Annotated in this window: 59 protein-coding genes and 1 riboswitch (1 of these 60 running past the window's edge); of the genes, 37 read left to right on the top strand and 22 right to left on the bottom strand. The window is 67.0% G+C overall.

Going from position 1 to position 55,400, the window contains the following annotated elements:
- Nucleotides 1-602, top strand: a 602-nt coding sequence (locus ACFWVD_RS18670; RefSeq protein WP_379244349.1) for an SRPBCC domain-containing protein, incomplete at its 5' end; no start/stop codon positions are given.
- A gap of 10 nt (nt 603-612) precedes the next feature.
- Here the strand turns inward: ACFWVD_RS18670 and ACFWVD_RS18675 are convergent.
- From ACFWVD_RS18675 to ACFWVD_RS18685, 3 genes are read right to left on the bottom strand one after another with little or no spacing between them, the layout of a single operon-like run.
- Nucleotides 613-1,644, bottom strand: coding sequence for an ABC transporter substrate-binding protein (locus tag ACFWVD_RS18675; RefSeq protein WP_379244752.1), 1,032 nt, complete (start codon nt 1,642-1,644; stop codon nt 613-615).
- Complete coding sequence (locus ACFWVD_RS18680; protein WP_379244351.1) at nt 1,644-2,609, bottom strand: ABC transporter ATP-binding protein; 966 nt, start codon at nt 2,607-2,609, stop codon at nt 1,644-1,646. The genes ACFWVD_RS18675 and ACFWVD_RS18680 overlap by 1 nt, the downstream gene beginning before the upstream one ends.
- Nucleotides 2,606-3,637 carry a FecCD family ABC transporter permease gene (locus ACFWVD_RS18685; RefSeq protein WP_379244353.1) on the bottom strand — a complete coding sequence of 344 codons (1,032 nt, stop codon included), beginning with the start codon at nt 3,635-3,637 and terminating at the stop codon, nt 2,606-2,608. Before ACFWVD_RS18685 ends, ACFWVD_RS18680 begins: the two co-directional genes overlap by 4 nt.
- A gap of 55 nt (nt 3,638-3,692) precedes the next feature.
- Nucleotides 3,693-3,756: riboswitch (cobalamin riboswitch) on the bottom strand.
- A gap of 160 nt (nt 3,757-3,916) precedes the next feature.
- Here ACFWVD_RS18685 and ACFWVD_RS18690 point away from each other — a divergent pair.
- The 6 genes from ACFWVD_RS18690 to ACFWVD_RS18715 all read left to right on the top strand — a co-directional run bounded on the left by ACFWVD_RS18690 (nt 3,917) and on the right by ACFWVD_RS18715 (nt 9,690).
- Nucleotides 3,917-4,048, top strand: coding sequence for a hypothetical protein (locus ACFWVD_RS18690; protein ID WP_379244355.1), 132 nt, complete (start codon nt 3,917-3,919; stop codon nt 4,046-4,048).
- A 124-nt stretch (nt 4,049-4,172) separates the two neighbouring features.
- Nucleotides 4,173-5,264, top strand: coding sequence for an ABC transporter substrate-binding protein (locus ACFWVD_RS18695; protein ID WP_379244357.1), 1,092 nt, complete (start codon nt 4,173-4,175; stop codon nt 5,262-5,264).
- Entirely contained in the window at nt 5,264-6,124 is an 861-nt protein-coding gene (locus tag ACFWVD_RS18700) for an ABC transporter permease (protein ID WP_379244359.1), read from the top strand. The genes ACFWVD_RS18695 and ACFWVD_RS18700 overlap by 1 nt, the downstream gene beginning before the upstream one ends.
- Nucleotides 6,100-6,864 (top strand): ABC transporter ATP-binding protein, encoded by a 765-nt coding sequence (locus ACFWVD_RS18705; RefSeq protein ID WP_379244361.1) that lies wholly within the window; start codon nt 6,100-6,102, stop codon nt 6,862-6,864. Before ACFWVD_RS18700 ends, ACFWVD_RS18705 begins: the two co-directional genes overlap by 25 nt.
- Entirely contained in the window at nt 6,861-8,210 is a 1,350-nt protein-coding gene (locus ACFWVD_RS18710) for an LLM class flavin-dependent oxidoreductase (protein WP_379244363.1), read from the top strand. Before ACFWVD_RS18705 ends, ACFWVD_RS18710 begins: the two co-directional genes overlap by 4 nt.
- A gap of 253 nt (nt 8,211-8,463) precedes the next feature.
- On the top strand, nt 8,464-9,690 hold the full coding sequence (locus tag ACFWVD_RS18715; protein WP_379244365.1) for an MFS transporter: 1,227 nt from the start codon (nt 8,464-8,466) through the stop codon (nt 9,688-9,690).
- A gap of 30 nt (nt 9,691-9,720) precedes the next feature.
- Here the strand turns inward: ACFWVD_RS18715 and ACFWVD_RS18720 are convergent, their stop codons facing one another.
- Nucleotides 9,721-10,293: a TIGR03086 family metal-binding protein gene (locus ACFWVD_RS18720; protein WP_379244367.1), complete on the bottom strand. Its 573-nt coding sequence runs from the start codon at nt 10,291-10,293 to the stop codon at nt 9,721-9,723.
- Nucleotides 10,294-10,354: 61 nt separating this feature from the next.
- Between ACFWVD_RS18720 and ACFWVD_RS18725 the strand changes: the two genes are divergently transcribed.
- Both ACFWVD_RS18725 and ACFWVD_RS18730 read left to right on the top strand, forming a co-directional pair.
- Nucleotides 10,355-11,104 (top strand): DUF6597 domain-containing transcriptional factor, encoded by a 750-nt coding sequence (locus tag ACFWVD_RS18725; protein ID WP_379244369.1) that lies wholly within the window; start codon nt 10,355-10,357, stop codon nt 11,102-11,104.
- Nucleotides 11,105-11,149: 45 nt separating this feature from the next.
- A complete protein-coding gene (locus ACFWVD_RS18730; RefSeq protein ID WP_379244754.1) occupies nt 11,150-12,286 on the top strand; it encodes an alpha/beta fold hydrolase in 1,137 nt (378 codons plus the stop codon).
- Here ACFWVD_RS18730 and ACFWVD_RS18735 read toward each other — a convergent pair whose 3' ends face one another.
- On the bottom strand, nt 12,287-12,871 hold the full coding sequence (locus ACFWVD_RS18735) for a TetR/AcrR family transcriptional regulator C-terminal domain-containing protein (protein ID WP_379244371.1): 585 nt from the start codon (nt 12,869-12,871) through the stop codon (nt 12,287-12,289). It lies immediately after the preceding gene.
- 151 nt (nt 12,872-13,022) lie between these two features.
- Between ACFWVD_RS18735 and bioB the strand changes: the two genes are divergently transcribed.
- The 6 genes from bioB to ACFWVD_RS18765 all read left to right on the top strand — a co-directional run bounded on the left by bioB (nt 13,023) and on the right by ACFWVD_RS18765 (nt 17,037).
- Nucleotides 13,023-14,036, top strand: coding sequence for a biotin synthase BioB (bioB, locus tag ACFWVD_RS18740; RefSeq protein WP_379244373.1), 1,014 nt, complete (start codon nt 13,023-13,025; stop codon nt 14,034-14,036).
- Nucleotides 14,037-14,117: 81 nt separating this feature from the next.
- On the top strand, nt 14,118-14,348 hold the full coding sequence (locus tag ACFWVD_RS18745) for a hypothetical protein (RefSeq protein WP_379244756.1): 231 nt from the start codon (nt 14,118-14,120) through the stop codon (nt 14,346-14,348).
- Nucleotides 14,348-14,998, top strand: coding sequence for a DUF2567 domain-containing protein (locus ACFWVD_RS18750; protein ID WP_379244375.1), 651 nt, complete (start codon nt 14,348-14,350; stop codon nt 14,996-14,998). The genes ACFWVD_RS18745 and ACFWVD_RS18750 overlap by 1 nt, the downstream gene beginning before the upstream one ends.
- 70 nt (nt 14,999-15,068) lie before the next feature.
- Complete coding sequence (locus ACFWVD_RS18755) at nt 15,069-15,602, top strand: DUF1353 domain-containing protein (protein WP_379244377.1); 534 nt, start codon at nt 15,069-15,071, stop codon at nt 15,600-15,602.
- A gap of 84 nt (nt 15,603-15,686) precedes the next feature.
- Nucleotides 15,687-16,784 (top strand): AI-2E family transporter, encoded by a 1,098-nt coding sequence (locus ACFWVD_RS18760; RefSeq protein ID WP_379244379.1) that lies wholly within the window; start codon nt 15,687-15,689, stop codon nt 16,782-16,784.
- A gap of 97 nt (nt 16,785-16,881) precedes the next feature.
- Nucleotides 16,882-17,037, top strand: a complete 156-nt coding sequence (locus ACFWVD_RS18765; protein ID WP_379244381.1) for a hypothetical protein — start codon at nt 16,882-16,884, stop codon at nt 17,035-17,037.
- Between the two features lie 6 nt (nt 17,038-17,043).
- Here ACFWVD_RS18765 and ACFWVD_RS18770 read toward each other — a convergent pair whose 3' ends face one another.
- On the bottom strand, nt 17,044-17,532 hold the full coding sequence (locus tag ACFWVD_RS18770; protein WP_379244383.1) for a nitroreductase/quinone reductase family protein: 489 nt from the start codon (nt 17,530-17,532) through the stop codon (nt 17,044-17,046).
- Between the two features lie 47 nt (nt 17,533-17,579).
- A complete protein-coding gene (locus ACFWVD_RS18775; RefSeq protein WP_379244385.1) occupies nt 17,580-17,975 on the bottom strand; it encodes a hypothetical protein in 396 nt (131 codons plus the stop codon).
- A gap of 214 nt (nt 17,976-18,189) precedes the next feature.
- Between ACFWVD_RS18775 and ACFWVD_RS18780 the strand changes: the two genes are divergently transcribed.
- Together ACFWVD_RS18780 and ACFWVD_RS18785 are read left to right on the top strand one after the other, a co-directional pair.
- Nucleotides 18,190-18,642 (top strand): helix-turn-helix domain-containing protein, encoded by a 453-nt coding sequence (locus tag ACFWVD_RS18780; protein WP_379244387.1) that lies wholly within the window; start codon nt 18,190-18,192, stop codon nt 18,640-18,642.
- A gap of 48 nt (nt 18,643-18,690) precedes the next feature.
- A complete protein-coding gene (locus ACFWVD_RS18785; RefSeq protein ID WP_379244389.1) occupies nt 18,691-19,302 on the top strand; it encodes a PIN domain-containing protein in 612 nt (203 codons plus the stop codon).
- Between the two features lie 38 nt (nt 19,303-19,340).
- Here ACFWVD_RS18785 and ACFWVD_RS18790 read toward each other — a convergent pair whose 3' ends face one another.
- The gene (locus ACFWVD_RS18790) at nt 19,341-20,057 is read right to left on the bottom strand and encodes an NUDIX domain-containing protein (protein WP_379244391.1); all 717 of its coding nucleotides are present in this window, start codon (nt 20,055-20,057) and stop codon (nt 19,341-19,343) included.
- A 77-nt stretch (nt 20,058-20,134) separates the two neighbouring features.
- Here ACFWVD_RS18790 and nadA point away from each other — a divergent pair, with 77 nt between their 5' ends.
- The 4 genes from nadA to ACFWVD_RS18810 are packed head-to-tail and all read left to right on the top strand — an operon-like array spanning nt 20,135 to nt 24,878.
- Entirely contained in the window at nt 20,135-21,172 is a 1,038-nt protein-coding gene (gene nadA / locus ACFWVD_RS18795) for a quinolinate synthase NadA (protein WP_379244393.1), read from the top strand.
- Nucleotides 21,173-21,203: 31 nt separating this feature from the next.
- Nucleotides 21,204-22,826, top strand: coding sequence for an L-aspartate oxidase (locus ACFWVD_RS18800; protein WP_379244395.1), 1,623 nt, complete (start codon nt 21,204-21,206; stop codon nt 22,824-22,826).
- Nucleotides 22,826-23,686 (top strand): carboxylating nicotinate-nucleotide diphosphorylase, encoded by an 861-nt coding sequence (gene nadC / locus ACFWVD_RS18805; RefSeq protein WP_379244397.1) that lies wholly within the window; start codon nt 22,826-22,828, stop codon nt 23,684-23,686. The genes ACFWVD_RS18800 and nadC overlap by 1 nt, the downstream gene beginning before the upstream one ends.
- 58 nt (nt 23,687-23,744) lie before the next feature.
- Nucleotides 23,745-24,878, top strand: a complete 1,134-nt coding sequence (locus tag ACFWVD_RS18810) for a hypothetical protein (RefSeq protein ID WP_379244399.1) — start codon at nt 23,745-23,747, stop codon at nt 24,876-24,878.
- A gap of 47 nt (nt 24,879-24,925) precedes the next feature.
- Here ACFWVD_RS18810 and ACFWVD_RS18815 read toward each other — a convergent pair whose 3' ends face one another.
- From ACFWVD_RS18815 to ACFWVD_RS18825, 3 genes are all read right to left on the bottom strand, one after another.
- A complete protein-coding gene (locus ACFWVD_RS18815) occupies nt 24,926-26,119 on the bottom strand; it encodes a type II toxin-antitoxin system HipA family toxin (RefSeq protein ID WP_379244401.1) in 1,194 nt (397 codons plus the stop codon).
- Nucleotides 26,116-26,316 (bottom strand): helix-turn-helix domain-containing protein, encoded by a 201-nt coding sequence (locus ACFWVD_RS18820; protein WP_379244403.1) that lies wholly within the window; start codon nt 26,314-26,316, stop codon nt 26,116-26,118. Before ACFWVD_RS18820 ends, ACFWVD_RS18815 begins: the two co-directional genes overlap by 4 nt.
- Nucleotides 26,317-26,481: 165 nt before the next feature.
- Entirely contained in the window at nt 26,482-27,660 is a 1,179-nt protein-coding gene (locus tag ACFWVD_RS18825; protein WP_379244405.1) for a winged helix DNA-binding domain-containing protein, read from the bottom strand.
- 119 nt (nt 27,661-27,779) lie between these two features.
- Here ACFWVD_RS18825 and ACFWVD_RS18830 point away from each other — a divergent pair, with 119 nt between their 5' ends.
- The 12 genes from ACFWVD_RS18830 (at nt 27,780) to ACFWVD_RS18885 (ending at nt 42,364) form a co-directional block, all read left to right on the top strand.
- A complete protein-coding gene (locus tag ACFWVD_RS18830; protein WP_379244407.1) occupies nt 27,780-29,855 on the top strand; it encodes a TRAP transporter permease in 2,076 nt (691 codons plus the stop codon).
- A 47-nt stretch (nt 29,856-29,902) separates the two neighbouring features.
- The gene (locus tag ACFWVD_RS18835) at nt 29,903-30,886 is read left to right on the top strand and encodes a TAXI family TRAP transporter solute-binding subunit (RefSeq protein WP_379244409.1); all 984 of its coding nucleotides are present in this window, start codon (nt 29,903-29,905) and stop codon (nt 30,884-30,886) included.
- Nucleotides 30,887-31,061: 175 nt separating this feature from the next.
- Nucleotides 31,062-31,910 (top strand): arylamine N-acetyltransferase, encoded by an 849-nt coding sequence (locus ACFWVD_RS18840; protein ID WP_379244411.1) that lies wholly within the window; start codon nt 31,062-31,064, stop codon nt 31,908-31,910.
- A 100-nt stretch (nt 31,911-32,010) separates the two neighbouring features.
- Nucleotides 32,011-34,077 (top strand): acyltransferase family protein, encoded by a 2,067-nt coding sequence (locus ACFWVD_RS18845; protein WP_379244413.1) that lies wholly within the window; start codon nt 32,011-32,013, stop codon nt 34,075-34,077.
- A 67-nt stretch (nt 34,078-34,144) separates the two neighbouring features.
- Nucleotides 34,145-35,887 carry a penicillin-binding transpeptidase domain-containing protein gene (locus ACFWVD_RS18850; RefSeq protein WP_379244415.1) on the top strand — a complete coding sequence of 581 codons (1,743 nt, stop codon included), beginning with the start codon at nt 34,145-34,147 and terminating at the stop codon, nt 35,885-35,887.
- 88 nt (nt 35,888-35,975) lie between these two features.
- Nucleotides 35,976-37,574: a serine/threonine-protein kinase gene (locus ACFWVD_RS18855; protein ID WP_379244417.1), complete on the top strand. Its 1,599-nt coding sequence runs from the start codon at nt 35,976-35,978 to the stop codon at nt 37,572-37,574.
- A 143-nt stretch (nt 37,575-37,717) separates the two neighbouring features.
- Nucleotides 37,718-39,055 carry a histidinol dehydrogenase gene (hisD, locus tag ACFWVD_RS18860; RefSeq protein WP_379244419.1) on the top strand — a complete coding sequence of 446 codons (1,338 nt, stop codon included), beginning with the start codon at nt 37,718-37,720 and terminating at the stop codon, nt 39,053-39,055.
- 73 nt (nt 39,056-39,128) lie between these two features.
- Nucleotides 39,129-40,256: a histidinol-phosphate transaminase gene (locus ACFWVD_RS18865; protein WP_379244421.1), complete on the top strand. Its 1,128-nt coding sequence runs from the start codon at nt 39,129-39,131 to the stop codon at nt 40,254-40,256.
- 23 nt (nt 40,257-40,279) lie between these two features.
- Nucleotides 40,280-40,894, top strand: a complete 615-nt coding sequence (gene hisB / locus ACFWVD_RS18870; RefSeq protein ID WP_056824871.1) for an imidazoleglycerol-phosphate dehydratase HisB — start codon at nt 40,280-40,282, stop codon at nt 40,892-40,894.
- Nucleotides 40,891-41,520 (top strand): imidazole glycerol phosphate synthase subunit HisH, encoded by a 630-nt coding sequence (gene hisH / locus ACFWVD_RS18875; protein WP_379244423.1) that lies wholly within the window; start codon nt 40,891-40,893, stop codon nt 41,518-41,520. The genes hisB and hisH overlap by 4 nt, the downstream gene beginning before the upstream one ends.
- Before the next feature lie 58 nt (nt 41,521-41,578).
- On the top strand, nt 41,579-41,848 hold the full coding sequence (locus ACFWVD_RS18880) for a DUF1778 domain-containing protein (protein WP_379244425.1): 270 nt from the start codon (nt 41,579-41,581) through the stop codon (nt 41,846-41,848).
- A gap of 3 nt (nt 41,849-41,851) precedes the next feature.
- Nucleotides 41,852-42,364 (top strand): GNAT family N-acetyltransferase, encoded by a 513-nt coding sequence (locus ACFWVD_RS18885; protein ID WP_379244427.1) that lies wholly within the window; start codon nt 41,852-41,854, stop codon nt 42,362-42,364.
- Nucleotides 42,365-42,427: 63 nt separating this feature from the next.
- Here ACFWVD_RS18885 and ACFWVD_RS18890 read toward each other — a convergent pair whose 3' ends face one another.
- The 5 genes from ACFWVD_RS18890 to ACFWVD_RS18910 form a co-directional block, all read right to left on the bottom strand.
- Nucleotides 42,428-42,790: a VOC family protein gene (locus tag ACFWVD_RS18890; protein ID WP_379244429.1), complete on the bottom strand. Its 363-nt coding sequence runs from the start codon at nt 42,788-42,790 to the stop codon at nt 42,428-42,430.
- 196 nt (nt 42,791-42,986) lie between these two features.
- Complete coding sequence (locus tag ACFWVD_RS18895; protein ID WP_379244431.1) at nt 42,987-43,919, bottom strand: alpha/beta fold hydrolase; 933 nt, start codon at nt 43,917-43,919, stop codon at nt 42,987-42,989.
- A 52-nt stretch (nt 43,920-43,971) separates the two neighbouring features.
- Nucleotides 43,972-44,742, bottom strand: a complete 771-nt coding sequence (locus tag ACFWVD_RS18900) for a helix-turn-helix domain-containing protein (RefSeq protein ID WP_379244433.1) — start codon at nt 44,740-44,742, stop codon at nt 43,972-43,974.
- 84 nt (nt 44,743-44,826) lie between these two features.
- Nucleotides 44,827-45,408, bottom strand: coding sequence for a Uma2 family endonuclease (locus ACFWVD_RS18905; RefSeq protein WP_379244435.1), 582 nt, complete (start codon nt 45,406-45,408; stop codon nt 44,827-44,829).
- Between the two features lie 109 nt (nt 45,409-45,517).
- Nucleotides 45,518-46,750 (bottom strand): DUF2786 domain-containing protein, encoded by a 1,233-nt coding sequence (locus ACFWVD_RS18910; RefSeq protein ID WP_379244437.1) that lies wholly within the window; start codon nt 46,748-46,750, stop codon nt 45,518-45,520.
- A gap of 183 nt (nt 46,751-46,933) precedes the next feature.
- On the opposite strand from ACFWVD_RS18910, the gene ACFWVD_RS18915 reads away from it, so the two are divergent.
- Nucleotides 46,934-47,536: a maleylpyruvate isomerase family mycothiol-dependent enzyme gene (locus ACFWVD_RS18915; RefSeq protein ID WP_379244439.1), complete on the top strand. Its 603-nt coding sequence runs from the start codon at nt 46,934-46,936 to the stop codon at nt 47,534-47,536.
- Between the two features lie 944 nt (nt 47,537-48,480).
- On the opposite strand, the gene ACFWVD_RS18920 is transcribed toward ACFWVD_RS18915, so the two are convergent.
- Complete coding sequence (locus ACFWVD_RS18920) at nt 48,481-48,879, bottom strand: DNA-binding protein (protein WP_379244441.1); 399 nt, start codon at nt 48,877-48,879, stop codon at nt 48,481-48,483.
- Nucleotides 48,879-49,127, bottom strand: a complete 249-nt coding sequence (locus ACFWVD_RS18925) for a hypothetical protein (RefSeq protein WP_379244443.1) — start codon at nt 49,125-49,127, stop codon at nt 48,879-48,881. Before ACFWVD_RS18925 ends, ACFWVD_RS18920 begins: the two co-directional genes overlap by 1 nt.
- Before the next feature lie 150 nt (nt 49,128-49,277).
- On the opposite strand from ACFWVD_RS18925, the gene priA reads away from it, so the two are divergent.
- The 3 genes from priA to hisF are packed head-to-tail and all read left to right on the top strand — an operon-like array spanning nt 49,278 to nt 51,636.
- Nucleotides 49,278-50,009, top strand: coding sequence for a bifunctional 1-(5-phosphoribosyl)-5-((5-phosphoribosylamino)methylideneamino)imidazole-4-carboxamide isomerase/phosphoribosylanthranilate isomerase PriA (priA, locus tag ACFWVD_RS18930; RefSeq protein ID WP_379244445.1), 732 nt, complete (start codon nt 49,278-49,280; stop codon nt 50,007-50,009).
- Between the two features lie 8 nt (nt 50,010-50,017).
- Nucleotides 50,018-50,848, top strand: coding sequence for an inositol monophosphatase family protein (locus ACFWVD_RS18935; RefSeq protein WP_379244447.1), 831 nt, complete (start codon nt 50,018-50,020; stop codon nt 50,846-50,848).
- Nucleotides 50,845-51,636, top strand: a complete 792-nt coding sequence (hisF, locus tag ACFWVD_RS18940) for an imidazole glycerol phosphate synthase subunit HisF (RefSeq protein WP_379244449.1) — start codon at nt 50,845-50,847, stop codon at nt 51,634-51,636. Before ACFWVD_RS18935 ends, hisF begins: the two co-directional genes overlap by 4 nt.
- A 1-nt stretch (nt 51,637) precedes the next feature.
- Here the strand turns inward: hisF and ACFWVD_RS18945 are convergent, their stop codons facing one another.
- The 4 genes from ACFWVD_RS18945 to ACFWVD_RS18960 all read right to left on the bottom strand — a co-directional run.
- Entirely contained in the window at nt 51,638-52,783 is a 1,146-nt protein-coding gene (locus ACFWVD_RS18945; protein WP_379244451.1) for an acyl-CoA dehydrogenase family protein, read from the bottom strand.
- 138 nt (nt 52,784-52,921) lie between these two features.
- A complete protein-coding gene (locus tag ACFWVD_RS18950; RefSeq protein ID WP_379244453.1) occupies nt 52,922-54,178 on the bottom strand; it encodes an ABC transporter substrate-binding protein in 1,257 nt (418 codons plus the stop codon).
- A complete protein-coding gene (locus ACFWVD_RS18955; RefSeq protein WP_379244455.1) occupies nt 54,168-55,214 on the bottom strand; it encodes a branched-chain amino acid ABC transporter permease in 1,047 nt (348 codons plus the stop codon). The genes ACFWVD_RS18950 and ACFWVD_RS18955 overlap by 11 nt, the downstream gene beginning before the upstream one ends.
- Nucleotides 55,211-55,400, bottom strand: the final stretch of a protein-coding gene (locus ACFWVD_RS18960) for a branched-chain amino acid ABC transporter permease (RefSeq protein ID WP_379244457.1). 689 nt of this gene lie beyond the right edge of the window; only the last 190 of its 879 coding nucleotides appear in the window; its start codon lies beyond the right edge, outside the window; the stop codon is at nt 55,211-55,213. Before ACFWVD_RS18960 ends, ACFWVD_RS18955 begins: the two co-directional genes overlap by 4 nt.

The following is a 55,400-nucleotide window of genomic DNA, read 5'->3' on the forward strand; positions in this document are numbered from 1 at the left end:
ACCCGGAAGCTAAGGCCACCTGCGCCGATGGTACTGCACTCGACAGGGTGTGGGAGAGTAGGACACTGCCGGAACATCATTGCGAAAGGCCCCCAGCATTGCTGGGGGCCTTTTTGCGTTCCCTGTACTGTGAATCCATGGCGACGACCAGGATCGGCACGCACATCAACGCGCCTCGTTCGACCGTCTATCGACTGCTGATGGACGGCGATTCGGTGGCTGCCTGGATGATGCCCGACGGAATGTCCATCGAGGTGCATCGGTTCGAGCCGGTGGAGGGCGGATCGTTCTCCCTGACGCTCACCTATGACCAGCCCACCGAGGCGGGAATCACGCAGCAGCACGACGCGTACTTCGGGAAGTTCCGCTCGTTGGTCCCGGACGAGCAGGTGGTCGAGGTGCTGGAATTCGTGACCGAGAAGCCGGATATGACCGGGGCGCAGACCATTACCTTCACCCTGGCCGACGCCGACGGCGGAACCGCGCTCGATATCGTGCACGAAGACGTTCCGGCGGGTCTCAGCGCCGCCGACAACGAAGCGAGCTGGCAGATGGCGTTGACGAAGCTGGGGGCTATGGCCGAGCGGGGCGCGCTCGACTGAGCGCGCTCGATCAGCGCACCGCGTCGTCCGCGCGGGGTGTGATGCCCGAGGCGGGGACGAGTTGCCAGGCTTCGAGCTGCCGGCGAATCTGTTCCGCGGCATCGATATTGAGCGGTCCGCTGGTCCACAGTGCGTACGGCAGGGTGAAGAATCGGCTGTCGCGGACCGCGCGCAGCGTGTTGATGCCCGGCTTCGAACGCAGTAGTTCGACCTTCTGGGCGTAGGTCTGGCCGGGGTACTCCACGAACATGATCGCGTCCGGGTCGGCGGCCGCGAGGCGCTCCCAGGAGACCTTGGTCCAGGTGTCGTCGACGTCGTCGAGGACGTTGCGCGCGCCCGCTGCTTCCAGGATTGCCTGCGGCGCACCGTATTTGCCGCTGGAGAAGATCGTGTCGGTGCCGCTGTCGAACAGGAACACCGTCGGCGGCGTGGCGGGTTTCGGGGCCGTGGTCAGGGCGGCGAGTCTGCGGTCGAGGTCGGCGGTGACCTCGGTGGCGCGGTTCTGGCGGCCGGTGATCGTGCCGAGGTCGGTGAGGTCGGTGCGCAGGGCGGTCCACGGTTCGACAGTGCCGCGGGCGGGCGCGCCGTCTTGCCGGCGGCAGCTTTCGGTGAGGACGTAGGCGGCGATGCCGTCCTTGCGCAGGGTCGCGGGGGTGAGGTTGCTCGCCTCGTCGTAGCCGTAGCTCCAGCCGGCGACCATGACGTCGGGGCGTTGGGCCAGCACGGTTTCGCGTGAAGGGTATTCGGGGGCAACAGAGTTCAGGCTGTCGACGATCTCGGCTCCGTAGTGGGCGCGCAGGGTGTCCGCGTCGCGCTGGATGCTCGAGACCGCGGCGACCTGGTCCTGTGCGCCCAGTGCCAGCACCATCGAGATGAGGTTGCCGTCGTTGACGAACAGGCGCTGGGCAGGGGAGGGGAACGGGGATTGCTTGCCGCAGTTGGTGATCGGGATCGTGGATGCGGTGTGCGTGGTGGTGCCGGTGCAAGCCGTCAGCGCGACCGCGAGTGCGGTGCTGGCCAGGATCGGGCCGGTCGTTTTCATCATCGAGCCTCTCGGGCAGTGATCAACAGGTGGTGGTCGCCGGTCACGGGATGCCGCACGCGAGTCGCGTCGACACCGAATACTTCGGCGACGATCTCGGGTGTCAGGGCCTGCGACGGCGGTGCGGGTGGTCGCGCGGAACCGTTGTGCAGCACGATGATTCGGTCGCAGTAGCGGTCGGCCAGTGCGAGATCGTGCAGGGCGGCGACGACGGTTCGGTTCAGGGTTCGCATCAGCGTGAGGAGTTCGAGTTGATGGGTGACGTCGAGATGGTTCGTCGGCTCGTCGAGCAGCAGGACCGGAGTGTCCTGAAGCAGTGCCCTGGCCAGCAGAACCCGCCGCCGTTCGCCACCGGACAACTGATGCACCTGCCTGCCCGCGAAACCGGCGAGATCGACCGCCGCCAACGCCTGTGCCACCCGGTGTTGTTCACGCGGGCCGCCCAGACCCCACGGCGGCAGATAGGGCGTCAGGCCGAGCGCGACCACTTCGCCGACCAGCATGTCGGCGGGCGGAGTCTCGTCCTGCGCCACCAGTGCCACGGCCGAAGCCCGTCGCCGCGGCCGCAGCGCGTGCAGCACCTGCCCGTCGACGAGGACCTGGCCGTGTTTCGGCTTGTCGACCCCGGCGAGCACCCGCAGCAACGTCGACTTGCCGCTGCCATTGGGCCCGACGATGCCGACGACCTCGCCGGGCCTGATCGAGAATTCGGCATCGACAACGATATCTCGATGCCCGATCGCGCAGGTGAGTGCGACGGCTCGCAGTTCGCCAGGTCGCCCCGCCGTGCCTGTGTGCGCCGGTGCCTCCCTTGTTCGGGAATCGGCGTTGCCTGCGGTGCAGTCCGGCGCCGTCTTGTCGACATCGCAGTCGGGCGCGTTCGGTGCGAGGAGAGGTCGTGGTGTGGTGTCACCTGCCGCGCGGTTCGCAGCTGGTCGATCGAACACGCGCAGCCAGCCGCTCATGAGGTCCCGAACTGGTAGCGGCGCCTGCCCATCAGCAGCAGGAAGATCGGGGCGCCGATAAGGCCGGTCAAAACGCCTACGGGTATTTCGGTGGGACGCACCAGGATTCGAGTGGCCGCATCGGCGATCACCAGGAACAGCGCACCGCCGAGTGCGCAGGCAGGCAGCAGATTGCGGTGGCGGGGGCCCACGATCATGCGCGCGGCGTGCGGGACGACCAGGCCGACGAAGCCGATGCCACCCGACACCGCGACCAGAACCCCGACGAGCACTGCCAGCAGCACGAAGAGGCCGATCCGAAGGTGCTGTACCGGTACTCCGACCGAGGACGCGGTATCGGCGCCGAGAGTGAGCGCGTCGAGCCAGCCCGCCACTGCCATCAGGATCGCACCGCACGTCACGACGACGGTAAAAGGCAGGGCCAAGGTCGTCCAATCGGCACCGGCGAGACTGCCCAGCAACCAGAACAGCACCGACTCCGCCGCGGCGGGATCGGTGCTGCGAAACACCAGGAAACTGCTGAACCCGGCGAAGGCGGATCCGAGCACGGTGCCGGTGAGAACCAGTCGCAGCGGAGTGAGTCCGCCCTGCGCGAGCGCGATCAGGAAGACCAGGGTCGCCGCACCGAGCGCGCCCAGCAGCGCACCGCCCGACAACGCCCAAATGCCCGCGCCCGCGAACAACCCGGAGGTGATCACCGCGGCCGCGCCGACCCCGGCACCCGAGGAGACGCCGAGCAGGAACGGGTCGGCCAGTGGATTGCGCACCAGCGTCTGCATCGCCGCGCCCGCCAGTGCCAATCCGGCGCCGACGATCGCGGCCAGCAGGGTGCGTGGCACGCGGAGCTGCCAGACGATGGTGTCGATGCCGAGGTCGGTCGGTGTCGCGCCGGTGAGCCGGGCGGTGAGGGCGTCCAGCACCGCGGACACAGGAACGATCTCCGCACCGAAGCCGGTGGCGGCGATCATCGCTGCCGACAGCAACGCCCCGAGCAGGGGTAAGGCGAGCGAGACCCGCGCACGGGTCATCGCGAAATCTCCACAGGCAAGGCGCGGCCCTTTCAGAGGGTGTCCCGGCGAGGGAGGTCTGACTTTCGCCGTGAGGCGATCACAGTGGCGCGACCGTTCCGGAGTTACACCGGATTCCCGCACCCGCCGGGGATGACACCGTGACTGTACAAGGCACGCGGTGCCACCTGGAAGCGGGACGGGACCAGTCGTTCCGAGGAATTTCGTGAGCGAGGTTAACGTTGCTGGGGGCGAACACGATTCACGCTTGTCCGACAATTCGTACGAAGGAGAACGCTCATGGGTTCCACTGACCTGATGGCTTGGATCAGCGAGGGAATGCTCGCCGGGGACCCGGTGCGATCGGCGCTGTTCAGGGTGCTCTACCTGCCGATCATGATGTTGGGTCTGCTCAGCGGGCAGCCCTTCTGAGTTCGGGGTCTCGGCCTTCTCGCGAGCGGGCGCCACGCGCGTCCGCCGCGGGAAGCCGCCCGTGGTTCGAATCACGGGAAAGCTAAAGGTATTCGGCGCGGGGCGTGGTTGATTCAATCCCTGTATGTACCGACCGAACACCTTCCTGCCCGGCCTGCGAGGCCGCACCACCGCCGCACTGCTCGCGGTGGCAACCGTTGCGACGTTGGGCCTGAGCGGCTGTGCCAGTGGCAAGGACGCACCGGTCGGCACGCCTGATGTCGCCCTGCCGACCGAGGTTCCGCCGGGGACCACGCTGATCGTGGCCGATCAGCAGGAGCGGCTGCAATCGGCGCTGCGACTGTCCGGTGAGCTGGACAAGTTGCCGTTCAAGATCGAGTTCGCGAACTTCGTCGGTGGCCCGGCCATTCTCGAGGCGTTCCGGGCCGGCGCGGCCGATGTCGGGCAGGTCGGCGATGTGCCGCCGATTCACGCGTTGGCGGCGGGGCAGGACGTGCCGATCATCGGCTCTTATCAGGTCAACCCTCAGGCGATGAAACTCGCTGTCGCACCGGGCCGTTCGATCACCAAGCTCGCAGACCTGAAGGGCAAGAAGATCGCCTACGCCGAGGGGACGGCCCAGCAGGCCTCGGTGTTGAAGGCGCTCACGAAGGCCGGTTTGAAACCCGCTGACGTGCAACTGATTCGGTTGCAGCTGGGCGAGTTCCCCGATGCGGTGCGCACCGGTCAGGTCGATGTCGCGCCGCTGATCGAACCGAACGTGACCCGGTTCCTGCGAACCCAGGGCGCCTCACTGATCCCCGATTCGGAAACCACGGGCATCTACAGCGGCCTCGCCTACCTGTACGCGCGCCGCGCGGTGGTCCAGGATCCGGCGAAGGCCGCGGCGACTCGCGCTCTGGTTGGCGCGTTCGTGCGGGCCTGGCAGTGGACCAACACCCACCGCGACGAATGGGCGACCCGCTATTACGTCGAGAACCAGAAGGTCAGCGCCGACGACGCTAGGCGGATCATCGAATCGGGTGGCAACTACACGTTCCCGCACCTGGACCAGCAGCTGATCGCCCGTCAACAGTCCACTATCGACGCGATCGACGCCGTGGGCGAACTGCCGAAGAAGATCAAGGCCGTCGACGGGTTCGACCTGCGGTTCGACGCGGCGGTCACCGAGGCCGTCACCGCCAGCGGGGCGGCGTTCGCGCCGGCGGCGAGCTGATGGCCACCCTCGACGCCGGGGTCCTGCGGCGTATCCGATCCAGCACCGCACCCGTGGAGGTGCTCGCACCGCGCGGGCGCGGCAAGCGCCGACTCGGACCGGGCAAGCCGATCCCGTTCGGCTTCGCGATCGGTCCGGCCCTGCTCATCGGCAGCTGGGTTCTCGGATCACTTTCTGGTGCAATAGATCCCGAGACACTGCCCGCGCCGTGGACAGTCGCGGCGACCGCGGGGGAGCTGATCGCCGACGGCCGGTTGCAGTCCAATCTGCTCACCTCCCTGCAGCGTGCGGTGGTCGGACTCGTGCTCGGTGTGGTGATCGGCGTGGTGTTGGCGCTGGTGTCCGGGTTGAGTCGGCTCGGTGAGGCGGTGGTCGATGGTCCCGTGCAGATCAAACGGGCCATTCCGACGCTGGCGCTGATCCCGCTGTTCATCGTGTGGTTCGGCATCGGCGAGGAAATGAAGCTGATCGTCATCACCACCAGCGTGCTCATTCCGATCTACCTCAATACCCACGCTTACCTGCGCAGTGTCGACGCGCGCTACGTGGAACTGGCCGAGACCGTCGGACTGTCGCGGTGGGGTTTTCTGCGGCGGATCGCGTTGCCGGGTGCACTGCCGGGCTTCTTCTTGGGATTGCGGCTGGCGGTGACCATTTCGTGGTTGGCGCTGGTGGTGGTCGAACAGGTCAACGCGACCAGCGGCATCGGCTACCTGATGACGCAGGCGCGCACCTACGGCCAGATCGACGTGATCGTGGTCGGACTGGTGATCTACGGACTGCTCGGACTGTTCGGCGACCTCGCCGTGCGGGCAACGGAACGAAAGGTGCTGGCATGGCGACAGACACTGGGCGACTGAGCCCCGACGAGCGGGTCGTCGTGCGCACCCGCGCGCTGACTCGCGGCTTCGGCAAGCGAATCGTGTTGAACGGCATCGACATCGAGATCCGGCGCGGTGAGTTCGTCGCGCTGCTCGGTCGCAGTGGTTCGGGCAAGAGCACGCTGCTGCGGGCGTTGGCCGAATTGGATTCGGAGGTACCGGGTTCGGGCGAACTGACGGTGCCCGAGCAGCGTGCGGTGGTGTTCCAGGATTCGCGGCTGCTGCCGTGGGCGCGGGTGCTGGACAATGTGGTGCTCGGGTTGACCGGGCGGGACGCGGCACAGCGTGGCCGTTCGGCGTTGGCTGAGGTAGGACTCGCCGGGCGGGAGAAAGCCTGGCCGCGTGAGCTTTCCGGCGGTGAACAGCAGCGGGTGGCGTTGGCCAGGTCGCTGGTGCGTGAGCCGGAACTGCTGCTGGCCGACGAACCGTTCGGTGCGCTGGACGCGCTGACCCGGATCCGGATGCACGCGCTGCTGCAGGCGCTGTGCCGGCGACACCGGCCCGCCGTGCTGCTGGTGACCCACGATGTGGACGAGGCGGTGCTGCTCGCCGACCGGGTACTGGTGCTCGACGAAGGCGTGATCACGATCGACCAGCGGATCGACACGCCCCGTCCGCGCAGGCACGCGCAACCCGAGTTCGTCCGGTTGCGTGACGTGCTGTTGGCCGGACTCGGCGTGGACACAACGGAATTCGAGAAAGTGAAGCAGGCGTCATGAGTGCACCGCGTCAACTGAGTCTGAACGCGTTCATCTATCCCTCCGGGCATCACGAGGCGGCGTGGCGGCATCCCGACAGCAGCCCCGACCGCATCTACGACGTGTCCTACTACCAGGAGATCGGGCGCACGGCGGAGGCGGCGAAACTGGACGCGGTGTTCTTCGCCGACGGTCCCGCCCTGCGCACCGACGTGCGACACAATGCGGCGCCAGGCCTCGAGCCGATCACCCTGCTCACCGCGATCGCCTCGGCGACAACACATCTGGGTCTGATCGCGACCGCGTCGACCACCTATTACGAGCCCTACAACCTGGCGCGACTGTTCTCCTCGCTCGACCACATCTCCGGCGGTCGGGCGGGGTGGAACATCGTTACCACCGGAACCGACTTGGCCGCAGCCAATTTCGGGCGCGCAGCGCATCCCGATCATGCCGAGCGTTATGCCCGTGCACGGGAATTCGTGGATGCGGTGGTGGGGCTGTGGGACAGCTGGGAGGACGACGCGATCGTGCTCGACCGCGCCGCCGGTGTCTACGCCGACCCCGACAAGATCCATCCGATCGACTTCGTCGGCGAACATCTCAGCGTGCGTGGGCCTTTCAACGCGGCTCGAACACCGCAGGGTCGTCCAGTGCTGGTGCAGGCGGGTGCCTCGAACGAGGGTCGCGCGTTCGCGGGTAAGTACGCGGAGGCGATCTTCACAGCGCACCAACGGCTTTCGGACGCGCAAGCCTTCTACGCCGATATCAAATCCAAGGCAGCAGAGTTCGGGCGCACCGCCGACGAGGTGAAGATCCTGCCGGGGATCAGCCCCTTCATCGCCGACACCGAGGCTGCCGCACAGCGTTTGGAGCGCGAGTTCAATGAACTGACCGTGCCCGAATACGGGATCAAGCAGCTGGAATCGATCACCGGGACCTCGCTGCGCACGCTCGCGCTGGACGAGCTGGTGCCCGTGGAGGTGTTCGCGGGGGCGGGTGATGTCACCGATAACGCGCGCAGCAGGTTGCAGGTGGTGGCGGGGATCGTCGAACGGGAACGGCCGACCCTGCGCGGGCTGCTGCACCGGTTGGCGGGGGCGCGGGGGCACCGGGTGTTCGCGGGGACACCCGAGCAGGTGGCTGACACGATCGAGCAGTGGTTCACCCAGGGCGCGGCCGACGGATTCAATGTGATGCCGCCGTATTACCCCGGCGGGCTGGAAGTTTTCACCGAGACGGTGGTGCCGATCCTGCAGGAACGTGGGCTGTTCCGCACCGAATACACCGGCACCACCCTGCGCGATCACTTCGGACTCGCGCGGCCGCAGAGTCAGTTCGCGCAGACACCCGCTGCTGTCGGATGAGTGCTGGATCCGGCGAATGTTGTTGTCGCGGCGGCGAGAATTGCGGCCGACCGCGTCACGTTGACGCTCCGCTGACCGATCGATCGGGGTGCAGTAGGCCACGGCGGCAGAGTGGGTTGGCGCGACCCGTTGTCAGCGGGGCGTCAGAGGCGCAGGAAGGTAGCGAAAAGGACGCAGGCGCCGAGGGTTTCGGTACACGCGCGACACCTGAGACTTCACGGCGTCTGGTTTTCTGCCGCGCGGGTGGCCGACGATGAGCGCAGGCACCCTCGACACCGAACCCCTGCAGTTACGTGCGCTGATCTGGCCGGTGTTCGCACCAATGGCCTTGTACGGCACCGGAGCTGGTGCGGCCGCGCCGATGTATGCCTGGCGCGCACTGGATCTCGGTGCATCCGCGGGCATGGCAGGGCTGATCGTGGCGCTGGGCGGGCTCGGGATGGTGCTCGCCGACCTGCCCGCGGGACGGATCGTCGCCCGGATCGGAGAGCGGGCGGCGATCGGGGTCGGCAGTGTGCTGGGCACCGTCGGGGTGCTCGCGGCGATCTTCGCACCGAATCTTGTTGTGCTGGCAGTGGGTTTGCTGCTCAACGGGGCGGCGGGTGCGGTGTGGGGGTTGGCGCGGCAGACCTATCTGGTGTCGGTGGTCGCGCCCGATCAACGCGGGCGCGCCATGTCGACGCTGGCTGGGTCGCACCGGCTCGGGTTCTTCTGCGGGCCTTTTCTCGGCGCGGCACTGGTGCACGGGATGGGGCCGGTCGGCGCGCTGTGGCTGCAGTTGGTCACCACGCTGGCGGCCGCGGCGGCGATGGTGGCGATCCGTTCCAGCGAGATCGGTGACCCTGCGGCGCTGCGACCAGTGCACACAGTGTTATCCGAAAATCGCAGAGTCCTAAGAACTCTCGGACTCGCCTCGGTCGCAGTCGGTGCCGCACGAGCATCCCGCACAGTCCTGCTGCCGCTGTGGGCCGCGCACCTCGGAATCGACGCCGCGACAACGAGTTTGCTGTTCGGCCTGGCCGGCGCGGTCGACGTACTCATGTCCTATCCGGCCGGCGTATGGCTGGACCGCGCGGGCAGCCGCGTCACCGGCACCGCCTGCGGAATCTGCTTCGCCCTTGGCTACGCGGTCCTGCCGTTCACCGGTTCGGTGCTCACCATGGGTGCCGCGACCATGCTGCTGGGCCTGGCCAACGGCCTGAGCAACGGCCTGATCATGACTGTCGGCGTGTACGCCGCACCACCGGACCGCCGCGCGGAATTCCTCGGCGCCTGGCGCCTGACCCACGACGTCGGTGCCTTCGCGGGCCCGGTCGCGGTCGGTCTGGTCGGTGCGCTGGCCGGTCTTGCCGCCGCGGGCGCACTGATGGCATTCGGGATCGGACTCGGCGCGCTGGCGATGTACCGCTGGTTCCCCGCACGCCCGGTTGTGGTGCCACCGGGTCTGATCAAACCCCGAGATCCGGTGGACAGCAACTGAATCGGCGCCCACGCGTGCACCTGCGAGAGCTCAGACCGGGTCGCGTCCGGTGAGTCCGAGGATGCGATCCAGCAGGGGCGCGGTGGTGGGGACCGGGACCTCCGGGCCGTAGATGCCCATCGCCCGTCCCTGCTCGGCGGTGGCGGCGGTGTCGTCATAGGTCTGGCGCAGCAGGTCGTCATCCCAGTGCACGGTGGTGCCGAGGGCGTGAGCCAGGTCCCAGCCGTGGACGATCAGCTCACCCACGACCATGCCGCCGACCAGCGACGCGGGCAGTTCCATGGGGCCGCCCATGTGGGTGGTGCCCTGCCACGCGGCGGGGTCACGCCAGGCGGTGGAGAGGGCGTCCAGGTGCGCATCCAGGGCGGCGGCCCAGTCGCCCGCGGTGAGATCGACCTCGGATTCGGTGGCTGCCGGGGGCGCGACGGCTTCCTTGCGCGCCGCGCCGACCAGCGACGGACCCCAGAACAGCAGGTGCTCGAGCAGGGCCGCGACGTCGAACTCCGCGCAGGGCGTCGGGGCGGACAGCTGCTCCGGATCGATGGTGCGGATGAGCTGGGCCAGCGGCGCCGCGGCGCGCGCCACACGTTCGGTTTCGGACATACACCGAGGTAACCACCGCGACGCGGCGTTGTCTTGAACAAACGCGACATAGACTCACCGGGTGCAACGCGATCCGCGCGAACTGGGCGGTGCCTGGCAGTCGTCGCAGCGTCACGCGTTCAACGCGCCGTCAGGTGATCTGGCGCGGTATGTCGACCGGTACTGGGCCGTGACCTGGGACTATGAGCGGCCGTATCGGCAGTTGGTCGTGCCGCTGCCGAACGTGCACCTGACCTTTCGCGACGGTAGCGCCGAACTGCACGGCCCCTCGTCCTCACACGTCTACCGGGAGCTCACGGGCTCGGGTTCGGTGTTCGGTGTCGCCTTCCGGCCTGGTGTCTTTCGTCCGTTTCTCGACGGTCCGGTCGCGCGCCTGCGGGACCGAAAGGTCGACGCGACAACAGTTTTCGGACCGGACATTCCTGATCGAGCCGACGTCGCCTCGGTCGAAGGATTGCTGCGTGCGCACCTGCCCGAAGCCGACCCGGAATCCGAGAGCACGGCGCGGATCGTGGCCATGATCGCCCAGGACAACAGCATCCTCACCGTCGACGCGCTCGCGCGGCGATGCGACAGCAGTGTCCGGCGCGTGCAGCGGTTGTTCGCCGAGCACGTCGGCATCGGGCCGAAATGGGTGATCCGCCGCTACCGCCTGCGCGAGGTCACCGAGCGGCTCGCCGCGGGCCACGACCTCGACTGGGCAGCACTGGCCGCCGACCTCGGTTACGCCGACCAACCGCATCTCAGTCGCGACTTCCGCAAGATCTTCGGCGAACCGCCCACCAGCTACGCCCAGCGCTACGCACGGTAGCCGAGGGCACTCGGCCCGCGCCCCTACAGTGGGGGAATGTCGTCAATGGATCGGCATCCGTCTACCGTCGCGGACTTCGACGATGTTCGTCGGCGGGAACGGTTGCGGGAAACGCGGGTCGGGCACGGGTGGCGTCGGTGGCGCCGGACCAGGCTGGCGGTGTTGCGGGTTGTCGGGGTGCTGGCGGTGGCGCTGATGGTGTTCGGGCAGTACTGGGTGCACGATGTCGCGCCGGAGCGTGAGCGGTTGGCCCGCACCGCACCGGAGTTGCTGCCCGCGCACCTGCCCGCCGACTCGCGGGATTGGGATACCGCGGTGGTCGACATGGTGGGTCTGGGAGGCGTCAACGCGGTGCCCACCGCCTCTGCGTTGCCGGTGTTGAGCCGGATCGGGGTGGTGTGGGCGGTGCGGTACGACAACGCGGGTATCGACACCAAGGTCATCGCCGACATGATCGTGCGGGCCGCCACCTACGGCGGGGTGCGCAATATCGTGTTGGTCGGGCACAGCATGGGTGGGGTGATCGCTCTCGAAGTGGCCCAGCACATCCACCTGCACAGCGATCGGCGGTTGGTGGCGGTGGTGTTGGACTGCACGCCGTTGGATCTGGATGCGGTGCGGCCCGAAAGTCGCAGCCGGGGAACCGATCTGGTGCGGTGGTTGCGCTGGCTGCCCGGTGCCAGGGAGAGTCGGCTGCTGCGCTTCACCGTCGAGATGTCCGCTCGGCGTGAACGTTTCCAGCTGTGGCACGGACTGTTGCCCGACATCGACCTGGACGCTTTTCGTGAGGTGGCCTCAGAAGTATTGCGGGACAAGATCTTCTCCCGCGACGCCGCCAGCAACGGGTTGATCGAAGCGCAGTTCATGGCAATCGTCGCCAGCGGCGGCACCGGCGATCTGGACGCGCTCGGCGAACCCCATCCGAAGAAGCGAAACCCGGCGATCGTGTTCATCCGGCCGCGCGACGCCAGCCGCGATTCCGTTGTCGACGTGGAGTATTCGCACCGGGTCCTGATCGAACACTCCGGCGGTGTCGACGGATCACTGCTGGTGGTGCGGCCCAGTCGGATCGAACACGCCAACCCGATTCAGCGCCCGCACGAATACAACACGGTCATCGAATCGCAAGTGCTGCCGTTCATCGCGCGCTACCAGGACGCCAACCGCGACGACCCGCCCTGATCAGCGCACCCGTGCACCGAGAATGGTGCGCACGCCCGCGATGAACAACTGCAGACCGAAGTCGAAACGTGCTGTGGGGTCGGGGGTTTCGAGCAGGGGAGTGTCGTCCTGCGGCAGCGCGCCGACCGAATCCATCTGCATCCGCGACTGCTCGTCGACGGTCTGGCCCAGCACGTAGTAGAGCAGGGTGTAGGCCGTGAGATCGGCTTCCTCCCTGGTCATACCGGCGCGAATGACAATGCCGGCCAGACGTTCCCGCGCCTTGCTCGTAGTCAGTCGGGAGGCGTAGGTGGCCGAAACCAGTTCTGCGCCATCGCGATAGGCCAGCAGGCAGTCGCGCAGGCGATGCGCCAACTCGGTGAGCTGGGAAGGCCACTCGGTGGCGGTGATCGGCTGGTCCATCGGGGCGAGAATCCGGTCGGCCACCGCGCCCAGCAGCGACTGCTTGTCTTTCACGTGCCAGTACAGCGCGCCCGGCTGCACCTGCAGCGAACCCGCCAGGCGGCGCATCGTCAGATCGGCGAGCCCGTACTGATCCAGGATCGCGATGGCGGCATCGATCACATCCGTCTTCCGCAGTTGCACGCGCGTCCTTCCGAACAGATTTTCCGACCCGAGTGTCGTGACTCACTTATAGCCGCTACCCTATCCTGAACACCGTTCAAGTTGCACGGCCACGCCGGGTGGATCACACCCACGGCTCGTGCGCACACCCCCGTCGAAGGGACATCACGACGTGACGCAGGCACCCGTCCAGACCGATATTCTGGCCATCGCCCGTGAGCAGGTACTCGAGCGCGGCGAAGGCCTCACCGAGCAGCAGGCCGTGGAGGTCCTTCGGCTGGGCGACGACCGTCTGGAAGCGTTGCTCGAGCTCGCCCACGACGTGCGGATGAAGTGGTGTGGCCCGGAGGTCGAGGTCGAGGGCATCATCAGCCTCAAGACCGGCGGCTGCCCCGAGGACTGCCACTTCTGCTCGCAGTCGGGACTGTTCCAGTCGCCCGTGCGCGCGGCCTGGCTCGACATCCCCAGCCTGGTCGAGGCGGCCAAGCAGACCGCCAAGACCGGCGCCACCGAGTTCTGCATCGTGGCCGCCGTGCGCGGGCCCGACGAGCGGCTGATGGCGCAGGTCGCCGCGGGCGTGGAGGCCATTCGCAACGAGGTCGACATCCAGGTCGCCTGCTCGCTGGGCATGCTCAACCAGGAACAGGTCGACCAGCTCGCCGCGATGGGCGTGCACCGCTACAACCACAACCTCGAAACCGCCAAGTCGCACTTCCCCAAGGTCGTGACCACCCACTCCTACGAGGAGCGGTTCGAGACCCTGCGGATGGTGCGCGAAGCAGGCATGGAGGTGTGCTGCGGCGGCATCCTGGGCATGGGCGAGACCATCGAGCAGCGCGCCGAGTTCGCCACGCAGCTGGCCGCGCTGAACCCCGACGAGGTTCCGCTGAACTTCCTCAACCCGCGCCCCGGAACCCCGTTCGGTGACCTCGAGGTGCTGCCCGCCGCCGACGCGCTGCGTGCGATCGCCACCTTCCGGCTCGCGATGCCGCGCACCATCCTGCGTTTCGCCGGCGGTCGCGAGATCACCCTCGGTGATCTGGGCGCCAAGCAGGGCATGCTCGGCGGCATCAACGCCGTCATCGTCGGCAACTACCTGACCACGCTGGGCCGTCCCGCGGAGTCCGATCTGGATCTGCTCGGCGAGCTGAGCATGCCGATCAAAGCGTTCAACGACACGCTGTAAAGCGCTGTGTACGATCGAGAATCGACCCAGGTCGAAGCACCCGCGACGGTTCGGTCGCACTTCACGGAGGCGGTAACTGCGTTGGACGAGCACGACGCCCGGTTCGCCGAGCGCTACAACCCGTTCACCGGCAAACGGATCGTGCCGGGAATCGACGACCCAACACCCGCCTCGGCCACGCTGGGGCTGGAACCGCCGCGATTCTGCGAACAGTGCGGTCGCCGGATGGTCGTGCAGATCAGCCCCGACGGGTGGTGGGCCAAGTGCTCGCGGCACGGTGTCATCGAATCGGCACAGTTGGAACGCCGGTAGTGCTGGGCAGCGTGCAGCGCCCAGAAGTGTTGCGGCGCGAGGTGATCGGTGTCGGCGTCGTCATGGCGGTGGTGCTGGTGGCCAGCGCCGTGGCCGGGGTGGTGTGGGGCGTGCTCGCGCCCACCGAGCGGTTGCGGGTGACCCAGCCCGGTCGCGCCGCGGTGCTCACCGGCGAGAGCCTGCACCTGTTCGACGCGGTCGGGATGTTTCTGTGCATCGGCGCGGTGGTGGCGGTGTTGAGCGCGGTCGGGGCGTGGCGGGTGCGTGTCGCGCGCGGGCCCGCTCTCGTGCTCGGCGTGCTGTTCGCCTCCGGCTTGGGTGCCGCGGTGATGATGTGGATCGGGGAATGGGTTGCCGGCGTTGCCCATCCGCGACCCGACGATCCGGTTGTCGGCCAGATCGTCGCGCTGCCCGCCGAAGTCGGCACCTCGCTCGCGCTGGTGGTTCAGCCGTTCCTGGCCGCGCTGGTGCTGCTGTTCCTCGCCGCGCTGCACCCACGGATCGATTTGGGATCCGGTGCGATGGGGTTGCTGGGCGACCTTCGGCCCGCGGAGTACGCCGACGATCTCGAGGTCTATCGCGTGCCCTACGGTGCCGAACAGTCTCGGCCCAGCGGCGATGTCGACCAGAGTTCGCAACCGCATGGTTGAATCGTCCACTCGCGCTATCCTGTGTCATAGCAGCAGGTAGGGGGCTTCTTGCGGCGCGAGAGGAACGGTCGTGGCATTCATCGGTGGTGGTCCGGTCGTCGAGGAACTCGACGCGAAATTCTGGCGCCTGGTGCAACCGCTGACCTATCAGGGCGCGGTCGAAATATTCACCGTCCCTGAGGGATTCCGCACCGACTTCGCCTCGGTTCCCCGCGCGCTGGTGTGGTTGATTCCGCGCTACGGCGACTACACGCGCGCCGCGATCCTGCACGACTACCTGTGTCGCACAGGCGAAGTCGGGCCCGCCGACGCGGACGGGTTGTTCCGGCGCAGTCTGCACGAGGCCGGGGTGTCGGTGCCGCGGCGCTGGATGATGTGGGCGGCGGTGCGGTTGGGCAGTCGGTTGCGTGGGGCGCGGGCGGTCGACGTGCTCGGCTGGTTGTTGATCGCGGTGCCGTCGCTGATCTTTCTCGCCGTGCCGGTGATCGTGGTGACGGTGGCGCTGGTGGTGTTCTGGGTGGTCGAGTTGATGTTCTGGGCGGTGCGACGGCTGACTCGGCGCACCGCGGCACCGCCGCCGAAGCCGCAGATGAAGACCGCCTGATCCGGTGCCGAACTCGCCCGGTCGAAGGCGCGGCAGACGGCATATCGGCAGGTAGCGTCGAAATCCTCGAGCTGAGGAGCGCCGATGGACACATCACGTCACGACACCGAGGGTCGCGCCACCGAGGACTGGTCGATTCCGCGCGGACTGATCGTGCTGCTGGCGGTGGCCGCCGCGGTGGTCGCCATCGCCGGAATGAAAGCGTTCGCCGGGGTGATCGGGCCGGTCTTCCTCGCGCTCATGCTCACCGTCGCGGTGCAGCCGATTCAAGGATGGGCCCAACGGCGCGGATGGCCTGCCTGGGTCGGGATGTTCGGCGCGCTGATCTCGGTGGTGGCGATCCTGGTCGGGATCGGCGGTGCGTTGGTGCTGTCGGCGGCGCAATTGGTGACCCTGCTGCCCGAATACGACGACAAGCTCAACGACCTGCTCGACAGCGGCCGCGGGTGGCTGTCGGACCAGGGCGTGGGCGACGAACAGATCCAGAAGGCGCTCGACGGAATCGACGTCGGCCAGGCGGCAGGCGTCGTCGAGCAGGTGCTGGGTGGGGTGCTCGGTCTGTTCTCCAATCTGTTCTTCGTGCTGGCGCTGCTGCTGTTCATGGCGTTCGACGGGATGAGCATGGGGCAGCGGATGCAGGTGGTCAGCCGGGATCGGCCCGCCATCGCGCAGGCACTGCGGTCCTTCGCGGCGGGCACGCGGCAGTATCTGGTGGTGTCGACGGTGTTCGGTGCGATCGTGGCGGTGCTCGACGGTGGGGCACTGTGGGCGATGGGGGTGCCGTTGCCGGTGCTGTGGGCGGTGCTGTCGTTCATCACCAACTACATCCCCAATGTCGGGTTCATCATCGGGGTGATCCCACCCGCGTTACTGGCCCTGCTCGACAGCGGGCCGGTGCTGATGATCTGGGTGATCGTGGTCTATTCGGTGATCAACTTCGTGATCCAGTCGATCATTCAACCCAAGTTCGTCGGTGACGCTGTGGGGCTGGGGATCACGGTCACGTTCTTGTCGCTGGTGTTCTGGGGGTGGGTGATCGGGGCGCTGGGCGCGTTGCTGGCGATTCCGTTGACGTTGCTGGTGAAGGCGTTGCTGTTGGATATGGATCCGTCGACGCGGTGGGCGGATGTGTTGATCGGGGCGCCGTTGAAGAAGTCCGATCCGCAGCCGGCCGCGGAATAGTGGCTCGCGCGCAACGGTTCACACTCGAAAACCAGTGGAACGTGGGTGTGCCCGTTTCTTATCATGGGAGCATCGCATCTCGGGGGAGGACCTGATCATGAAAACCGAGAACAAGCAGGCAGTGGAGCGGCCCGACCTGGTCGCCTGGCGCCGCCGCCACGCCCTGCGCAGCTCGTCCGCGGCCACCGCGGTACCCAGCGGACGTACCTACCGGCGCGCACCCAAGCACCGCGATCGCCGCCACGAATCCTGAGTCAGTTCACGGGGTTCGAGTCAGCACCACCAACGGCAACGGCTTGTCGACCTTGGCCTGATACTCGGCCAGCAACGAGTTCTCCGCGAGCGCCCACGTCGCGAACTCGTCATACCGCTCGCCGGTCAGCACCTCGGCATTCGCCGCGAATTTCTCGCCGCCCAACTCGATCCTGACCTGCGGGTCAGCCTTGGCGTTGTGGTACCACGCCGGGTACTTCCCTTCGATGAACGAACTCACATACAGGGTGTCGCCCCGATACAGCGCCCCCAACGGAACCACATGCGGCTTACCGCTTTTGGCTCCGGTCGTGGTCAGCAACAACAACGTCGCCCCCGCGTAGTCACCGCCGACCTGCCCGTCGTTACCCCGGAACTCGGCAATGACCCCGTCGTTCCACCCGGCCATCTCATCGGCCGAGTACTCCCGGTTCCACGGTGCATCCGGGTCATCGTAGGAGATGGTCTCTTTCGCGTCCGCTGCGTTGTTGTCCATGCCATGCAGTGTGACACCGGCCACCGACAACTTTCGGTGCGCGCGCGTCAGTGCGTGGGGTCGGGTGGCGTCGAGGCGCGCTGTTCGGCGATCCGGCGCTGGATCTCGTCCCAGGGCAGGGGCAACTCATCGGCCGGAGCCGTGAAGAACACGAAAGTCGCGTCCCGCATGACTTTTCGCTTGCGCTCGACGGTGGACTTGTGGGGTTCGGCGCCCGCGTAGGCGTAGATGGACGCTTTGTTCTCCCACGCCGAATACGTCCAGAACGTGCGCTTCGACAGCTGCGCCTTCAACGTCACGCCGAGCGCTCCCGGCGAACGTCGCGCCTGCCGCCACAGCGCCAGCGACGCGATCAGGAAACCGGGCGCGTCACGCAAGGACTTCACCTCGAGCCGCGAGGCCATGCACTGCACCTCGGGCGTGGTGGGCGTGCCGACGGTCATCCACGGAATCGTGGGCAAGGGCCGCTCTTTTCGATCAGAAGGATGTCGGCGAACTCACCGACCGATCCCACCATGTTCCACTGTGGGATATACGTTGTCAATGGCACTCGGCGCCGCATGCACCTTTCACGTATAACTGTAAAGTGATTGTAGTTATAAGTGGAGCGAGCTAGACTTTGGTGTCTATCAGCGACGCAGTCGAATCGGAGGAGCCATGGACCCCCAGCTACGTGGTGATCGAGCAACCGTGTCGGTCACTGCGCGCGAGGTCGAGCAGGCCGGGAATATTCGCGAATTCCTTGGCGATGAGCGGCCGACGCTCTCGATCCAGGCCGCAGGAAGCCCTGAGACATCCCTGACGGTTCCCGCCGAGCTGACCTCTGTGATTCTGCAGTTGGTCGATTTGGTCGGGCGGGGCTGCACTGTCACAGTGGGCAGTATTCCGGCGGAGGTGACGACAACGGTGGCCGCGCAGATGCTGAACATCTCCCGGCCGACGCTGATGAAGCTCGTACGCGAACAGCGGATCCCGTCTCACAAGGTGGGCGCGCATACCCGGCTGTCCAGCCGGGACGTGATCGACTACCGACGCGCTCAATTGGCCCGCCAGAGCAAGGCTTTCGACGAACTGCGAGCGCTGGAGGAGCAATGGGACATTACGGATTGAGTAGCTGGATCTGTGCTGGAAGCGGTCGGTGCCCGATAGCATGTCGGCATGGGCGGCAAGCAGGTGCAGCGAGTTCTGGTGGATGCCAACATCTTCTACTCGCGCACGCTGCGTGATTGGCTCTGTTTGCTGTATTTACGCGGCGGCAGCGGGATGTTCCAGATCTACTGGACCGAAGACATCATGGCGGAGGCGCTGTACAACCTGCGGAGGAAGAATCCGTTCCTCGCTGAGCAACAGGTCGGTGGAATCCGGCGCACAATCATCGAGACGTTCGGCGACAACAGCCAAATCCTCGGGTATGCGGTCGATCGCAACGTCGCGTATCCCGATGTCTTCGATGCGCATGTCCATTGCGCCGCAGTCCATGGGGACGTCGACATGGTGCTGACGGCCAACCATGAAGATTTCGAATTCGACGGCATCGACGACCTGACCTACGAGGTCTACGGCGCCGACGCCTTCTTCGAACTTGTCGATGACTCCAAGCCCGCGCTTGTGCGCGCGGTGGTGCGTGAACAACTCGTCTATTGGGTCGGCCGCAAGGGCAAAGCGCTGCCGGAGGCCTTACGTTCGGCCGGGGCCGACAACTTCGCCGAGCGGGTTCGTTTGCATCTGCAAACGCTGGATGTCGGCGAGATCTTTTCGCCCAGTCCGTGATTCGGGGTGGCGGGCCGCGAATCGGTTCGGGGCACATTTCAGTTCGGGGGGCGGAGGGCGGCGAATTCGTCGGTTACTCGGAGGCCTGAGTCGGTGAAGCGGTAGAGGGCGGCGGGGCGGCCTCCGGTTCGGCCGGAGGGGGCGGTGGCGCCGGTGGGGGTGATTACCTTGCGGCGGGACAGGACTCGTTGGAGGTTGGTGGTGTCCACGTCGTAGCCCAGTGCGGCGCAGTAGATTTCGCGCAGGGTCGACATGGTGAAGGTGTCGGGGGTCAGGGCGTAGGCGATGTTGGTGTAGGAGAGTTTGGCGGCCAGGCGGGTGCGGGCGTGGTCGACGACGGTGCGGTGGTCGAAGGACATGTCGGGCAGGTTCGACACGGGGTGCCAGGTGGTGTCGGGAGGGAGTTCGGGCTCGGTGGTCAGCGGGACCAGGCCGAGGTAGGCCGAGGCGATGCGGCGGGGGGCGGGCACGCGGTCGGGGTTGCTGAACACCGACAGCTGTTCGAGGTGGTGCAGGTCGCGCACGTCGACCTTTTCGGCGAGTTGGCGGCGGGCGGAGGTGTCCAGGTCCTCGTCGTCGCGCAGTCGGCCGCCGGGCAGCGACCATGTGCCTTTCTGCGGATCGAGCGCGCGTTCCCACAGCAAAACGGCCAGCTCGGGGTGCTTGGCGCCTCTACCTGCGGAAATGCTGGCAGGGAAGTGGCGAACCTGGAACACCGCGGTGAGCGATTCGTGGATGGTGTTACTATGAGGCACGTTTTCGATTGTAAGTCGAAAACCTGGTTGGTGCGAATCACGGCGATGCGGCCGCTCGCACGAGAAAGGGAGCCACCATGGCGACGACGACTGCACAGCAGGCGCTGATGGGTGCGGTATTCGACGGACCCACGGGCTACGCGGGTGTCGAGGCGACGCCGGAATGGGCGCAGGAGGTGCGCCGCCTGGCGCGCGAACGCAATGCGACCATCCTCGCGCACAACTACCAGCTGCCCGAGATCCAGGACGTGGCCGACCACGTCGGTGACTCGCTCGCGCTGTCGCGTATCGCGGCCGAGGCCGAAGAGGACACGATCGTGTTCTGCGGCGTGCACTTCATGGCCGAGACCGCCAAGATCCTGAGCCCGGCCAAGACCGTGCTCATCCCGGACCAGCGCGCGGGCTGCTCGCTGGCCGACTCGATCTCCGCCGACGAGCTGCGCGCCTGGAAGGCCGAGCACCCCGACGCGATGGTGGTGTCGTACGTGAACACCACCGCCGAGGTGAAGGCGCTCACCGACATCTGCTGCACCTCCTCCAACGCCGTCGACGTGGTCGACTCGATCGACCCCGACCGTGAGGTGCTGTTCCTGCCGGACCAGTTCCTCGGCGCGCACGTGAAGCGCGAGACCGGCCGCGAGAACATGCACATCTGGGCGGGTGAGTGCCACGTGCACGCCGGCATCAACGGCGACGAGCTCACCGAGCAGGCCCGCACCCACCCCGACGCCGAGCTGTACGTGCACCCGGAGTGCGGTTGCGCCACCTCGGCGCTGTACCTGGCCGGTGAGGGCGCGTTCCCGGCCGAGCGGGTGCACATCCTGTCCACCGGCGGCATGATCGACGCGGCGAAGGCGTCGACCTCGAACCAGGTGCTGGTCGCCACCGAGGTCGGGATGCTGCACCAGCTGCGCAAGGCCGCGCCCGGGATCGACTTCCAGGCCGTGAACGATCGCGCCTCCTGCAAGTACATGAAGATGATCACCCCGGCCGCGCTGCTGCGCTGCCTGGTCGAAGGCGCCGACGAGGTGCATGTCGACCTGGCGATGGCCGAGGCCGGTCGCGCGTCGGTGCAGCGGATGATCGCCATCGGCAACTCCGGTGGTGGCGAGTGACCGGCGCCGTTACGGCGAGCCGGTAACGACCATGACGGTGTCCTGGGAGGCCGAGGTCGACCTGGTGATCATCGGCGGTGGCGTCGCGGGACTCACCGCGGCGCGCACCGCGTCATTGCGTGGGCTGCGGGTGCTCATCCTGAGCAAGGGTGGGCCGACCGACACCTCCACGCAGTACGCGCAGGGTGGCATCGCTGTTGTTGCGCCGCAAGGTGATTCGGTCGACTCGCATGTGCGTGACACTGTTGAAGCCGGGGCCGGACTCTGCGAGGTCGACGCGGTGCGTTCGATCGTCGAGGGTGGACAGGCCGCGGTTGCGGCGCTGACCGATCTCGGTGCGGTGTTCGATCACGGTCGCGACGGACAGATCTCGCGGACTCGCGAGGGTGGACACAGCACCCGGCGCATCATTCACGCCGGCGGGGACGCCACCGGCGCCGAGGTGCAGCGGGCGCTCAACGCGGCGGGCTTGCCGGTGATGTTCGGTGCCGCCGCCCTGCGGGTGGTCACCGGGGTCGACGGTGTCCAGGGCGTGATCGCGGTGTCGGACAACGGTTTCGGTGTCGTGCACACCCCTTCGGTGCTGCTGGCCACCGGCGGCCTCGGGCAGCTCTACGCGCTCAGCACCAATCCGCCCGGAGCGACCGGTGACGGTGTGGCGCTGGCCTTGTGGGCCGGAGCGGCCGTTGCCGATCTCGAATTCGTGCAATTCCATCCGACAGTGCTCTACACGCCCGGTGGAGTGGGACGACGACCGTTGATCAGCGAAGCCGTGCGCGGCGAGGGCGCTGTTCTCGTTGACTCCCAGGGGAACTCGGTGACCGCGGGTGTGCATCCGCGCGGTGATCTGGCCCCACGCGATGTGGTGTCGCGGGCGATCGCGGAGCGGATGCGGGCGCTGGACACCGACCATGTCTTCCTCGACGCGCGTGCTGTCGACGGGTTCGCCCAGCGGTTCCCGACGATCACCGCCTCCTGCCTCGCCGCGGGGATCGACCCTGTGACGCAACTGATTCCGGTCGCGCCCGCCGCGCACTATCAGTGCGGTGGAGTGCTCACCGATACCCACGGGCGCACCGGTGTTGCGGGGCTCTACGCGGCGGGCGAGGTCGCCAGGACCGGTCTGCACGGTGCGAATCGGTTGGCGTCCAACAGTTTGTTGGAAGGGCTTGTCGTGGGCGAGCGGGCCGGTGCGGCAGCTGTCGAGCGGGTCGGTGTGCATGCTCGGATCGACGAGTTGCCTTCTTGGACACTGGAACGCGCTGATCGTGCGGTGGTACAGCAGGCAATGACCGAGCACGCTTCGGTCGTGCGCGACGGTGCCGGGCTTGCCGGCGCTATGAAGCGGATCGACGCTGAAACATCGGAAGTGCCTGTGCCACGCACTGATTCAGCGGCACGGCACCTTCGCGAGATCGAAGACGCGGCACTGACCTTGACCGCGCGTGTGTTGCTGACGGCGGCGGCCGCGCGGACCGAGAGCCGCGGATGTCACACCCGCGCGGAGTACCCGAACCCGGTCGACGACCGACAACACAGCACGGCCATTCGACTGCTGCCCGACGGCGCACTCGAAATGTCCACCGTGCCAGACGATTCCCGTGAAGAAGAAGCGACCCGGCGCACCTCGCGCCCGAGAACAGGAGTGCAGTGATGGCACTGGACGCCACCCTGGACCGCGATGAGCTGCTCACGCTGATCCGTACCGCCCTCGACGAGGACCTGCGCTACGGACCCGACGTCACCACGGTCGCCACCGTCCCCGAAGACGCGGTGAGCAAGGCCTCGGTGGTCTCGCGCCAGGACGGCACCGTCGCGGGCATCGATGTCGGGCTGCTCGTGCTCGACGAGGTGCTCGGCGCCGGCAACTACGAGATCGCCGCGCACGTCGCCGACGGCACTCGGGTGGAGCCGGGCACGTCGGTGCTGAGCATCGTCGCCCCCACGCGCGGCCTGCTCACCGCCGAACGCACGATGCTCAATCTCGTGTGCCACCTGTCCGGCATCGCGACCGCGACCGCCGCGTGGGTCGACGCCGTCGAAGGCACCGACTGCAAGATCCGCGACAGCCGGAAAACCCTGCCCGGCCTGCGCGCCCTGCAGAAGTACGCGGTCCGCGTCGGTGGTGGCGTCAACCATCGCATGGGTCTGGGCGATGCCGCGCTGATCAAGGACAACCACGTCGTGGCCGCGGGTTCTGTCGTCAACGCCCTGCGTGCGGTGCGTGAGTTGGCGCCCGATATCGCGTGCGAGGTCGAGGTCGACAGCCTCGAACAACTCGACGCCGTGCTCGCCGAGAACGTCGAACTGGTGCTGCTGGACAACTTCCCGCTGTGGCAGACCCAAGCCGCGGTGCAGCGTCGCGACAACACCGCTCCCGACACGAAACTCGAGTCCTCCGGCGGACTTTCGCTGGAACAGGCCGCGGACTATGCGGGCACCGGTGTGGACTACCTCGCCATCGGCGCGCTCACCCACTCGGTGCGGGTGCTGGATCTGGGCCTGGATATGTGAGAGGACATGCGGATCGGCCCTGCGCTGATCGGTGGTAGCTGACCGGTAACCTCGGCGAATGAGTCGCTGGCATCAGTACGGACTGCCGGTTCTGCTGGCGCTGTGCTCGACGCTGCTGGTCACCGTGATGGGGCTGGTCGCCGAGGATCTGCTGCCCGCCGCGGTGCTGCAGATCGTGGTGTTCTTCGCCCTGCTGGTGTTGTTCCTGCTGGCGTCGCTGATGCAGTTGCGGTACCTGTGGCGGCGGAACACGTCGGGCACGCTGTACTACCTGCGCGCCGACAGCAGCCGCGTGCCGTCGCTGCACCGCGCGGCCATCACCGCGGCGGCCACCGAGACGCAGGACCTGTGCGCGGTGCGACGAACCTTCTCGACCGCCACACCGGACGGGGTCGTGGATCTTCGCGGCACGGTCGGCGAGGTTCGCGCGGCGTTCGATGCCGCGCTCAACGCCGACAGCAGTGATTCCGGGTACTCGGTTGTGCCCGACTTCGCTTGGCCCGTAGCGGTTTCCATCGGCTACGACTGGCTGCCGCGGCCGGGCACCAGGATCCTCGCCGTCGACGACGACGGACCACCAGCGGCGTTCTCGTACCCCGCATCCGACCCGCGACACGCGGATTCCTTTGCGCCGCTTCCCGTTCTGCGTCACGCCGCGATCATCGACGGCGCGCCGGTCCTGTTGCCCGACGGCCCAGCCGAAGATGCTGCCGCCCAACGTATCCGAGTCCTGATCGCGGTCTCCCGCGGCGACATGGCCGACGTGGTCGACCTGACAGCCCACGCCGGCCGACGCCTCGGCGCCACCGAACTGGCCGACACCGGCGGCCACACCCCCGTCTTCGCCGTCGGCTACGGCACCGTCGACCACGAACAATCCCTCGACCTGCGCGGCGACGGCAACGGCGGCCACGACCTGCGCGCCGCCGCCGACCAACTCACCGCCGCCATCCGCGGCTACCTCGACCGCTTCCCCCACGCCCACATCGAACTGGTCCTCGACGCCCCCGACGTCGTCTCCCTCGCCGTCGGCTGGCGCCTGGCCAACCCACCCGACGCGGGAATGCGCTCCCGAATCTGGGAATTCTGGGACCGGGTGGTGCCCCTGTACGGCGACGTCGGACCCGGCGGCGAACCGCGAGTCGTCGCACTCTGGGTCCACCCGGCCCAGGCCGAACCATCACTGCGCTGAGTGCCCGCAGCCCAGATCTGGGTTCGCTCTATTCGCCCGGTCATTGTTCACGAGTCCAGTGCCTGTGCCAACTCACCACGGCGTAAGCGCAGCTCACGTTGTGTTCTGTGCAGCGGTGAACCGGTGAACGGTAGCTGGTCGAAATCGACCGTCGCGGATGCTCGGAGTGCGAGTTTATGAGCCGAGGTCGCGGCTTTGGCGGGCAGGCCGATTTCCGCGGCGAAGGCAGCCCAGTGTCTTGCTCGGAGCCCTTTGGTGCGTCCGGCGATCGGCAGCGCCATCGAATCATCGTCGTAGACCAGGGTGCAGGGAATGTCGTAGAGGGGGGCGATGTTCCAGCGGTTCTCGCTGTCGCGGAGCACGCCGATGTTCTTACCGTGTAGGTCGCCGTTGCCGGTCAGCCATGCGAACAGGAACTGCAAGTAGAGATTTCGTGCCGCTACCGCAGGTGCGCGAACCATGCCGGTGAGTGCTTGGACGACCTCGACCGCGTCGACGTTGTACTTCGCGGACGGCGGCAATCCGAGCACCTGGGTGGCATCTTCGAACGCGAGACGACGCCACGTATCGCCCACCCGGACACGGTCGAAGCGGCGGACGAGCAAGCCGGGCTTTCCGGACTTGTCGTGCACGAGATCCGAACCGGCGACCGGAAGCTTCAACGTCCGGGCCGCGGCCAGATGCGCGGCTTCGTTCTCGATCAGGTGGGGATATCCCGACTGAGACAGCTTCAGAATGAATCGACCGAAGCCAGCGGCGATCGGGGTGCTGATCATCGACGCGCTCGCCTTGTTCTGGACCCCCGGGATCGCCTGTCGATCGACATCGTCTATCAGACGGTCGAATTCGAGCTCGTCTGCGGATTCGCAGTCGACGAGCGTGGGAACGTCAACAGGGGCCGTGCCGCCGGGAAACACCTGGACGTCGCCCGGTGCGTCCGCTCCTACTGCGAGAAGCAGGCTGAGTTCGTCATCAGCGCTGGTCTTCACCGCACGACGGAGCACCGTCAAGCGGTGCCCCTCCGGCAGCAGGCCCGCGAAGAAGGGCGGGACAGACCCCGACCCGCCGGTGACCGGTTCGACGCCGAGCGGCAGGGTGGAAGCGACGTAATCACCGGAATACCCTGGTACGTAACGAAATTCGGTCCCGCCATCCGTGGTCCTGCTGATCGTGGCGGCGATGCGTCCGGCCTTGTAGACGTCCGCTTCGTCGACTCGCCGAAACAGCTCGAAGTCCGTCACGGTGCCACGATCAGGGTCAGGCCCAGCACGTCGGCCACGGCGGCGACCGTCGCGATACTGGTCGAACCTCGGCCGTGCTCGATATCGCGGACCGTGCGTGTGGAAGTGTCGGCAACTTCGGCAAGCTGCTCCTGGGTCAGTCGATGACGGCGTCTTTCCGCGCGAACCTTTGCGCCGATGTCTTTCAGTACATCCACCACTGCACCTCCGATCGGCAGGATCTTGCCGAATTGACCTATTTGGTCACCAGGCTACGCCCGAATTGAGCTAATCGGCAATATTCTGCCGATCTATGCAATTTCGGTCCCATTCAAGGTCGTCATGCGATGAAAACGGCAGGATATTGCCGAAATTGCAGTTGGTCAGGTGGTGAGTTCGCGTTGTAAGGGGGTTCGGAAGCGGGGGATGGCGCGGGTGTCGCCGAACCAGGTTGTGGTGCGGGCTGTTTCGGTGTCGATGAGTTTTTGGGTGTCGGGGGTTACGGGTTCGAGGAGGCGGGTGACTACTTCGCCGTCGGGGCGTTGGGCCCAGCCGCCGACTATGTGGCCGTTCGCCCAGATGGTGGGGCCGATGTTGCCGTTGGTGTCGAACAGGGCGGGGGCGTGGGGGCCGAGGAACCAGTCTCGGGATTTCCAGCCCATGGGGGTGGGGTCCAGTGCTGGGAGCAGCGCTGCCCAGGGTTCGGGGGTGGGGACGGGGGTGAGGTCGTCGGCGAGGATTATTCCGGGGGTGCCGTCCAGGTCTACTTCGGTGATGTCCAGTTCTGCCAAGGCTTTTCGGACTTCGCCGAGGGTCCAGCCGGTCCACCATTTCAGGTCGGTGATCGGGGCCGGGCCGAAGGCGTACAGCCATTGACGTACCAGCTCTACGCGGGCTTCTGCCGCAGGAAGTGGTGAAAACCCTTCGGGTAGCCAGGTTTCCACGGGTGCCCAGGTGTACTGGCTGCTGGCCCAGCTGCCGTTCGGGCGGCCGCGCACGATCCGACCCTCGGCGCCGAGTACGACCAGCACCCAGGTGGTGATGCTGGTGGGTTTGGAATAGGACTTGCCGGGGGCGGTGTCGATCTGGGTGCGCAGGCGCGGCACGTCTTTGCTCAGCTGAGCACCGGTTGCCGCGCCGCGGGTCAGCAAGGCCGCGTGGGTTTCCGCTTCGACCTCGGCAAGCCACGTCTCGATATCACCGTCGACCACGTCGGCCTGCTCGATGTAGCGGCCGTAGGTGCGACGCTGCTTGTGGGCCAGCGCATCACAGGTGGAAGCCTGCAGCACGGGCAGTAATTCGGTCGGCGCGACGAACATCGTGCGGCGCATGGCCAGCATTCGCAGCAGCGTGCGGTCGTCGTAGAGCGCCTTCTCGACATCGCCCGGAGTCAGATCCACACCACGAGCGCCGACCGAGAGAAACACTGTCGCGGGGTCGGTGGCGTGCAGGACCACCATCGAACGCGCGATGTCGACAGGGTCGTTCGAGCGAGCCGACGGCGCGAGTCGATGCCGGGTGGCCAGCCGGGCGCGACGCTGCGCAGTATCGATCGAGATCATGCACGGATCGTAGGCATAGCCACCGACAAACTCGACGCGGCGATACTGACCATTTTGTGCACACCGCGCGGTTGCCGGTTTCGCTCCCAGGGCGCGAATCCCGTTGCTATCGTCCGCTCATGAGCGCTGCACCACCGGTTGTTACTGCGGCTGAGCTGGGGGTGGATGACGAGGAGCGGCCTGCTCGGGTGCTGTCGGGGTTCCCTGCGCGGTTGGTGGGGATTGTCGCGCTGGCGTTGGCGTTGTTGTCGGTGTGGCAGGTGTTTCGGCCGTTGGCGCAAGGTAGTCAGTACTACCTGGTGGTCTTTCTCGCGGTCGCGTTGCCGTTGGTGTTTCTGAGTTATCGGTCGTGGTGGGGGCCGTTGGATCGGGCCGATGGGCCGTCGGTGCTGGACTGGGTGTTGGCGGCGGTCACGCTGGTGGTGTGTTTGTATCCGGTGCTGCCGTTTGTGATCGGGGACGCGGGTGGGGGATACGACGCGTTTCTGGACCGGCAGGGGATGTTGGCGCCGCTGGATGTGGTGATGGGTGGGTTGCTGTTGGTGCTGGTGCTCGAGGCGTGTCGGCGGACCACCGGGGTGATCTTGCCGGTGGTGTGTCTGGTGTTTCTTGGCTACGGGTACTACGGCGGGCTGTTGCCGCAGGATTGGTCGATCGCGCACGCTGGTCTGGATATCGATCAGATCGTGGACGCGCTGTACAACTCGGGCAGTGGGTTCTACGGGACGCCGTTGGACGTGGCTGCCAGCTACATCGTGCTGTTCACGCTCTACGGGGCAGTACTCGAATTCTCCGGTGCCGCACGGTTCTTCGTGGATCTGTCGGTGTCGTTGTTCCGGCGCTCGCACAGTGCGGCGGGGCGCACGGCGGTGGCGTCGGGTTTCCTGCTCGGCACGGTCTCGGGGTCGGGAACCGCGACCGCGGTCAGTACCGGTGCGGTGACCTGGCCGATCCTGCGCAAGGCGGGGTATCGGCCCGAGCAGGCGGGCGGGATGCTCGCCGCGGCGGGTGTCGGTGCGATCCTGTCGCCGCCGACATTGGGCGTGGCGGCGTTCATTGTTGCTGAGTACCTTGATGTTTCGTATGTGACGGTGTTGGGCTGGGCGTTGATCCCGACGCTGCTGTACTACCTCGGGATCCTGCTTTCGGTCGAAATCGATGCGCGGCGGATTCATGCGGAAGGACGCGCGCCGGTCGATCTGGCCGATGGTCCGCTGCCGACGCCGTGGTGGAAACTGCTGGGGCGCTTCGGATATCACTTCTCGTCGCTGATCGTGATCGTGGTGCTGTTGTTGGCGGGGATGAGTGCCACGCGTGCGGTCGTGTATGCCACCGTGCTGGCGCTGCTGCTGGCCATCCCGGATCGAATGCTGCGCCGGTCAGCGGAGACGGACGCGCATCGATGGACGCGAAAGACCGTGACGCAGTTCGTGATCGAAGCGCTGCGCTCACTGTCGCTGGGAATGCGGTCGGCTCTGCCGGTGGTCGCGGTATGTGCGGCAGCGGGCGTGATCACCGCGATGACCACGAAGACCGGCCTCGGCGCGCAACTGGCCGCACTGCTGGTCAAGGCCGGTTCGGCGCTGTCGGACAACCCCGCCGTCATCCTGGCGACCACCGCCGTGCTCGCGGCGATCGCGTTGTCGCTGCTGGGTCTTGCGGTCCCGGTGACCGCGTCGTTCGTGATCGGCTGGGTGATCATCGGCCCAGCCCTGCTGGACCTGCATGTCGCCGCACCCGCCGCCGCGATGTTCGTCTTCTACTTCTCGGTGCTGTCGGAAGTGACGCCGCCGACCGCGCTGGCGGCGGTCGGCGCGGCCGCGGTGACCGGCGCGAAAGCCATGCCGACGATGTGGCACGCCCTGCGTTACGCGTTGCCCGCCTTCCTGGTGCCGTTGATGTTCGTGCTCACCGATTCGGGTCAGCACCTGCTCGGACGCGGACCGCTGCTCGACGTGTTGTGGGTCAGCGCGGCCGCGTGTGTGGGTGTGGCGGCGTTGGCGGCGGCGACGGGCGGGTGGCTGTTCGGAATCGGGGCGATCGGACCGATTCCGCGTGTACTGGCCGCCGCGGCGGGTTTGACTCTGCTGTACCCGAATCCGGTCGCCACCGGGATCGGACTCGGACTGCTGGTCGTGGCCGCGGTCGCGGGCCTGGTCGACCGGGCCAACAGAACTTCCACGGACACACCGTGATTCGCGGAAATCGGCAGGCGGCGTGGCCGTCGACGAAAGGGAAGCTCATGGTCAGAACACTTGTCGCCGTGGTCGCGGCCGCGGCACTGCTCACCGGCTGCGGTGGCGGCAGACAGGACACGCCCACCGCCGACGCGGGTGGTGAGGTGACCTGTGAAGTGAAGCAGGACACCAGGATCGGCATCGCCACCGGCAACGCGACCGGCGTGTACTTCGCGCTGGGCAACGCCTACGCCGAGCAGATCTCGGCCGCCACCAACGGCACCGTCAAGGCCACCGCGGCCGAAACCGGCGCCTCGGTGCAGAACATCCAGCAGGTCGTGGGCGGCACCTACCAGGTCGGCTTCTCGCTCGCCGATTCCGCGGCCGACGCCGTCGCGGGCAAGGGCAGCTTCACCACCGCGCAGCCGATCCGCGCGCTGGCCCGGCTCTACGACAACTACACCCAGGTCATCGTGCGCACCGACGCCGGCATCAACTCGCTGGCCGACCTGCGCGGCAAACGCGTCTCCACCGGTTCGCCCAAATCGGGCACCGAGGTGATCGCCCAGCGCGTGCTGCAAGCCGCCGGGCTCAACCCCGACAGCGACGTGTCCGCCCAGCGCCTGGACCTGACCAAGACCGTCGACGGGCTCAAAGACGGCTCCATCGACGCCATGTTCTGGTCCGGCGGCCTGCCCACACCGGGCATCACCGACCTGTTCACCACCGCAAAGGACAAGGTCCGCTTCCTCGACATCACCTCGGTGCTGCCGAAACTGAAGGAGATCAACCCGGTCTACGAAACGGGTTCGATCCCGGCCGCCACCTACGGCCTGTCCGCCGACGCTCCGACCATCGTGGTGCCCAACCTGCTCGTGGTCCGCGAGGACCTCGACGCGAACCTGGCCTGCGTGCTCACCACGACCCTGATGGACCGCAAACCCCAACTGGAACAGGCGAACCCGGCCGCCAAGGGGATCAAGCCCGACACCGCCGGCAAGACCGCGCCGGTGCCGCTGCATCGCGGGTCCGAGGTCGCGCTGCGCTGATCACACTCCGATAAGAACGCCCCGCGCCGACACGCGGGTTGTCACGGTCCCCGCACACCTGCTCGTAGGGTGGCGGGGACCGCGGCATGTGCGGGCGTGTTCGGGTCATGGAATAACAGTCGCGACGACGCGGTTGTGCGAGGCAGATTCAGTAGGCGACCGAAAAGAGGACGAGATGACCGACGATCACGGCTGGCTGGGAGCCGAGCTCGACCTCGAGGCCTACCTGGCGCGCATCGGCTACGACGGTCCGCGCACCGCATCGGTGGACACCCTGCGCGCCCTGGTCCACGCCCACACCACCACGATCCCGTTCGAAAACCTGGAGATCGTCCTTGGCCGCGGCATCCCCCTGGACCTGAACACCTTGCAGGACAAGATGATCCGACACCGCCGCGGCGGCTACTGCTACGAAAACGTCGGCCTGTTCGCCGCCGCCCTCGAACGGTTCGGATTCGGCGTCACCGGCCTCAGCGCACGCGTCACCTACGGCATCGTCGACACCGGCGCCCTGCGACCCGCGACCCACGCCTTGCTGCGCGTGACCACTCCCGAGGACGACCGCGTCTGGATCTGCGACGTCGGTTTCGGCTTCGGACCCCTCGAGCCGTTCGAATTGGTCGACAGCGCAGGCGAATTCGCGTTGGGTGACTGGCGGTACCGGTTGGAGCGCCGGGCCGACGACCTGTGGGTGCTGTTCCAGTTCGGCCGCGACGGCTGGATCGACCGCCACACCTTCACCGAGAACCCGCAGTTCCGCATCGACTACGCGGTCGGCAACCACTTCGTGTCGACGTCACCGCGCTCGCCGTTCGTCACCCGGCCCTTCGTTCAACGCTTCCTGCCCGATGCCCACCACGTGCTCGACGATCTCACCCTGACCACGGAATATCCCGACGGCACTTCGACTTCGCGCGAACTCGAACCCACCGAACTGACCAAAATTCTGATCGAAGTGTTCGATATCGAACTGGACGACACCGACGCGGCCACCCTCACCACAACCCCCTGGCGAACCCGATAGTTCACCTGCCCCCACGGCATGGCAGTTTGCTTCCTGGGTGTCGCTACGGCAAATTAATGGTTACTTGCCGGGAAACAAAGACACCGTGGGGGCCGATTCTGTGGGTTTGTTGCTGCCGAATACTCGGTCCGCATCACGGGTGCAACCGGATGCGGTGGTCGGCGGCACTGTCTCCAGACGGGACGACCTGGACGGGCTACGCGGCGTAGCGATCGCGTTGGTGGTGGCGTTCCACGTGTGGGCGGGACGCGTTTCCGGCGGTGTGGACGTGTTCCTGGTGCTGTCGGGGTTCTTCTTCACCGGCGCGGTGGTGCGCGGGGTCGAGCGCAGCGGGTGGGTGTGCGCGAAGGAAACCGCGCGGCGGACCGTGCGCAGGCTGATGCCCTCGCTGGTCATTGTGTTAGCGGCGGTTCTGCTCGCCACGGTGGTGTTGCGGCCCTACACCCAACTGGGCGAAGCGGCCTCGCAGACCCTGGCCTCGATGTTCTACAGCCAGAACTGGTACCTGGCCAACGCCGAACTGGACTACCTGTCACCCGATGCCTCGGTGAGTCCGCTGCAACACCTGTGGTCGATGTCGGTGCAGGGGCAGTTCTATCTGGCGATTCTCGCGCTGCTGGCGGGCTGGGCCTGGTTGCGCAGGCGCGGTCACGCCGGGCGGTTCACGCTGGTGATCGTGCTGGTCGGGCTGGGAACACTGTCGTTCTGGTACGCCGCGTCCGGGCACGCACAGCATCAAGCCTGGACCTATTACGACAGCATCGCGCGCGGCTGGGAACTCCTGGCGGGCGCGGTGTTGGCGGTCGCGGCGCCGTGGCTTCGGATACCGAACCGGTTGCGCTGGCTGGCCGCCGCGGTCGGCGTGGCGATGGTCCTGTCCTGTGGGCCACTGTTCGACGGCGCGAATCAGTTCCCCGGCGTGGCCGCGCTGTGGCCGGTGGCGGCCGCCTGCCTGGTGATCGCCTCGGGTTTCGGGGGAGCGCGGGCATGGCCGAATCGGGCATTGGCCGGGCGGTTCTGTACCGAACTCGGCACGCTGGCTTACCCGCTGTACCTGTGGCACTGGCCGATCCTGATCTTCTATCTCGGGGAGACCGGACGCGCGCACGCCGGCATCGTCGATGGGCTGGTGGTGATCGGGGCCTCGCTGACCCTGGCCTACGCGACCACCCGGTTGATCGAGACGCCGCTGCGAATGCCCCCGCGCGGACAGAAGGCCGAAAACCACCGGGGGACAGGGGTGTTGGTGTTGGCCACGGCTGTCGTCGTGGTGGTCGCCTCGCTGGGCTGGCAGGTGGTGTTGCGCACGATTCCCACCGAACCGTTGCAGGCCTTGGACACCCGCCTGTATCCCGGTGCCGCCGCGCTGGTCTCCGGCGCCGAATTCTGGCCGGAACCCATGCGCCCCACCATCTTCGAAGGACCGTCGGATACACCGGCAGCGACCTCCGACGGTTGCATCACGCCCAATCGTGAAGTGCGCGTGTGTACTTACGGCGACCAGGCCGCGACCCGCTCGATCGCGCTGGTCGGCGGGTCACACTCCGAACACTGGCTGCCCGCCCTGGAAGTTCTCGGCGTCGAGCGCGGGTTCCGGGTGGTGTCGTACTTGAAGGAAGGGTGCCCGGTCGTGCTCGCCGACCAGCCCTCCTACGCCGAATTCCCGTTCCCCGAATGCCACGAATGGTCCGTGGAGGTGCTGGACCGGCTGGCCGCGGAATCGCCGGACTGGGTGCTGACCCTGTCCACCCGCTACCGCATGAACGGCCTGGGCGACGAGGTGCCCGCGGAGTACCTCGAGGTGTGGTCGGCGCTGCAGGACCGCGGACTCAACGTGCTCGCGCTGCGTGACACCCCTCGGCTACGCCGCGACGGCGTGCTCTACCGGGCCACGGACTGCCTGGCCCATCGCGGCGACCCCGACAGCTGCGGGCTGGATCGCAACGACGCCCTCGACGCCCACAACCCCGCCGAGGAACCGGCAGCGAGCTACCCGAACGTCCACTCCCTCGACCTGACCGACGCCGTGTGTCGACCGCAGCGCTGCCGGGTGGTCGAGGGCAATGTGCTCATCTATCGCGACGAACACCACCTCACCGCCAGCTATGCCCGCTCGCTGGCCCCCGAACTCGGCCGCCAGATCGGGACGATCACCGGCTGGTGGTAGCGCGCCGGTTCGTCCCAGCAGCAACGAGAACCCCACGGGCATCACAGATCCCGCTACTGTCGCAGGGGTGCGCATTCCACGGAAGGCATCGGTCCTGCTCGTCGCGCTCGCTGCGCTGCCCGTCGCGTGCTCGTCGGGTCCTGACCAACCTCAGACGGTCGTCGAGTCTTTCGCCGCCGCGCTGACCAGCGGAGATGCTGCCGCCGCCGCGGCGTTGACCGACGCGCCAGAGCAAGCCCGGCCGGTCCTGACCGCCCTGTTCGACAATCTCGGCCACAACGACACCGTCGGGTTGACGTCGACCGACGGTAAGTCGTTCACGCTGGAATCCACCTGGAAGTTCGGCCCCGACGGTCGTCATGTGTGGTCTTACTCGAGCGCCGGGACCACCACCGGTGCCGACGACTGGAAGATCGCCTGGCAGCCGACCACAGTTGCGCCGGGCCTTGACCTCGGCCCGCTCAGCTACAGCCAGGTCCCGGCGAAACCGGCCCGCGTGCTCGACGCTTCCGGTGGTGAGCTGATGACGCAGCAGGTGGTGACCCTGGTGAATGTGGCACCCGATGCCGATCTGGCGGGTGTTGCCTCGTTGCTCGCGCCGCAGGGTGTCACCGAGACGACGCTGCGCACGGATCTGGCTGCGGCACAAGGCAAACCGATCACCGCCGTCGCCCTGCGTGAAGCCGATATCGCCCCGGTGCAGCAGGCACTGAGCGGGGTGCGCGGCGTGACGCTGGCACCACAGCCGCGCCTGCTCACCGTCGACAAAACCCTCGCCGGACCCACTACCGCGGGTTTGGCGCAGGTGTGGCAGGAGCAAGCCGACGCCGCCGCGGGCTGGGCCATTCGCGCACAGACCCCCGCAGGCACCCAGCGCATCGCCGGACCCGACGCGACACCGACCACCGACATCGCCAGCACCGTCGACATCGACTTGCAGAACGCCGCCGAAGCCGCACTGACCCCCGTCGCCACTCCGGCCGCCATCGTCGCGCTGCGCCCCTCCACCGGCGAGGTGCTGGCTGTGGCCCAGAACGCACCCGCCGACGCCCAGGGCCCGATCGCGCTGACCGGTCTCTACCCGCCGGGTTCCACGTTCAAGACCGTCACCGTCTCCGCGGCCCTGCAGGCGGGCGGTGTCACCCCCGACACGGTGCTGCCGTGCCCCGGCCGCGCCACCATCGAAGGACGCACGATTCCCAACGACAACGGCTTCGACCTGGGTATGGTGCCACTGCACACCGCGTTCGCACGCTCGTGCAACACCACGATGGCCGAGTTGGGAGTGAAGTTGCCTGCCGACGCGTTGACCGTGGCCGCCCAGCAATTGGGTCTGGGGGTGGACTATGTGACACCCGGCTTGACGACCGTCACCGGGAAAGTTCCGCCCGCGGACAACCCCGCGCAACGGGTCGAATCCAGCATCGGGCAGGGCACGGTGACTGCCTCCCCGTTCGGAATGGCCCTGGTCGCGGCCTCGCTCGCGCACGGTTCCGCGCCCGCGCCCAGCATTATCCGAGGCCGTGCTGGCACCGCTGACCGGCCGTCGGCGCCGGTGCCTGCCGCGGTGACATCGCAGATAGAGACCATGATGGGCGAGACCGTGAGCTCGGGAACGGCCACCGCATTGCGCGATATCCCGGGTCTGCTGGGCAAGACCGGCACCGCCGAATACCTCGACGACACCCACGCACACGGCTGGTTCGTCGGAATCAAGGACGATCTGGCGTTCGCGGTGTTCATCGCCGACGCCGGGAGCTCCGGTCCGGCGGTCGAGGCAGCGGGCCGCATGCTGCGTGTGACACCATGAGACGTTCTTCCCTCCGCAGGCGAGCAATCCCCCCGCTGCCGCACGCGGTCATCACTGCGCCAGCTACACTCGTGCGCGGACCATATCCATGGTCAATACGCGGGATGTCACAATTTCGAGAAGGTTCGGAGTAGGCGCCATCGATACCGGTCAGAAGATCGCGGAGCATTACCGCCTGGTCGAGCGTATTGGTAGCGGCGGCACAGGCGTTGTATGGCGCGCTGTCGACGAACGCCTCCAGCGCTCAGTGGCAGTGAAGCAGATCCACATCAAACCGAGCTTGCCCGAGGGTGAGCGGGATGTGTTGCGCCAGCGCGCGATTCGGGAAGCCCGCAACGCCGCGCGCTTCCAGCATCCCAACGCCATCGTGGTATTCGACATCACCGAGCACAACGGTGACCCGTGCCTGGTGATGGAGTACCTCAAGTCGGTCAGCCTCGCGGGTGAGCTGGGTCAAAAAGGCCCGCTGCCGCTGCTCGAGGTCGCCCGCATCGGCGAGAAGGTCGCCTCCTCGCTGATCGCCGCCCACCAGGCCGGCTTGGTGCACCGCGACGTGAAACCGGGCAATATCCTGCTCGGCGACCACGGTGAGGTGAAAATCACCGACTTCGGCATCTCCCGTGCCGCGGGTGACGTGACGCTCACCGAGACCGGGCTGATCTGCGGTACTGCCGCCTATCTCGCACCCGAAGTGGCGCGCGGCTCCGATCCGACGCCTGCCGCCGACGTATTCGCCCTGGGCGCAACGCTTTTCCACGCGCTGGAAGGCGAACCGCCCTACGGCGCCAACGCCAACCCCCTCGCGGTGCTCTACGCCGCCGCCAACGGCCAGGTCCGCGAACCGCACAACGCCGGCCCGGCCACCGACTTCCTGCTCGATCTGCTCAGCCCGGACCCCCTCGACCGTCCGACGATGACCGAGGCCCGCGACGCGCTGGCCCACTTCGCCGAGGACGACAACTCCGTGCCGGCCGGATTCGTCCCTGCCAGTGAGGCTTTCGGCCGACGCAACTCCGCGGCGACCACCCAGGTGATCCGGCAATCCGGGCGTCGCGCCTCGCACGCAGGCGCTTCGACCGCCACCACCCGCCAGATCCGCTCGAACCCGCGTCCCGCGCCCCGCCACGACACCGCCGCCCACCCGCGCACCCAAGCCCAGCCCGCCCCCGTGCACCGCAAACAGGCCGGCAAGGGACGTGCGGTGCTGATCGGTTCCGGCGTGGGTGCGGTGGTCGCGGCGGTCGCCGTGGCGATCAGCGCGTTCAGTGCCTCGGACTCCGATTCGCCGCAGGTGCAAGCGGGTCCGTCGACCTCGGTGCAGGCCACAGTGGCACCCAAGCCCAGCGCGGCCACCCCCGCACTGGGTCAGGCCAGCAATGTGGGTACGGTCGACATCGGCTCGGCCGGTCAGCTGGTCGAAGCGTTCTTCAGTGACCCCGCCAGTTCCTGGTCGCTGCTGACCCCCGCCGCCCAGCAGGTCTACGGCAGCGAGTCCGCGTTCCGCGAATACTGGAGCGACCGCTCGATCCAGAGCTTCGCCAGCATCACCGCCGTGAGCGGCAACAACGCCGACGGATCCACCAACATGCGCCTGGCCAGCATCACCATCAACGGCTCGACCAAGGCCATGGTCATGCGCGTGGTGAACTCCGGCGGCAGTCTGCGCATCGACGGCGACACTCGCTGAAACCGCTGGTCCGCCCGATGAGCGAGGGCGGATCGGCGGGTACGCCGCGCACGGGCGGGATGTGGGTGGAAATGCGCTGGCGGGCGACCACTAGGCTGGTAGCTGACCTTCAGGCCCAGCGTAGAACAGGACCGTACCCCGATATGACATCCCGCATCGAGCTCGCCCGCGTCGATCTGCGCGGTCGTACTCCTTCCGCTGCCGAGCTGCGTACCGCGCTGCCGCGGGGAGGGGTCGACGTGGATTCGGTGCTGCATCATGTGCGGCCGGTCGTGGAGGACATTCGCGATCGGGGTGCCGCGGCGGCGCTGGACTACAGCGAGAAGTTCGATGGTGTGCGGCCCGCTGTGGTGCGGGTTCCTGTCGCTGAGCTGGACAAAGCCCTCGCTGAATTGGATCCCGCTGTTCGGGCCGCCCTGGAAGTCGCCATCGAGCGGACCCGGAAGGTGCACGCGGATCAGCGACGCACCGACACGGTGACCGAGGTGGTGCCCGGCGGCACTGTCACCGAGAAGTGGCTGCCGGTGGAGCGGGTCGGGCTGTATGTGCCCGGCGGCAACGCCGTGTACCCGTCCTCTGTGGTGATGAATGTGGTGCCCGCGCAGGCCGCGGGAGTGGAGTCGTTGGTGGTGGCGTCGCCGCCGCAGGCGCAGTTCGGTGGGCTGCCGCACCCGACCATCCTGGCCGCGGCCGCGATGCTGGGCGTCGATGAGGTGTGGGCTGTCGGTGGGGCGCAGGCGGTGGCTTTGCTGTCCTACGGCGGTGTCGATACCGATGGTGGGGCGCTCGAGCCTGTCGACCTGATCACCGGGCCGGGCAATATCTACGTCACCGCCGCCAAGCGACTGTGCCGTGGGCTGGTCGGGATCGATGCCGAGGCCGGGCCGACCGAGATCGCGGTGCTCGCCGATGCGACTGCTGATCCGGTGCATGTGGCGGCTGATCTGATCAGCCAGGCCGAGCACGATGTGCTGGCCGCGAGTGTGCTCGTGACCGATTCCGTGGCGTTGGCCGATGCGGTCGATGCCGCGGTGAATGCTCAACTGGGCGTGGTGAAGCACAACGATCGGGTGCGGGAAGCGTTGTCGGGCAAGCAGTCCGGGATCGTGCTCGTCGACGACATCGCGCAGGGGCTGCTGGTTGTCAACGCCTATGCGGCCGAGCACCTCGAGATCCAGACTGTCGACGCCGCCGCGGTGGCGGGGCGGGTGCGCAGTGCGGGTGCGATCTTCGTCGGGCCTTGGGCGCCGGTGAGTTTGGGTGACTACTGCGCGGGGTCCAACCACGTGCTGCCCACCGCTGGGTGCGCGCGGCACTCCTCGGGGCTGAGTGTGCAGACGTTCCTGCGTGGCATCCACATCGTGGAATACACCGAGGCGGCGTTGAAGGATGTCGCCGGACATGTTGTGGCACTTGCCAATGCGGAGGATCTGCCCGCGCACGGTCAGGCTGTGCAGGCGCGTTTCGAGGCGCTGTCATGAGCGAGCGTAGCGAGCGAATCATGTGCCAGCGCGCGGTGCGCATGCCGCAGCTGAGCGCCAGCGAGGCGGAGGCATGAGCACTCCGACCGTGCCCGGTGCTTCGGCGACGCTGGATCAGCTGCCGCTGCGCGATAACCTGCGGGGCAAATCGCCTTATGGCGCACCGCAATTGACGGTGCCGGTGCAGCTCAACACCAACGAGAACCCGCACCCGCCGAGCAAGGCGCTGATCGACGATGTCGCGGAATCTGTGCGGGCGGCAGCGGCTGATCTGCACCGGTACCCGGATCGGGATGCGGTGTCTCTGCGTGCGGACCTCGCGGAATACCTGACTCGTCAGACCGGCGTCGCTGTCGATACCGCGAATGTGTGGGCGGCCAACGGGTCCAACGAGATTCTGCAGCAGCTGTTGCAGGCTTTCGGTGGGCCCGGCCGTAGCGCATTGGGTTTCGTGCCGTCGTACTCGATGCACCCGATCATCTCCGAGGGCATCGATACCGAGTGGGTCGAGGCGCAGCGCAGCGGTGATTTCTCGCTCGACATCGACTATGCCGTAGCGCAGATTGTCGAACGTCGGCCCGATGTGGTGTTCGTGACGAGTCCGAACAATCCGACCGGACACAGCATTCCGATCGACGAGCTCGAGCGGATCCTCGATGTCGCGCCCGGCATCGTCGTCGTGGATGAGGCTTATGGCGAGTTCTCGGCGGCACCCAGCGCGATCATGCTGATCGACCGGTTCCCGACCAAGCTCGTCGTCACCCGGACCATGAGCAAGGCATTCGCGTTCGCGGGTGGGCGCCTGGGTTACCTGGCTGCCTCGCCCGCGGTGATCGACGCGATTCTGCTGGTGCGGTTGCCGTATCACCTGTCGGTGGTCACTCAGGCCGCCGCACGTGCGGCTTTGCGGCACGCTGACGAAACCCTCGGCAGCGTCGCGGAATTGGCGGCTCAGCGCGATCGAGTCGCGGCTTCGTTGGTTGCCCTCGGTTTCGACGTGATCCCCAGCGACGCCAACTTCGTGCTGTTCGGTCGCTTCACCGACGCCGGGCAGGCCTGGCAGCACTTCCTCGACGCCGGCGTGCTGATCCGCGACGTCGGCATCCCCGGCTACCTGCGCGCCACCATCGGCCTGGCCGCGGAGAACGACGAATTCCTGCGCGTGAGCCGCGACATCGCGGGCACCGACCTTACTCACTGAATCCGCCTGTGGAGGAGCACATCATGAGCAGAACAGCGCGGGTGGAACGCGTCACCAAGGAATCTTCGATCCTGGTGGAGTTGAACCTCGACGGCACCGGGCAGACCGAGATCTCCACCGGTGTGCCGTTCTACGACCACATGCTGACCGCACTGGGCGCGCACGCCGGGTTCGACCTGGTCGTGCGGGCCGAGGGTGACATCGAGATCGAAGCCCACCACACGGTCGAGGACACCGCGATCGTGCTCGGCCAGGCGCTGGGCCAGGCGCTGGGCGACAAGAAGGGCATCCGCCGCTTCGGCGACGCCTTCATCCCGATGGACGAAACCCTCGCGCACGCCGCCGTCGACGTGTCCGGTCGGCCGTACTGCGTGTTCACCGGCGAGCCGGAACACCTGGTGCACACCATCATTCCCAGCGCGGGCCCCGGCGCCTCGTACTCGACGGTGCTCAACAAGCACGTGTTCGAGTCGATCGCGCAGAACGCCCGCATCGCGTTGCATGTGCGGGTGCTCTACGGGCGCGATCAGCACCACATCACCGAGGCCGAATTCAAGGCTGTCGCACGGGCTTTGCGTGCCGCCGTCGAGATCGACCCGCGGGTCAGCGGTGTGCCGTCCACGAAGGGTGTGCTGTGAAAACCGTTGTGCTGCTGGACTATGGCTCCGGCAACCTGCATTCTGCCGAACGTGCGCTGGTGCGGGCGGGTGCGCAGGTGGAGGTCACCGCCGATCCCACCGCCGCGTTGGCCGCCGACGGACTCGTCGTCCCCGGTGTCGGTGCGTACGCGGCGTGTATGGCCGGGCTGCTCGAGGTGCGCGGAGACCGGATCATCGGCCAGCGGCTCGCCGGTGGGCGTCCGGTGCTCGGCATCTGCGTCGGGATGCAGATCATGTTCGACCGTGGGGTCGAGTTCGGTGTGGAGACCGAAGGGTGCGGTGAGTGGCCGGGCGTGGTCGCCGGGCTCGACGCGCCCGTCCTGCCGCACATGGGCTGGAACACGGTGAAGGCTCCCGCCGACAGCACCCTGTTCGCCGGCATGGACGCCGACACGCGCTTCTACTTCGTCCACTCCTACGCCGCCCAGCAGTGGGAGCTCCCCGAAAACGAGCACATCGCACCCCCGAAACTCACCTGGGCCGAACACGGCGTGCCGTTCCTTGCCGCGGTCGAGAACGGGCCGCTGTCGGCTACCCAGTTCCACCCGGAGAAGTCCGGGGATGCGGGTGCACAGCTGCTGCGGAACTGGATCGGGTCGCTCTAAGCTGAGTTCCCGATAAATCTGTACGGTAAATATCCGTACAAGTGGCTACACTGGGCCTATGGGAGCCAAGACCGAACGCGCGGAGTTCCGCGTCGACGACGCGCTGCGCGCCAAGATGCAGCGTGCCGCGGAGTTGGTGCACGAGCAACAGTCGGAGTTCATCCGTCGCGCGGTGTTCGAGCGTGCCGAGCGAATTCTGGCGCAGGAACTGATCACGGTCATGTCCGCGGAACAGTTCGACGCACTGCTGGATTCGCTCGACGAAGCCGATGCCGCTCCGGCGCTCGCCGAGCTGGCCCGCCGTCCACGCGTGTTCAAGCGGCGGTGATCGGTGACCGCACAGTTCGTTTCGACGCGATTGGCGGAAGACCACGATCTGTCGGCATTCGACAGCGGGCATGCGACGTTGGATGACTGGTTGCGTTCGATGGCGCAGCGGGCATGCGTGTCGGGCACTGCCCGGGTGTACGTGTGGACCCCCGAGGGTGAGCAGAAGGTCGTCGCGTTTTTCGCGCTGACGCCCACGCTGGTCAATCGAGACGAAGACGGGGTGCCGAGCGGGGCCGCCGGCGGGGTATCCAGGATTCCGGGCTACCTGATCGGGAGGTTGGCACTGGATCGCTCGTTCCACGGGCAAGGATTCGGGGCCGAACTGCTCTACGACGCAGTCTCCAAAGCCGTCGCGGCCGCGGAAGTCGGCGGTGGCCGACTGATCGTCGTAGACGCGATCGACGACGCGGCCGCGCAGTTCTACCGCAAATACGGTTTCACTCCGGTGCGTCACACGCCGCGCCGGTTGGTCATGAAGATCGCGACTGCTCGTAGCGCGCTCGGCATCGGCTGAAACGCTGCTGCCTGGCCTGAGCGCTACGACGTCGACCGGGGAATGCCTGTCACGCCGGTGGTGTCAGGGAGACGTCAGGCAGAAGGGGTGGCCGGCCGGGTCCAGGAGTACTCGCCAGCGTCCGTTGCCGGGCTGATGGTCGGGTTTGGTCGCGCCGAGTTTCAGCGCTAGCTCTTCTGCCGCATCGAGGTCGTCGGCGCGGAAATCCAGGTGGAGCTGTTGTGGCACATCCTGACCCGGCCACTGCGGAGCCCGGTATCGGTCGACCCGCTGGAATCCCACATCGCAGCCGGAGTCGTTCGTCAGCGCGACGAACTCCGCCGTACTGAAGAGCTCGCGCATCCCGGTCAACGCACCGTAGAAGCCCGCCAGCGTCTGCGGGTCGGCACAGTCCAGCGTCACCCCGCGCAGTTCAACACCTGGCACTATCGGCTCCTTCGTGTCCGTTTGTCTCCGTAAGCCGCCGCTGGCCATGATCACCGGCCCGCCGCCACACCGTACTCGCCAGGTCCGCCGCTGGAGTAGCAGTTTTACGCGCTGCCTCAGCGCATCGGGTCGACGGGATTTCGGCCGTCGATTCCCGGTCTCATCCGGAGTGAGGAACATGTCCGCAACAGGGTTGTCAGTGCTGCTGGGCAGGATGGTCGGCCAGGAAATCTCGGACCAGTGCTGCGCAGCGCGGTGCGTCGTCGAACCAGGGGGCGTGGCCGCCCGGAACAGCGGTGAGGTGTGCGCGGGGGATTTTCGCGACGGAGGGTCTTGCCTGGTCGGGGGAGCAGAAGACGTCATCTTCGCCCCAGACGAACAGGGTTGGAGTGTCGATGCGGGCGAGTTCGACTGCGGTGAGGACGTTTTCGGGGCGTGCGGTTCGGCCTTGAATCAGGCGGCGCAGGAGGGCTCGGTAGGAGGCGGCTTGCCCTGGTAGGCGCAGGGGTAGGCGGTGTAGGTCGAGCATGTCGTTCGACATCGCGCGGGCCGCGTTCGCTCCGATTGCCTCGGTGAGGGCGAAGCGGGCGAGGAATCGAGGGGATGGGAGTTGCATGAGGGTCTGGTCGAGTCGGCCTCTGGTCGGGGAGGTCAGGGATTCGAACTCGGCGATGATGTGGGAGCCGGGTAGGGCGGTGGCGGGGGTGGCGATGATCGCTGCCCGCGATATGCGGTCGGGTGCGTCCAGCATTGTCCAGAGGGTGAACAGGCCGCCCAGGGAGCTGCCGACGAAAGCGGACTGTTGTATGTCGAGCGCGTCGAGCGTTCCGGTGACCACGTCGACCGCCAGTTCGCGGACCGGTCGGCCCTGCCAGCTGTAGGGCGGGGCGAGGCTGTGGCCGGGGAGGTCGATCAGGATGTGGTGGAAGCCGGGCAGGTCGGCGATCAGGGGTGCCATGCCCATGGCGGGTGCTGAGATGCCGTTGATGTGGACCAGCGGTTCACCCTCGCCTGTGGTCAGGACGCGAACCGCTGGGTTCCGCTGTGTCAGTGGGTGTTCGGTGATCGTCAGTCCATAGGAGGCGGCGACGCGTTGTTCGGCCGCGCGGATCCGTTGTTCGAGTCTCATGCGATTACTGTCCGGCTCGCGGCGGGCGGCGTCTTGGACGAATGTTCGCCGATCAGCTCGTCGCGAGTGCGCCGGGGGTGATTCCGGAGAAGGCCGATATATCGCGATGGAGGTGCGATTGGTCCGAATATCCGCACGCCACAGCGACTTCGGCGGCGGATCGACCAGCCAGCAGTAGGTCGAACGCGCGTCGGAATCGGACCACCATCGCGGCTCGTTTGGGCGTCACCCCGACCTGCGCGGTGAACCTCGACCACACGCGTTGCCGACTCCACCCGGTCAGCTCGGCCAGTTCCCTGACCCGCACGGCGCCCTTGTCCGCGACGATCCGCTCCCAGCACGCCGCGACTTCGGGATCGACCGTCCTGGTTGTTTCCGTGGCGGCGAGAAACCTCGTCGTCACCGCGAATCGCTGTGCCCACGTGGCTGTTTCGGACAACTGCTCGCGCAGCAGCGCTGCCGCCGAACCCCAGATATCCTCCAGTCCGACCACCATGCCGTCCAGGTCGGCCGGGCCGACACCGAGCAGGCGATACGCGGCGATCGGCGACATCCGCAACTCGACGCATTCGATCCGCTCCGCACGGACATGCCGAATGCCTGGCACGAGACCGGCGACCAACCCGTCGTGCAGGTCGGGGCCTTCCAAGGCAAGCCGACTGTGCCCGAACTGGATCACCACGGTGACCTCCGGCCGAGCGAAAATCCGCATCTCGCACCCCGCGGACTCCCGGTCACGAAACCCGTCCATCGAGACGTCGGCCATCGCCGCCGCTGTCGACCTCGCCAGGTCCCAGCCGTCATCCAGCTCCCGTTCGGACATGATCGGCCGCACATCTCGAGCGTACGAGGCTGGCTGTGGGCCTGGCAATGTCATCCCGAGTCTGCTTCTCGGCGCACCGAGGTGTCAGTCGACCCAGTCGAGCAGGGGGGTGGTGTCGGCGGTGATGCCGATCGGGTCCGGGAGGGGAACCGCGCGACCGAAGGCGTATCGGCGGATCTCTTGGTAGCGCCCGTCATTCGGCTCGCTGTACAGGACGATTTCGGCGGTGTCCCGGTCGACGAGTAGGTACAGCGGGATGCCGGCTTCGGCGTAGGCGGTCGGTTTTTCCACCCGGTCTCGTTTGTTGGTGTCCGAATCGTGCGAGGTGACCTCGACGGCCATCACGGTGTCACGCGAAGGTGCCCACTCCCCGTGTCCGACGAACGCGTCCAGCGGCGCGACCACCCCGTCCGGACGAGCGCGGCTGTCACGGTAGCCGTTGATCTTCAATCCCTGTCCCTGGTGCAGAAACAGGCCGGGGGCCAACGGCATGAGAAGCAGCAACAGCCAGTTGATGATGCGGTTGTGATCACCATCCGGCACGGTCTTGAACCCCAGCTTTCCGTCGATGTACTCGAGCTGCAGAGCGTCTGTGGTTCGTTCGACCGCTGCGGCGATCGCTTCGAAATCCGTCGTGGTCACTGGATCGTGGTGTACCGCCGTCATCATCCACCTCCTGATCCGTAATACTACCTGCGCTGATGCTCGGGCGGCCTTGGATAAACCGGCTTGGCGCCAAGGCTGACGCGAAAGGGATCTGCGAGGACGCGCAGGGTCATAGGTTGTCGAAGCGGGCTCGGTCTGCGGCCTCGGTGCCCGCGGTCCAGCCTTCGGCGCTGCGGATGGTAATTCCTCGGGTGCGCACGGTGGGGAAGTAGGTGTCGAAGGCTTGGTCTACTCGGTGCTGGTGGGAGGCCAGGACCGGGAGTAGGTGGGTGGGGGCGTGGGCGATGGTTTCTTCGGCGGCCTTGGTGAGCAGTTCGCCGATTCTGGAGGCGTAGGCGGTGAGGAAGGCCTTGCGGTAGTGGCGGGAGCGGGATTCCTCGGTAGTGGCGTTGTCGATCATGGCTCGGGTGGCCTGGACCAGCAGCGACGTGGACAGGATTTCTACCGCGTCGAGGTCGGTGTCGTCGCCGACGACGGTGACGAAACCCCAGTCGGCCACGAAGATCGCGCGGGCGCGGTTGGCTCGGGTGACCATGTCGATGAGCAGGGCTTTGGCGTCGGTGTACGGGGTTTCGAGCCAGATTCGGCGGGCGGCGGGCAGGTCGGGGTCGGTGCGTTGGGAATCGAGCAGGGCCCGGTCGATCGCGTATTTGGTCATCAGTTCCTGCGCCTTGGCGGACAGGGTTTCCGCTTCTTCGGCGAAGGAGGTGGACTCGGCTTTGGCCAGCAGGCCGCGGACTCGGCCGAGGGTTTTCTCGTCGACGTGGTGGTGGGTGGTGTGTGTGCGGGTGCCGGGCAGCGGAGCGATCTGCTCGAGTTTCGGGAGTTGGATGAGCAGGGACAGGGCGCTCAGGGCCGCGGTGAGGGCCTCGTCGGCGGTGAGGAGGGTGCGGTCGGCCCACTGGGGGAGGTGGGGGCGGTCCAGTGCCCACCACACCTGGGCGTCGAGTTCGGTCAGTTGCGACTGCCAGATCTCGTCGACGGATTCGGTGGGGAAATCGGCGCGATGTTCGGCCATCAGGTCGGTCAGGTAAGCGGTGGCGAACTCGTCTACTCGCCTGCGTGCGGCCTCGTGGATGTCGGTGGGGAGCCAGCCGAAGTCGAAGGCGCGGGCGATGATTCGTTGCGCGGCCAGTTGTAGGCCGGGAGAGAGATCCGCGTCGCTTACCTGTTCGACGAATCGCTCGATCGCGTTCTTGTCGCCCTGGGCTGCCAGGAAGGCCACGGTCGCGATCGCGTCGGCTACCTGCGACGGGTCACCCGACAGCGCCTGCTCGACCGGAAGTCCGGGAGCGGCAGCCGGTTTACGACCTGTGCGACGTCGACGATTCTGCTTGGCCAAGGGAGTCCTGTTCGTGGAGGTGAAGTTCGCGGCGTCCATTGTCTCGCATGGCCTCAGCGCGGCCGGACCGCTGCGTGGATCGGTGCACCGACTCCGGCCACGCCGGTCGTGATCGCTTCTCGCCCAACAAAATCCGACCGTGGGTGGATACGGGACGCCGCAGGCGCGCTCTAGGGTGGCGGTATGAGCTATCGGGGGATGTTGATCCAGGAACGGACCGAACTGGTCGCACTGCTGCGCAGTCTGCGCGAGCAGGAGTGGGAGACGCCGTCGCTGTGTGCGGGGTGGCGGGTGCGCGACGTCGTCGGGCATCTGCTGCAGGACACGCTGAGTCCGCTGAGCTATGCGGGCGTCGTGGTGAGAAATCTCGGGTCGGTGAACAGAACCAATAACGCACTCGCACAGTCGTTCTCGGGACTGTCGACCGAACAGCTGGTGGACAAGCTCGAAAACGAGTCAGGCCGACTGTCGAAACTCTCACCCCGGCTGATGCTGTCGGACCTGGTAGTCCACCACCAGGACATCCGCCGCCCACTCGGCCGCCCCCGCACCATCCCCGCCGACCGACTCAAAGCCGTCCTGTCCTACCCGGACCCCTTCGCCTTCCCCGGCAGATTCACCAAGGGGCTGCGCTTCACCGCCACCGACGTCGACTGGACCTCGGGCACCGGCCCGGAAATCCGCGGCCCCGGCGAGGCCATCGTCCTGGCCGTGGTCGGCCGCACCGTCGCCCTCGACGACCTCACCGGCGAGGGCCTCCCAGAACTCCGCCGTCGCCTCGGCTGAATCCGCCGGGATTGTGTATCCGATTGTCGGTGCCCGCATCTAAGCTTCGGTCAAGTAACGGGTTGACCGCACGGAGGGCCAACTCCGGGGGAAGAGGCAATGGTGTCGATCGGTGACTGGTACGCGAATCGGTCCCATCGGGATGACTTGGATCCCGGATTCGATTCGGCGAACGATGACATTCGCGATCCGTTCGAGTTCGGGGCGACTCAGCCGGGGGTCAGAGAGCAGACTCAGTCATCGTCGACGAAGCCGAGGAAGAGCACTGGGCGGAAGGGCGCGACGCCCGAGGCCTACGCATTTGTGTGGAAGTGGTTGGCGGCCAACCCGGATGGTGATCTCGCAAGGTGTCGAGCGGCAGCGGATAGTGCCGGAATACGGGGCGTCACACCGGAATTGCTTCCCACTGTCGCCCGCCAGATGAAGGCCGCGCAAGCCGCAGCGGCCAATCGCGTTGTGCCGCGACCCTCTCGTCCCAATCGGACTGGCCGTAACTCGGCAACCGTGCCGAAGCCTGCGGAGGCGGAGACTGCGGTGGTCGGCCGGTGGCAGAGGTGGCGCAGGAAATGGCGAAGGCGTGATCCCGTCGTGTCGGCGGACCAGCGGGATTCGGCGCGAGACCTGGGGGTCGGGACTGCGACGCGAAGACGGTGGGACGTTCTCGTCGGTTCGGCCAGGCAACGCAGAAATGCGATCGCGGCACGCGCGTCCAGACTTGCCTCGCAGCCAAAGACCGAGGACTGGAAGTACCAACAACCTCCTGCGGCTCGCAATGTCCCACGGGCGGTCGAGCGCTGCCCATCATGCGACCTGATTCCAGACTCGATCGGCCGATGCAGGTGCGGCTGAGGTAGTGCGTGTAGCGCCAGAACAGTCGACGGCGGATCTTGGCACCGGGGAGTTTCGCGGCCGCAGGGGCCCGGATCTCGACGCGTATGCCTGAGCTATCTCTTGATCGGGATGATCTGTATTCCCTTGCCGCACAGCAGGGTTAGGTCCTCCGGGTCGGAGGTGTAGACCGAGACCGGCCGTTCGGCTCGGCGGGCGATGGCGGCCAGGGTCGCGTCGATGGCGAATTTATGGCCGTGAAGTCGGTGGGCACGCAGTAGTTCCGCGGCGTCGTCACTGACCGTACGGGTGATGTCGTGGACGTCGAGGCGAGAGAGGTTCCAGGCGATGCGGGCGCGCTGAACCTTCGAGTTCTCGGCTTCCAGGCGGGTCATCGCGGTGGTTCCGACGCGGACGCCTTCTCTGCGGGCCGCTTCGATCATGACCAGCGCGGCCCGATCCTGTCGATACAGCAGGGAAAGACCTTCGCAATCCAGCAGCAGCGTTCCTGGCATCAAGCGGCCGAGTCGGCGGAGTTCGCTGCACCGCGCAGCAGGGCCCGTGCCGCATCGATGTCGCGCTTGTCGAGGGGCTCGTGGTCGCGTTCGTAATCGGCGACGATCTCGCCGAGCTTGTCCATGGCGACCTGCCGTTCGAGGGCAACGGCGATGTAGGCGGAGAAGCCTCCTGAGCCCACCTGGTCGCGCACTGCCTCGGCAAGGTCTTCCGGCAGGCTGACGGAGTACTTCTTGCTTCGGCTCATGTAATCATCCTACCGCCGGTGGTAACGGCAGGTCGATATCCGGCCGTGGTTTCGGTCGGGCCGATGTGTGCGGTGAGTGTGAGTGACTCGGGCCGCAATCGCGCAGGCCGGAAGCGGGCGATGGGGTAGCGACCTACTAGTCTGGTCGGCGTGAGTCTTGTGTTGTTGCCCGCTGTCGATGTCGCCAATGGTGAGGCCGTGCGCCTTGTGCAAGGGGAGGCCGGTAGCGAGACCAGTTATGGGTCGCCTCGGGATGCGGCGTTGGCGTGGCAGCAGGCGGGGGCCGAATGGGTGCATCTGGTGGATTTGGATGCTGCCTTCGGTAAGGGGAGTAATCGGGAGCTGATCGCGCAGGTGGTCGGTGAGCTCGATGTGAAGGTTGAACTTTCCGGTGGTATCCGGGACGACGATTCGTTGAAGGCCGCGCTGGCTACCGGGTGTGCGCGGGTCAATATCGGGACCGCGGCGATCGAGGATCCGCAGTGGTGTGCGCGGGTGCTCGGCGAGTACGGCGACCGGATCGCGGTGGGGCTGGACGTGAAGCAGATCGACGGGCAGTGGCGGCTGCGGGGGCGTGGATGGGTCACCGATGGCGGGGACCTGTGGGAGGTGCTCGAGCGGCTCGAGCGGGACGGGTGTTCGCGGTATGTGGTCACCGATGTGTCCAAGGACGGCACGTTGACCGGGCCCAACCTCGAACTGCTCAGCGAAGTCGCCAATGCGGCCGAGGCGCCGGTGGTCGCGTCGGGCGGTATCTCGGTGCTCGAGGATCTGGTCGCGATCTCGAAGCTCGTGCCCGAAGGTGTGGAGGGCGCGATCATCGGTAAGGCGCTGTACGCGGGGCGGTTCACGCTGCCCGAAGCCCTGGCCGCGGTGCGCTGACACCGCCGATGACTGCCGCGCTGAGCACCGCCGAACTGACCGACCTGTGCAATGTCGCCACCCAGATTCTGGACTCGGTGGTGCCGCGATTCGTCGAAGGGCTCGGGGCGCCCAGCGCGGTCACCAAGGGCCGCAACGACTTTGCCACCGAACTCGATCTCGAGCTCGAACGCACCATCTCCGCGGAACTGCGGCAGCGCACCGGAATCGCCGTGCACGGTGAGGAATTCGGCGGGCCCGCGCTGACCTCGGGCACGGCCTGGGTCCTGGACCCGATCGACGGAACCTTCAATTACTCGTCGGGACACCCGATGTCGGGGATCCTGCTGGCGCTGGTGCACGAAGGCGAACCGGTGATCGGTCTGACCTGGCTGCCCATGCTCGGACGCCGGTACGCCGCGGTGATCGGCGGGCCGGTGTATCTGGACGGGGTCGCGTTGCCGCCGCTGGAACCGGCCAAACTGTCCGATTCCATGATCGGGTTCGGTGCGTTCAACCTGGACTCGGCGGGCCGCATCTCCGGGCAGTTCCGGTTCGACCTGCTCGGGGCATTGAGCCGGCTGTCCTCGCGGGTGCGCATGCACGGCGCCACCGGCATCGACCTGGCCTTCACCGCCTCGGGTGTGCTCGGTGGTGCGGTCATTTTCGGGCATCACCCCTGGGACAACGCCGCGGGAGTCGCGCTGGTGCGCGCCGCGGGGGGCGTGGTCACCGACCTGGCCGGCGCGCCGTGGACGATCACGTCGGGTTCGGTGTTGGCCGCCGCGCCGGGCGTGCACGAAGAACTCCTTGACATGATCTGCACGGTCAGCGAAGAAGAACGAGGGACACCATCATGAGCAGCACCGCGCCCAGCACCCTGGCGGTCCGGGTGATCCCCTGCCTGGACGTGGACGCGGGCCGCGTGGTCAAGGGCGTGAACTTCCAGAACCTGCGCGACGCGGGCGACCCGGTGGAACTGGCCGCGACCTACGACGCCCAGGGCGCGGACGAGCTGACCTTCCTCGACGTCACCGCCTCCACCGGCGACCGCGGCACCATGCTCGACGTGGTGACCCGCACCGCCGAACAGATCTTCATCCCGCTCACCGTCGGCGGTGGCGTGCGCACGGTCGAAGACGTCGACCGGCTGCTGCGCGCGGGCGCGGACAAGGTGTCGGTGAACACCGCCGCCATCGCCCGCCCCGAAGTGCTGTTCGAGATGTCGCAGCGTTTCGGCGCCCAGTGCATCGTGCTCTCGGTCGACGCGCGCACCGTGCCCGACGGTGAACCCGCCACCCCGTCCGGCTGGGAGGTCACCACCCACGGTGGCAAGCGCGGCACCGGCATCGACGCCGTCGAATGGGCCATCCGCGGCGCCGAACTGGGTGTGGGCGAGATCCTGCTGAACTCGATGGACGCCGACGGCACCAAAGCCGGTTTCGACCTGCCGATGATCACCGCGGTGCGGGCCGCGGTGAGCGTGCCGGTGATCGCCAGCGGGGGCGCCGGCGCGGTGGAACACTTCCCGCCGGCCGTGCACGCCGGTGCCGATGCGGTGTTGGCCGCCAGCGTGTTCCACTTCGGCGATCTGACCATCGGTCAGGTCAAGGACGCGATGCGCGCGGACGGCATCACCGTCCGCTGACCTACAAACCCATGTCGGCGGCGATCACCGTGCGCAGTACTTCGCTGGTGCCGGCCTGGATGCGGTCGATGCGGTGGTCGGCGTACAGGCGTGCGATGGGGGAATCGGCCAGATAGCCGAAGCCGCCGTGCAATTGGAGTGAGCGGTCGATGATGCGGCCCGCGGTTTCGGTGCAGAACAGTTTGACCGAGGCGGCGTCGGCGGCGGTGAGTTCGCCGCGATCGTGGGCGTGCAGGGCGCGGTCGACCATGGCCTCGATGGCGTCGAGTTCCGCACGGCAGGCGGCCAATTCGAACTTGGTGGTCTGAAATGCGGTGGCGGGGCTGCGTTGTGCGGTGTGCAGGCAGGCGAAGCGGATGGCGGCCTTGGCCTGGGCGTAGGCGCCCACGGCGATGCCCAGGCGTTCGTGGGGGAGTTGGGCGGCAAGATGATTCAGGCCCAGGTCGGCGATGCCGAGGCGGTCGGTCACGGGCACGCGCACGTCGGTGAAGGTGAGTTCGGCGGTGTCGGAGACCTTGCGGCCCAACGTATCCAGGGCGCGACCGACGCGGAAGCCGGGGGCGTCGGTGTTCACGACCAGCAGCGACAAACCGTAGGTGGGGTCGTCGGCGCGCGGGGGCGCGGTGCGCGCGCACACGATCACGCGGTCGGCGTGCACACCGCCGGTGACGAAGGTCTTGGAACCGTTGAGCAGGTACTGTGTGCGGTCCAGCGACAACGGGGCGGTGGTGCGCATCCCCGCGGCCTCCATGCCGGTGCCGGGTTCGGCCACCGCCAGTGCGAACATCGTTTCCCCGGTGACGAATCCGGGCAACCAGCGCGCCCGCTGTGCTTCGGTGGCCAGGTCTTTCAGCAGTGGCAGGCAGCGAGAGACATGCGCGCTGGAACCACCGAAAGACACTGCGGCGCGGGCAATCTCCTCGGAAAGCACCGCACGATGCAGGTACGAGTCGATGCCCGAACCGCCGTATTCGACGGGCACCTCCAGGCCGAGAATCCCGAGTTCGCCCAGCCGGTAATAGAATTCGCGCGGCACCAGCCCGTCGTCGAACCACCGGGTGAAGCTCGGCACGACCTCGGCCTCGATGAACGCGCGCACCGTCGCCCGGAAGGTGACGTGCTCGGCACCGAAAACTGTTCTGCGCATGGGGAATTCCTTACCGGCCGACAACGGCCACGAGCCGACCCGCCCGACGAGATGATCGGGCGGGCCGGCGAAACGGCGGTGCGTACTTCCCGGCGGTGCGCGCACGCGGGAACGCGCTGCGCAACGAGGGAGCGGCTGCTACTTGCCCGCGGTGCTGATGACCTCGTCGCTGACCGTCCAGTGGTCACCGGTGAAGGTCATCATGCCGATGGCTTCGAGCGGGAAGCCGTCTGTGGCAGTGGTTTTCATGGACACGCCCGGCAGCATGAGATCGACGGCGACGTTGTCGATCGAACGCATCGCGTCGCGCAGGCCCTCGCGGGTCGGGCACTTCGCCGCTGCCATGGTCTTGTGGAAGCTCTCGGCCATGGCCCAGCCGGTCATCAGGTGTCCGTTGCCGGTGTCGGCGCCGGGGGAGTACTGCGCGACCTTGGTCTTGAAGGTCTGCATGCCGTTGTCGGCGGTCCAGCGCGGGTCGCCCGGATCCTTGAGGAAGGCCGCGCTGACCACGCCCTGCACGTTCTGGAAGCCCACCGGCTTCATGTTGGTGGAGGTGTTGGACACCTGCGCCAGCACGTGCTTGGGGTTCCAGTCGATGTTGCGCACGTCCGCGGCCAGGGCCTGCAGCGCGAACTTCGGCGTCGAGAAGTTCAGGAACACATCGGCTTTGGAGTTGGCCAGGTTGCGGACCTGCGCGTCGACGGTGGGGTCGGTGACCTCGTAGCTCTGCTCGGCGATCACCTTCACGCCACTGCCCGCGATGCCCGCGGTGAAGGTGTTGAGCAGGTCCTTGCCGAAGTCGTCGTTCTGGTAGAGCACCGATACGGTCGCGTCGGCCTTCAGCTTCTTCACGTACTGCGCGTAGGCGGTGGCCTCGGTGTGGTAACTGGGCTGCCAGCCGATGGTCCACGGGTTCTTCGCCGGGTCGGCACCGAACTTGTTGGCGCCGGTGGCCACGAAGATCTGCGGAACCTTGCGCTGGTTCAGGTAATCCCACACCGCCGAGGAGGTGGCGGTGCCCAGGGTCTGGAACACCGCGAAGACCTGGTCCTGTTCGACCAGTCGACGGACCTCCTCGACGGTCTTGGGCGGCTGGTAGCCGTCGTCGCGCACCAGGTACTCGACCTTGCGGCCGTCGATGCCGCCCTGTTCGGCGTTGATGTAGTCGAAGTAGGCCTTGGCGCCCTTGGGGATCTCCGCGTAGGCCGAGGCCGGACCCGACAGGGGATAGGACCCACCGAGTTTGATGGAGGTGTCGGTGATGCCGGTGGTCTGCTGACCCTTGCAGTCACCTTGACCGACGGAACCGGCTTCCTCGCCACGACCACCGCAGGCGGTGAGCGTGGCAAGCAGTGCCGCGGTCATGCCGATGGTGCGAATTGCCTTAATGCGCATGAGATTTCCCTTTCCGGACACGTTGTCCGAGCCACTGCGTCCACTGGGTGGCCAAGCCGGCCAGTCCCTTGGGCGCGAGGTACATGACCGCGATGATCAGCAGTCCGAAAATGACGCCGGGGGCGGCTTTGTTGACGTCCTGGGCGAAGCTGGGCACGAACATCATGAACAGTCCGCCGATCACCGGCCCCCAGGTCGTGCCGAGCCCGCCCACGACCAGCGCGGCCAGCAGGGTGATCGACAGTGCCAACGCGAACGAGTCCGGCGAGACGTAGGCGATCACCCAGGTGTAGACGCAGCCCGCGATGCCGGCCAGCAGTGCACTCCAGGCGAAGGCCAGGGTTTTGTAGTGGGCCAGGTTCACCCCGAGTACTTCGGCGGCGGTTTCGTTGTCGCGCACCGCGTGCAGTGCGCGACCGACCCGGGAGCGCAGCATTCCGGCGACGAACACGAAGCTGAGCACGGCGGTGACCAGGGCCAGGAAGTACAGCCACTGGTCCTCGGCCAGGCCGGTCCAGGCGGGCGGTTGCGGCTTGGTGACCGTGAGGCCCATCGAACCGCCGGTGAGGCCGTCGAAGTGCTTCAGCAGCGGGACCAGGAAGATCGCGATCGACAGGGTGACCAGTGCCAGATACAGGCCGCGCAGTCGCAGGGCAGGCACGCCCAGGGCGAAGCCGAGCACGAAGGTGATGGCCGCGGCGATCGGGATCGTGGCCAGATACGGCAGGTCCCACTGCACTATCCCCACCGCCGCGGTGTACGCGCCGATCGCGAAGAAGGCGCCGTGGCCCAGCGAGATCTGGCCGGTGTGGCCCACCAACAGGTTCAAACCCAGCAGCGCGACCGCGTAGATCATGGCCATGGCCAGCTGGAAGGTGTGGAAGGGCACCAGTTGGAAGGGGGCCACGGTGGCCACCAGCACGACCGCGATGGTCGCGATCAACGGCCAGCGCAGGGTGCTCAGCCGATCGGTGATCGATTTCGATTGGGGGGCAGCAGAAGTCGCCGCCGGGGCCGCAATGTTCAACTCGCTCATACTCGTTCCACCACCGCGTGTCCGAACAGACCTTGCGGGCGCAGCAACAGCACGCCCAGGATGATCACCAGCGGCACACCGATTTTGAGCTCGGTGCCGATCCAGTCGACGTACGCGCCGGTGAGGGTTTCGGCGACACCGACGATCAAACCGCCCGCCACCGCGCCGCCGGGGGAGTCCATGCCG

The sequence above is a fragment of the Nocardia sp. NPDC058666 genome (assembly GCF_042714895.1).
Taxonomy (GTDB): domain Bacteria; phylum Actinomycetota; class Actinomycetes; order Mycobacteriales; family Mycobacteriaceae; genus Nocardia.

Bases quoted from the DNA above. Each gene is read 5' to 3' on its own strand.
- ACFWVD_RS18810 (WP_379244399.1), top strand. From the start codon at position 23,745: ATGAGTCGCTGGCATCAGTACGGACTGCCGGTTCTGCTGGCGCTGTGC.
- ACFWVD_RS18915 (WP_379244439.1), top strand. From the start codon at position 46,934: ATGAGCTATCGGGGGATGTTGATCCAGGAACGGACCGAACTGGTCGCA.
- ACFWVD_RS18715 (WP_379244365.1), top strand. From the start codon at position 8,464: ATGAGCGCAGGCACCCTCGACACCGAACCCCTGCAGTTACGTGCGCTG.
- ACFWVD_RS18955 (WP_379244455.1), bottom strand. From the start codon at position 55,214: ATGAGCGAGTTGAACATTGCGGCCCCGGCGGCGACTTCTGCTGCCCCC.
- ACFWVD_RS18710 (WP_379244363.1), top strand. From the start codon at position 6,861: ATGAGTGCACCGCGTCAACTGAGTCTGAACGCGTTCATCTATCCCTCC.
- ACFWVD_RS18825 (WP_379244405.1), bottom strand. From the start codon at position 27,660: ATGATCTCGATCGATACTGCGCAGCGTCGCGCCCGGCTGGCCACCCGG.
- ACFWVD_RS18935 (WP_379244447.1), top strand. From the start codon at position 50,018: ATGACTGCCGCGCTGAGCACCGCCGAACTGACCGACCTGTGCAATGTC.
- ACFWVD_RS18695 (WP_379244357.1), top strand. From the start codon at position 4,173: ATGTACCGACCGAACACCTTCCTGCCCGGCCTGCGAGGCCGCACCACC.
- ACFWVD_RS18785 (WP_379244389.1), top strand. From the start codon at position 18,691: ATGGGCGGCAAGCAGGTGCAGCGAGTTCTGGTGGATGCCAACATCTTC.
- ACFWVD_RS18900 (WP_379244433.1), bottom strand. From the start codon at position 44,742: ATGTCCGAACGGGAGCTGGATGACGGCTGGGACCTGGCGAGGTCGACA.
- ACFWVD_RS18830 (WP_379244407.1), top strand. From the start codon at position 27,780: ATGAGCGCTGCACCACCGGTTGTTACTGCGGCTGAGCTGGGGGTGGAT.
- ACFWVD_RS18700 (WP_379244359.1), top strand. From the start codon at position 5,264: ATGGCCACCCTCGACGCCGGGGTCCTGCGGCGTATCCGATCCAGCACC.
- ACFWVD_RS18925 (WP_379244443.1), bottom strand. From the start codon at position 49,127: ATGAGCCGAAGCAAGAAGTACTCCGTCAGCCTGCCGGAAGACCTTGCC.
- ACFWVD_RS18920 (WP_379244441.1), bottom strand. From the start codon at position 48,879: ATGCCAGGAACGCTGCTGCTGGATTGCGAAGGTCTTTCCCTGCTGTAT.
- ACFWVD_RS18835 (WP_379244409.1), top strand. From the start codon at position 29,903: ATGGTCAGAACACTTGTCGCCGTGGTCGCGGCCGCGGCACTGCTCACC.
- ACFWVD_RS18905 (WP_379244435.1), bottom strand. From the start codon at position 45,408: ATGACGGCGGTACACCACGATCCAGTGACCACGACGGATTTCGAAGCG.
- hisF (WP_379244449.1), top strand. From the start codon at position 50,845: ATGAGCAGCACCGCGCCCAGCACCCTGGCGGTCCGGGTGATCCCCTGC.
- ACFWVD_RS18855 (WP_379244417.1), top strand. From the start codon at position 35,976: ATGGTCAATACGCGGGATGTCACAATTTCGAGAAGGTTCGGAGTAGGC.
- ACFWVD_RS18945 (WP_379244451.1), bottom strand. From the start codon at position 52,783: ATGCGCAGAACAGTTTTCGGTGCCGAGCACGTCACCTTCCGGGCGACG.
- ACFWVD_RS18840 (WP_379244411.1), top strand. From the start codon at position 31,062: ATGACCGACGATCACGGCTGGCTGGGAGCCGAGCTCGACCTCGAGGCC.
- ACFWVD_RS18685 (WP_379244353.1), bottom strand. From the start codon at position 3,637: ATGACCCGTGCGCGGGTCTCGCTCGCCTTACCCCTGCTCGGGGCGTTG.
- ACFWVD_RS18780 (WP_379244387.1), top strand. From the start codon at position 18,190: ATGGACCCCCAGCTACGTGGTGATCGAGCAACCGTGTCGGTCACTGCG.
- ACFWVD_RS18895 (WP_379244431.1), bottom strand. From the start codon at position 43,919: ATGAGACTCGAACAACGGATCCGCGCGGCCGAACAACGCGTCGCCGCC.
- ACFWVD_RS18800 (WP_379244395.1), top strand. From the start codon at position 21,204: ATGACGGTGTCCTGGGAGGCCGAGGTCGACCTGGTGATCATCGGCGGT.
- ACFWVD_RS18690 (WP_379244355.1), top strand. From the start codon at position 3,917: ATGGGTTCCACTGACCTGATGGCTTGGATCAGCGAGGGAATGCTCGCC.
- hisD (WP_379244419.1), top strand. From the start codon at position 37,718: ATGACATCCCGCATCGAGCTCGCCCGCGTCGATCTGCGCGGTCGTACT.
- nadC (WP_379244397.1), top strand. From the start codon at position 22,826: ATGGCACTGGACGCCACCCTGGACCGCGATGAGCTGCTCACGCTGATC.
- ACFWVD_RS18775 (WP_379244385.1), bottom strand. From the start codon at position 17,975: ATGACCGTCGGCACGCCCACCACGCCCGAGGTGCAGTGCATGGCCTCG.
- ACFWVD_RS18765 (WP_379244381.1), top strand. From the start codon at position 16,882: ATGAAAACCGAGAACAAGCAGGCAGTGGAGCGGCCCGACCTGGTCGCC.
- ACFWVD_RS18675 (WP_379244752.1), bottom strand. From the start codon at position 1,644: ATGAAAACGACCGGCCCGATCCTGGCCAGCACCGCACTCGCGGTCGCG.
- ACFWVD_RS18770 (WP_379244383.1), bottom strand. From the start codon at position 17,532: ATGGACAACAACGCAGCGGACGCGAAAGAGACCATCTCCTACGATGAC.
- ACFWVD_RS18865 (WP_379244421.1), top strand. From the start codon at position 39,129: ATGAGCACTCCGACCGTGCCCGGTGCTTCGGCGACGCTGGATCAGCTG.
- nadA (WP_379244393.1), top strand. From the start codon at position 20,135: ATGGCGACGACGACTGCACAGCAGGCGCTGATGGGTGCGGTATTCGAC.
- ACFWVD_RS18705 (WP_379244361.1), top strand. From the start codon at position 6,100: ATGGCGACAGACACTGGGCGACTGAGCCCCGACGAGCGGGTCGTCGTG.
- ACFWVD_RS18880 (WP_379244425.1), top strand. From the start codon at position 41,579: ATGGGAGCCAAGACCGAACGCGCGGAGTTCCGCGTCGACGACGCGCTG.
- ACFWVD_RS18950 (WP_379244453.1), bottom strand. From the start codon at position 54,178: ATGCGCATTAAGGCAATTCGCACCATCGGCATGACCGCGGCACTGCTT.
- ACFWVD_RS18680 (WP_379244351.1), bottom strand. From the start codon at position 2,609: ATGAGCGGCTGGCTGCGCGTGTTCGATCGACCAGCTGCGAACCGCGCG.
- ACFWVD_RS18720 (WP_379244367.1), bottom strand. From the start codon at position 10,293: ATGTCCGAAACCGAACGTGTGGCGCGCGCCGCGGCGCCGCTGGCCCAG.
- ACFWVD_RS18760 (WP_379244379.1), top strand. From the start codon at position 15,687: ATGGACACATCACGTCACGACACCGAGGGTCGCGCCACCGAGGACTGG.
- ACFWVD_RS18730 (WP_379244754.1), top strand. From the start codon at position 11,150: ATGGATCGGCATCCGTCTACCGTCGCGGACTTCGACGATGTTCGTCGG.
- hisB (WP_056824871.1), top strand. From the start codon at position 40,280: ATGAGCAGAACAGCGCGGGTGGAACGCGTCACCAAGGAATCTTCGATC.